The organism is Bacterioplanoides sp., assembly GCF_965219715.1.
In the GTDB taxonomy this organism is placed as follows: domain Bacteria; phylum Pseudomonadota; class Gammaproteobacteria; order Pseudomonadales; family Oceanobacteraceae; genus Bacterioplanoides.
In genome coordinates this window covers 3,083,352-3,141,022 of record NZ_OZ244785.1, presented here as the reverse complement: position 1 = coordinate 3,141,022, position 57,671 = coordinate 3,083,352, and the positions used below count along the sequence as shown (strand labels likewise).

The 57,671-nt window shown below is 49.5% G+C and carries 52 protein-coding genes (2 of these 52 cut by a window edge); 26 read left to right on the top strand and 26 right to left on the bottom strand.

Going from position 1 to position 57,671, the window contains the following annotated elements; genetic code table 11:
* The 4 genes from ACOQOZ_RS14755 to ACOQOZ_RS14740 all read right to left on the bottom strand — a co-directional run.
* Positions 1-448: the 5' portion of an HDOD domain-containing protein gene (locus tag ACOQOZ_RS14755; protein ID WP_420588917.1), read on the bottom strand. Its footprint begins 401 nt before the window's first position; only the first 448 of its 849 coding nucleotides appear in the window; its start codon is at positions 446-448; its stop codon lies off the left edge, out of view.
* A 122-nt stretch (positions 449-570) separates the two neighbouring features.
* Positions 571-1,548, bottom strand: coding sequence for an L-histidine N(alpha)-methyltransferase (gene egtD / locus ACOQOZ_RS14750; protein WP_420588916.1), 978 nt, complete (start codon positions 1,546-1,548; stop codon positions 571-573).
* Positions 1,549-1,602: 54 nt separating this feature from the next.
* Entirely contained in the window at positions 1,603-2,886 is a 1,284-nt protein-coding gene (egtB, locus tag ACOQOZ_RS14745) for an ergothioneine biosynthesis protein EgtB (RefSeq protein ID WP_420588915.1), read from the bottom strand.
* Between the two features lie 126 nt (positions 2,887-3,012).
* A complete protein-coding gene (locus ACOQOZ_RS14740) occupies positions 3,013-3,870 on the bottom strand; it encodes a zinc ABC transporter substrate-binding protein (RefSeq protein WP_420588914.1) in 858 nt (285 codons plus the stop codon).
* A gap of 23 nt (positions 3,871-3,893) precedes the next feature.
* On the opposite strand from ACOQOZ_RS14740, the gene ACOQOZ_RS14735 reads away from it, so the two are divergent.
* Genes ACOQOZ_RS14735 through ACOQOZ_RS14725 form a run of 3 tightly spaced genes read left to right on the top strand, consistent with a single transcriptional unit; the run spans position 3,894 to position 5,979 of the window.
* Positions 3,894-4,400 (top strand): Fur family transcriptional regulator, encoded by a 507-nt coding sequence (locus ACOQOZ_RS14735; RefSeq protein ID WP_420588913.1) that lies wholly within the window; start codon positions 3,894-3,896, stop codon positions 4,398-4,400.
* A 6-nt stretch (positions 4,401-4,406) separates the two neighbouring features.
* On the top strand, positions 4,407-5,180 hold the full coding sequence (znuC, locus tag ACOQOZ_RS14730) for a zinc ABC transporter ATP-binding protein ZnuC (protein ID WP_420588912.1): 774 nt from the start codon (positions 4,407-4,409) through the stop codon (positions 5,178-5,180).
* Complete coding sequence (locus tag ACOQOZ_RS14725) at positions 5,173-5,979, top strand: iron chelate uptake ABC transporter family permease subunit (protein ID WP_420588911.1); 807 nt, start codon at positions 5,173-5,175, stop codon at positions 5,977-5,979. Before znuC ends, ACOQOZ_RS14725 begins: the two co-directional genes overlap by 8 nt.
* 4 nt (positions 5,980-5,983) lie before the next feature.
* Here the strand turns inward: ACOQOZ_RS14725 and ACOQOZ_RS14720 are convergent, their stop codons facing one another.
* The 3 genes from ACOQOZ_RS14720 to ACOQOZ_RS14710 all read right to left on the bottom strand — a co-directional run bounded on the left by ACOQOZ_RS14720 (position 5,984) and on the right by ACOQOZ_RS14710 (position 8,764).
* Positions 5,984-7,147 (bottom strand): helix-turn-helix transcriptional regulator, encoded by a 1,164-nt coding sequence (locus tag ACOQOZ_RS14720; RefSeq protein ID WP_420588910.1) that lies wholly within the window; start codon positions 7,145-7,147, stop codon positions 5,984-5,986.
* Between the two features lie 107 nt (positions 7,148-7,254).
* Entirely contained in the window at positions 7,255-8,001 is a 747-nt protein-coding gene (locus tag ACOQOZ_RS14715; RefSeq protein ID WP_420588909.1) for a hypothetical protein, read from the bottom strand.
* 145 nt (positions 8,002-8,146) lie between these two features.
* A complete protein-coding gene (locus tag ACOQOZ_RS14710) occupies positions 8,147-8,764 on the bottom strand; it encodes an SCO family protein (RefSeq protein ID WP_420588908.1) in 618 nt (205 codons plus the stop codon).
* A gap of 55 nt (positions 8,765-8,819) precedes the next feature.
* Between ACOQOZ_RS14710 and ACOQOZ_RS14705 the strand changes: the two genes are divergently transcribed.
* The gene (locus ACOQOZ_RS14705; protein ID WP_420588907.1) at positions 8,820-10,211 is read left to right on the top strand and encodes an MATE family efflux transporter; all 1,392 of its coding nucleotides are present in this window, start codon (positions 8,820-8,822) and stop codon (positions 10,209-10,211) included.
* A 255-nt stretch (positions 10,212-10,466) separates the two neighbouring features.
* Positions 10,467-11,096, top strand: a complete 630-nt coding sequence (locus ACOQOZ_RS14700) for a hypothetical protein (RefSeq protein WP_420588906.1) — start codon at positions 10,467-10,469, stop codon at positions 11,094-11,096.
* A 337-nt stretch (positions 11,097-11,433) separates the two neighbouring features.
* On the opposite strand, the gene ACOQOZ_RS14695 is transcribed toward ACOQOZ_RS14700, so the two are convergent.
* The gene (locus ACOQOZ_RS14695; protein ID WP_420588905.1) at positions 11,434-12,342 is read right to left on the bottom strand and encodes a LysR family transcriptional regulator; all 909 of its coding nucleotides are present in this window, start codon (positions 12,340-12,342) and stop codon (positions 11,434-11,436) included.
* A gap of 130 nt (positions 12,343-12,472) precedes the next feature.
* Here ACOQOZ_RS14695 and ACOQOZ_RS14690 point away from each other — a divergent pair, with 130 nt between their 5' ends.
* From ACOQOZ_RS14690 to ACOQOZ_RS14680, 3 genes are all read left to right on the top strand, one after another.
* A complete protein-coding gene (locus tag ACOQOZ_RS14690; protein WP_420588904.1) occupies positions 12,473-13,018 on the top strand; it encodes a cytochrome b in 546 nt (181 codons plus the stop codon).
* Between the two features lie 22 nt (positions 13,019-13,040).
* Positions 13,041-13,616, top strand: a complete 576-nt coding sequence (locus ACOQOZ_RS14685; RefSeq protein WP_420588903.1) for a YceI family protein — start codon at positions 13,041-13,043, stop codon at positions 13,614-13,616.
* Between the two features lie 123 nt (positions 13,617-13,739).
* Positions 13,740-14,915 (top strand): dipeptidase, encoded by a 1,176-nt coding sequence (locus ACOQOZ_RS14680; RefSeq protein WP_420588902.1) that lies wholly within the window; start codon positions 13,740-13,742, stop codon positions 14,913-14,915.
* A gap of 67 nt (positions 14,916-14,982) precedes the next feature.
* Here the strand turns inward: ACOQOZ_RS14680 and ACOQOZ_RS14675 are convergent, their stop codons facing one another.
* From ACOQOZ_RS14675 to ACOQOZ_RS14665, 3 genes are all read right to left on the bottom strand, one after another.
* Positions 14,983-15,399, bottom strand: a complete 417-nt coding sequence (locus ACOQOZ_RS14675; protein ID WP_420588901.1) for a hypothetical protein — start codon at positions 15,397-15,399, stop codon at positions 14,983-14,985.
* A 103-nt stretch (positions 15,400-15,502) separates the two neighbouring features.
* Complete coding sequence (locus tag ACOQOZ_RS14670) at positions 15,503-17,089, bottom strand: hypothetical protein (protein WP_420588900.1); 1,587 nt, start codon at positions 17,087-17,089, stop codon at positions 15,503-15,505.
* Between the two features lie 168 nt (positions 17,090-17,257).
* A complete protein-coding gene (locus ACOQOZ_RS14665) occupies positions 17,258-19,087 on the bottom strand; it encodes a hypothetical protein (RefSeq protein WP_420588899.1) in 1,830 nt (609 codons plus the stop codon).
* 290 nt (positions 19,088-19,377) lie between these two features.
* Between ACOQOZ_RS14665 and ACOQOZ_RS14660 the strand changes: the two genes are divergently transcribed.
* Positions 19,378-20,388, top strand: a complete 1,011-nt coding sequence (locus ACOQOZ_RS14660) for a GlxA family transcriptional regulator (protein WP_420588898.1) — start codon at positions 19,378-19,380, stop codon at positions 20,386-20,388.
* Between the two features lie 16 nt (positions 20,389-20,404).
* On the opposite strand, the gene ACOQOZ_RS14655 is transcribed toward ACOQOZ_RS14660, so the two are convergent.
* The 4 genes from ACOQOZ_RS14655 to typA form a co-directional block, all read right to left on the bottom strand.
* Entirely contained in the window at positions 20,405-21,484 is a 1,080-nt protein-coding gene (locus ACOQOZ_RS14655; RefSeq protein WP_420588897.1) for a hypothetical protein, read from the bottom strand.
* Between the two features lie 29 nt (positions 21,485-21,513).
* Complete coding sequence (locus ACOQOZ_RS14650; RefSeq protein ID WP_420588896.1) at positions 21,514-22,137, bottom strand: penicillin-binding protein activator LpoB; 624 nt, start codon at positions 22,135-22,137, stop codon at positions 21,514-21,516.
* Positions 22,138-22,186: 49 nt separating this feature from the next.
* Complete coding sequence (locus ACOQOZ_RS14645; RefSeq protein WP_420588895.1) at positions 22,187-23,905, bottom strand: hypothetical protein; 1,719 nt, start codon at positions 23,903-23,905, stop codon at positions 22,187-22,189.
* 259 nt (positions 23,906-24,164) lie between these two features.
* Entirely contained in the window at positions 24,165-25,973 is a 1,809-nt protein-coding gene (gene typA, locus ACOQOZ_RS14640) for a translational GTPase TypA (protein ID WP_420588894.1), read from the bottom strand.
* 431 nt (positions 25,974-26,404) lie between these two features.
* Here typA and glnA point away from each other — a divergent pair, with 431 nt between their 5' ends.
* Positions 26,405-27,811: a glutamate--ammonia ligase gene (gene glnA, locus ACOQOZ_RS14635; protein ID WP_420588893.1), complete on the top strand. Its 1,407-nt coding sequence runs from the start codon at positions 26,405-26,407 to the stop codon at positions 27,809-27,811.
* Positions 27,812-28,216: 405 nt separating this feature from the next.
* Here glnA and aroE read toward each other — a convergent pair whose 3' ends face one another.
* The 5 genes from aroE to ACOQOZ_RS14610 all read right to left on the bottom strand — a co-directional run bounded on the left by aroE (position 28,217) and on the right by ACOQOZ_RS14610 (position 33,014).
* Positions 28,217-29,041 carry a shikimate dehydrogenase gene (aroE, locus tag ACOQOZ_RS14630; RefSeq protein WP_420588892.1) on the bottom strand — a complete coding sequence of 275 codons (825 nt, stop codon included), beginning with the start codon at positions 29,039-29,041 and terminating at the stop codon, positions 28,217-28,219.
* A gap of 49 nt (positions 29,042-29,090) precedes the next feature.
* Positions 29,091-30,041 (bottom strand): oxygen-dependent coproporphyrinogen oxidase, encoded by a 951-nt coding sequence (gene hemF, locus ACOQOZ_RS14625; protein ID WP_420588891.1) that lies wholly within the window; start codon positions 30,039-30,041, stop codon positions 29,091-29,093.
* A 9-nt stretch (positions 30,042-30,050) separates the two neighbouring features.
* The gene (locus tag ACOQOZ_RS14620; protein ID WP_420588890.1) at positions 30,051-30,638 is read right to left on the bottom strand and encodes an L-threonylcarbamoyladenylate synthase; all 588 of its coding nucleotides are present in this window, start codon (positions 30,636-30,638) and stop codon (positions 30,051-30,053) included.
* Between the two features lie 123 nt (positions 30,639-30,761).
* A complete protein-coding gene (dprA, locus tag ACOQOZ_RS14615; RefSeq protein WP_420588889.1) occupies positions 30,762-31,949 on the bottom strand; it encodes a DNA-processing protein DprA in 1,188 nt (395 codons plus the stop codon).
* Between the two features lie 12 nt (positions 31,950-31,961).
* On the bottom strand, positions 31,962-33,014 hold the full coding sequence (locus ACOQOZ_RS14610; RefSeq protein ID WP_420588888.1) for a LysM peptidoglycan-binding domain-containing protein: 1,053 nt from the start codon (positions 33,012-33,014) through the stop codon (positions 31,962-31,964).
* A gap of 140 nt (positions 33,015-33,154) precedes the next feature.
* Here ACOQOZ_RS14610 and def point away from each other — a divergent pair, with 140 nt between their 5' ends.
* Genes def through ACOQOZ_RS14585 form a run of 5 tightly spaced genes read left to right on the top strand, consistent with a single transcriptional unit; the run spans position 33,155 to position 38,828 of the window.
* Positions 33,155-33,670: a peptide deformylase gene (gene def, locus ACOQOZ_RS14605; RefSeq protein WP_420588887.1), complete on the top strand. Its 516-nt coding sequence runs from the start codon at positions 33,155-33,157 to the stop codon at positions 33,668-33,670.
* Positions 33,671-33,697: 27 nt separating this feature from the next.
* Positions 33,698-34,648 (top strand): methionyl-tRNA formyltransferase, encoded by a 951-nt coding sequence (gene fmt, locus ACOQOZ_RS14600; RefSeq protein WP_420588886.1) that lies wholly within the window; start codon positions 33,698-33,700, stop codon positions 34,646-34,648.
* Complete coding sequence (rsmB, locus tag ACOQOZ_RS14595; protein WP_420588885.1) at positions 34,645-36,003, top strand: 16S rRNA (cytosine(967)-C(5))-methyltransferase RsmB; 1,359 nt, start codon at positions 34,645-34,647, stop codon at positions 36,001-36,003. Before fmt ends, rsmB begins: the two co-directional genes overlap by 4 nt.
* Before the next feature lie 3 nt (positions 36,004-36,006).
* Positions 36,007-37,380: a Trk system potassium transporter TrkA gene (gene trkA / locus ACOQOZ_RS14590; protein ID WP_420588884.1), complete on the top strand. Its 1,374-nt coding sequence runs from the start codon at positions 36,007-36,009 to the stop codon at positions 37,378-37,380.
* On the top strand, positions 37,380-38,828 hold the full coding sequence (locus tag ACOQOZ_RS14585; protein WP_420588883.1) for a TrkH family potassium uptake protein: 1,449 nt from the start codon (positions 37,380-37,382) through the stop codon (positions 38,826-38,828). The genes trkA and ACOQOZ_RS14585 overlap by 1 nt, the downstream gene beginning before the upstream one ends.
* A 74-nt stretch (positions 38,829-38,902) precedes the next feature.
* Here ACOQOZ_RS14585 and ACOQOZ_RS14580 read toward each other — a convergent pair whose 3' ends face one another.
* On the bottom strand, positions 38,903-39,811 hold the full coding sequence (locus tag ACOQOZ_RS14580; RefSeq protein ID WP_420588882.1) for a lysophospholipid acyltransferase family protein: 909 nt from the start codon (positions 39,809-39,811) through the stop codon (positions 38,903-38,905).
* 157 nt (positions 39,812-39,968) lie between these two features.
* On the opposite strand from ACOQOZ_RS14580, the gene ACOQOZ_RS14575 reads away from it, so the two are divergent.
* From ACOQOZ_RS14575 to gmhB, 7 genes are all read left to right on the top strand, one after another.
* Positions 39,969-41,606 (top strand): response regulator, encoded by a 1,638-nt coding sequence (locus tag ACOQOZ_RS14575; RefSeq protein ID WP_420588881.1) that lies wholly within the window; start codon positions 39,969-39,971, stop codon positions 41,604-41,606.
* Complete coding sequence (locus ACOQOZ_RS14570; RefSeq protein WP_420588880.1) at positions 41,603-42,253, top strand: sensor histidine kinase; 651 nt, start codon at positions 41,603-41,605, stop codon at positions 42,251-42,253. Before ACOQOZ_RS14575 ends, ACOQOZ_RS14570 begins: the two co-directional genes overlap by 4 nt.
* Before the next feature lie 175 nt (positions 42,254-42,428).
* The gene (gene glyQ, locus ACOQOZ_RS14565; RefSeq protein ID WP_420588879.1) at positions 42,429-43,442 is read left to right on the top strand and encodes a glycine--tRNA ligase subunit alpha; all 1,014 of its coding nucleotides are present in this window, start codon (positions 42,429-42,431) and stop codon (positions 43,440-43,442) included.
* A gap of 12 nt (positions 43,443-43,454) precedes the next feature.
* Complete coding sequence (gene glyS, locus ACOQOZ_RS14560; protein ID WP_420588878.1) at positions 43,455-45,560, top strand: glycine--tRNA ligase subunit beta; 2,106 nt, start codon at positions 43,455-43,457, stop codon at positions 45,558-45,560.
* A gap of 81 nt (positions 45,561-45,641) precedes the next feature.
* Positions 45,642-46,892 (top strand): hypothetical protein, encoded by a 1,251-nt coding sequence (locus ACOQOZ_RS14555; protein ID WP_420588877.1) that lies wholly within the window; start codon positions 45,642-45,644, stop codon positions 46,890-46,892.
* A 252-nt stretch (positions 46,893-47,144) separates the two neighbouring features.
* Entirely contained in the window at positions 47,145-47,828 is a 684-nt protein-coding gene (locus ACOQOZ_RS14550) for a CvpA family protein (protein ID WP_420588876.1), read from the top strand.
* Between the two features lie 63 nt (positions 47,829-47,891).
* A complete protein-coding gene (gmhB, locus tag ACOQOZ_RS14545) occupies positions 47,892-48,443 on the top strand; it encodes a D-glycero-beta-D-manno-heptose 1,7-bisphosphate 7-phosphatase (RefSeq protein ID WP_420588875.1) in 552 nt (183 codons plus the stop codon).
* 57 nt (positions 48,444-48,500) lie between these two features.
* Here the strand turns inward: gmhB and ACOQOZ_RS14540 are convergent, their stop codons facing one another.
* A complete protein-coding gene (locus ACOQOZ_RS14540; protein WP_420588874.1) occupies positions 48,501-49,604 on the bottom strand; it encodes a hypothetical protein in 1,104 nt (367 codons plus the stop codon).
* A 227-nt stretch (positions 49,605-49,831) separates the two neighbouring features.
* On the opposite strand from ACOQOZ_RS14540, the gene ACOQOZ_RS14535 reads away from it, so the two are divergent.
* Entirely contained in the window at positions 49,832-50,650 is an 819-nt protein-coding gene (locus tag ACOQOZ_RS14535) for a lysophospholipid acyltransferase family protein (protein ID WP_420588873.1), read from the top strand.
* Positions 50,651-50,759: 109 nt separating this feature from the next.
* Positions 50,760-51,500, top strand: a complete 741-nt coding sequence (locus ACOQOZ_RS14530) for a PPC domain-containing protein (protein ID WP_420588872.1) — start codon at positions 50,760-50,762, stop codon at positions 51,498-51,500.
* A gap of 42 nt (positions 51,501-51,542) precedes the next feature.
* Here the strand turns inward: ACOQOZ_RS14530 and ACOQOZ_RS14525 are convergent, their stop codons facing one another.
* A complete protein-coding gene (locus ACOQOZ_RS14525; RefSeq protein WP_420588871.1) occupies positions 51,543-52,526 on the bottom strand; it encodes a lipase secretion chaperone in 984 nt (327 codons plus the stop codon).
* A 6-nt stretch (positions 52,527-52,532) separates the two neighbouring features.
* A complete protein-coding gene (locus tag ACOQOZ_RS14520) occupies positions 52,533-53,504 on the bottom strand; it encodes an esterase/lipase family protein (RefSeq protein WP_420588870.1) in 972 nt (323 codons plus the stop codon).
* A 252-nt stretch (positions 53,505-53,756) separates the two neighbouring features.
* Between ACOQOZ_RS14520 and ACOQOZ_RS14515 the strand changes: the two genes are divergently transcribed.
* Complete coding sequence (locus ACOQOZ_RS14515; RefSeq protein WP_420588869.1) at positions 53,757-54,941, top strand: hypothetical protein; 1,185 nt, start codon at positions 53,757-53,759, stop codon at positions 54,939-54,941.
* 82 nt (positions 54,942-55,023) lie between these two features.
* Here the strand turns inward: ACOQOZ_RS14515 and ACOQOZ_RS14510 are convergent, their stop codons facing one another.
* Complete coding sequence (locus ACOQOZ_RS14510) at positions 55,024-56,343, bottom strand: Na+/H+ antiporter family protein (RefSeq protein WP_420588868.1); 1,320 nt, start codon at positions 56,341-56,343, stop codon at positions 55,024-55,026.
* Positions 56,344-56,487: 144 nt separating this feature from the next.
* Positions 56,488-57,180: a TetR/AcrR family transcriptional regulator gene (locus ACOQOZ_RS14505; protein ID WP_420588867.1), complete on the bottom strand. Its 693-nt coding sequence runs from the start codon at positions 57,178-57,180 to the stop codon at positions 56,488-56,490.
* A gap of 188 nt (positions 57,181-57,368) precedes the next feature.
* Between ACOQOZ_RS14505 and ACOQOZ_RS14500 the strand changes: the two genes are divergently transcribed.
* Positions 57,369-57,671, top strand: the 5' portion of a protein-coding gene (locus tag ACOQOZ_RS14500; protein WP_420588866.1) for a flavin-containing monooxygenase. Its footprint extends 1,083 nt past the window's final position; the window shows 303 of its 1,386 coding nt (coding positions 1-303); its start codon is at positions 57,369-57,371; its stop codon lies off the right edge, out of view.

Sequence of the window (57,671 nt, the reverse complement as noted above, 5' to 3'; positions counted from 1 at the left end):
CTGCGATACCACAATCATGAAAAAGGCCGGTGGTGTAGAGGTTTTCCGGCGGGATTTTATGTTCAATATTTTTGCCGATATACACCATGGTGTCGGCCACCAGCGAGGCATTGTCCCACAGGCGCTCAAAGCTGATGGCCGCTTCACCGTTAAAGCTTTGCTTAATCAGGATGCCAGCCACCAGCGTGGATACCGCATTAAAACCCAGCAACATAACCGCCTGTTGAATATCACTGACAGCGCGGTTCATACCAAAAGAAGGAGAATTGATGGTTTTTAAGATGGCCGATGACAAACCAATATCGTGCGCGATAATGCCTGACAACTCGCTCATATCAGGTTCTTCTTGTGCGCAGATGCGTTGTACATCAGCCAGCAGCTGAGGCTTGGAAGGGACATTAAAACCGTGGGAAACTGAATCGATCACTTCCTGAGAAATCTGAATCATGGTTACTCATACTTCATAAACGAACAAACAATTCATTTAAGACTAGACCCAGATCCAGATATTTCAGAGACGACTAAAGTAACAACTTGCTATTTATTGATAAGAAACAATAAAAGGCTGATTTAACTGGCTTTTAGCATCACCAGAGCAAAATAACCGTTGTCGTCGACCCAGCTCTTTTCCAGTTCAAAACCCGCCTGACGCGCCATCCATTGCAATGACTCAATACGGTATTTGTACGAGTTCTCGGTGTGCAGACTTTCGCCTTTTCGCAACACAATGGTCGTGCCGGCGACATGCACCATCTGATCAATCTTACTGACCAGATGCATTTCAACCCGGGACTGGCTGTGGTTAACCCGCGCCTGGTGCTCAAACAACTCTTCACTGAAGCTGGCGCGCAGAGTGCGATTCAGATGACGTAGGATATTTTTATTAAAGCTGGCGGTGACTCCCTGGCTGTCGTTATAAGCAGCGTGCAAAACTGCTTCATCTTTCGCCAGATCAATCCCCAACAAAAAGCGCCCACCACTGCCTAATGTTGTCCGTGCGCGTCGCAGAAACGCCTGCGATTCTGCCGGAGTAAAGTTCCCCATACTGGAGCCCGGGAAGAATCCCAGTTTATGCGGCGCTTCGGCCAGCGCTTTGGGCAACTCCAGCGGTTGTGAATAATCGACACAGCCAGCGTAAATGCTCAACCAGGGATAGTCGTCCAGTAACTTGTTCGCCGAAGCGATCAGAAACTCTTTGCTGATGTCCATAGGGACATAACAATCAGGCTGCAATGCTTCCAGCAACAACCGGATTTTTATACTGGCACCGCTGCCATATTCCATTAACACCGAACCTTGCCCCACCAACTCAGCGATCTCACCGCCATGCTGTCGCAACAAACCAATTTCGGTGCGGGTCAGATAATATTCCGGCAACTGCGTGATGGCCTCAAACAAACGTGAGCCCCGCTGGTCGTAGAAGAATTTTGCCGGTAAGGTTTTTTGCGGCTGCGCCAGACCCGCCAGTACTTCAGATTTCACATCAGCAACCGCCGGATGCGCATCAAACACCTGCAGGTTCTGATGTTGATTAATTCCCTGTTTCATACCACCTCCGGCCTGTTTATCGTGTTGTTGTTATTCGGTTCTTATGTCGGGCGATTAACGCGCTAAACGAATGCCGGTGAATTGCCAGCGTTCATGGGGATAGAAAAAGTTACGATAGGTTGGGCGAATATGACCGGCGGGCGTGACACAAGAACCGCCACGTAACACCATCTGATTGCACATAAACTTGCCGTTATATTCACCCACGGCGCCCGCTGCGGGCTGATAGCCCGGATAAGGCTGATACGGACTGGCGGTCCATTCCCAACAGTCCCCAAATTGCTGTTGCAGACCGTTGCCATGGGTTGGTGTGAGTTCACAAACCGCTTGTGGACGGAAATGGCGACTATCGACGAAGTTGCCGATACCACAATCGCTTTGCCGGGCACTCACTTCCCATTCAAATTCACTCGCCAACCTGGCGCCAGCCCAGCGGGCATAAGCATCCGCTTCGTAGAACGAAACATGGGTAACCGGCGCATCCAACGGCAGAGGCGCAAAACCGTTCAGACTGAAGCTGGCGTAACCACCCGCGTCATCAGAGTCGGCCAGTGGCTGCCAGTACAGCGGCGTAGAGATTTGCTGTTGCTGAACCCAGGCCCAGCCATCCGACAGCCAGAATTCCGGATTCTGATAACCACCGTCCGACATAAATTCGAGGTATTCACGATTGGTTGTTAAGCGCTTGGCTAAAGCAAAGTCCTGAACCAAAGCTTCATGCAGCGGGCCTTCGTTATCAAAAGCAAAACCATGATTCTGCTTATGGCCAAACTTGTAGATGCCACCATCAAAATCGATCCATTGGTTGGCCTGACAATCACCGCCAGAGCCAGCCGCTGCCGGGCTGTAAACCGGATACAGAGGATTAAACGACCAGCAATATTGCAGATCGGTAAGTAGTAATTCCTGGTGTTGCTGCTCATGATTTAAACCCAGCTCAATCAGCGGACGCAGCTCTTCACGCCCGAGCAGCTGTTGCATGTGCTGGTCGATGTGATGACGATATTCCAGCACCTCTTCCAGAGTTGGCCGGGATAACAACCCTCGCTGATTGCGACGGTAGGGCTGGCCAATACCGTTGTAATAACTGTTAAACAGGTGTCCAAACTGAGGATGGAATTCGCGATAATCGGCCAGATTGGGTTTCAGCAGAAAGGTTTCGAAGAACCAGCTGGTGTGGGCCAGATGCCACTTTGCCGGACTGGTGAATTCAGCGGCCTGAAGCTCGTAATCGGCATGTTGCAGCGGCCGACATAACATCAGGCTCTGATCACGGACAGCGGTGTAATAACCGCACAACGGGTCTGCCTGACTGACGGCTTGCTGAGCCTGCTCCATATGGACTCCATCACGGTAGCTGAGAACTGTCTCTCACCCACTCTGCCGATGCCCATAGAGAATAACAAGACGGCGGATATTCTTAGTCACAATCCGCCAAAGAACAGATTTTATAAGATTATCCGGTTATTTCCCGGTCGATAAGCAGCTGACAAAACGCTGGGTCAGATCACGAACAAACTCAGCGTAGCCATCTTTTGTCACAGAAATATGAATGCCCAGCGGATCGAGTTCACCGGCCGGGATATCGAGTCCGCGGGTCACCGAGCTGACCAGCTTAGGTTCAAACTGCGGCTCGGTAAAAATACAACGTACGTCTCCACTTGCGAGTTGCTGACGCATGGCATTAAGACGTTTCAGCCCGGGCTTCTGCTCGGGGGACAATGTGAAGGACCCCAGCTGGTTAAGACCGAAGTAATTCACCCAATGATCATAAGCACGATGGAATACAAAAAAGCCCTGCTGTTTTAGCGGCCCCAGCTGCTGCTGGCTAAGTTCCAGTTGTGCGCGCAATTGCTGTTCAAATTCCGATTCTTTATTCAGCGCTGCCGCCAATGCCTGTTGTGCAGTGATCGCCAGCTCAGGGTTCAGCCACCAATGAGCATCATGATTGTGGTCGTCAGAGGTTGCTTGCTGATGCACCGGAGCCGAAATATCAATCCAGACCTTGTCCGGCCAGCGTTTTTCGAAACGCGCCAGGTACGGCTCACTTTCAGCACCGGCCCAGAAAATAATATCGGCATTCTGCACTTTGCGGATGTCCGAAGGACGAAAGGCAAAGTCATGTGGTGTCGTACTTTGCGGCACCAGTGTCTCGAGGTTGTCGGCAACTGAAGCCGCAATCAAAGCCAGAGGATGAACGCTGGCAAGAACCCTGGTTTCATCCGCAGAACTCATTGCTGGCAACATAAACAGAGAAAAAAACAGCAGCCGGAGGGTGTAGGTCATTTGTTCAGGGCGGTTAGTGTCGTAGAATTGCAACATTATAACCTATTATGCCGTGAATCATGACTCAAAAAGACCATTCCTGCAGTCAGCAACCAACCAATGTCTATGATCAGCATGATCACCATGCCTGTGTCGACAGCGCCCTTAAGCGTGCGCAGGATCTTTGCGCGACCGAAGGTGCACGCCTGACCCCCATTCGTCAGCGGGTTCTGGAACTGGTTTGGCAAAGTCACAAACCGGTTGGCGCCTATGATTTACTGCCAACACTGGCAGCAGAAGGCTTTAATTCAGCCCCTCCGACGGTCTACCGGGCGCTGGATTTTTTACTCGAGCTTGGGCTGGTTCACCGCATCAATTCTCTTAATGCCTTTGTGGGTTGTTCGCACCCGGGTGATCAGCACCCTAGCTGTTTCTTTGTCTGTAACGAATGTGGCGAAGCACAGGAATTACAGGCAAATCAGATTCAGGTGGTTGCCAGCCAGGTAGAGGAAATGCTCGGCGTTGTGGTGCAGCAACAAACGACCGAATTGATGGGCTTGTGCCCTCGCTGCCAGGCGACCAAATAAGCAATTATGAGCACACCTCTGCTACGCGCCAGTCAGCTACGCCTTGAGCGCACCCACAAAGTGGTGCTGGATAACATCAGCCTGGATGTTGAGGCCGGCCGCATTATCACGCTGATTGGCCCCAACGGCTGTGGTAAATCGACGCTGATTAAAGTGCTGCTGGGGTTAGAGCAGGCAGACAGCGGTGACATCGTGCGACAACCCAAACTGCGCGTTGGTTATATGCCGCAAAAGCTGAATCTGGACGAACGCTTGCCGTTAACCGTGGATGGTTTTCTGAAGCTGGCACGTGGCGCCGATAAACAGCAAATCAATTATTGGCTCGAACGACTCAACATCAGCGGCTTACGTGCGCTGTCGGTGCAGGGTTTATCCGGTGGTGAATGGCAACGGGTACTGCTGGCTCGTGCTCTGCTGAGCAAACCACAATTGCTGGTGCTGGACGAACCGGTACAAGGCGTTGATGTGCAGGGTCAGATGGAACTCTATAACCTGATTCCACAACTGCGCGATGAACTGGGTTGTGCCGTGGTGATGGTATCCCACGATTTACACCTGGTGATGGCTGCCACCGATGAAGTCATTTGCCTGAATGGCCATGTTTGCTGCTCCGGCCATCCGGATCAGGTCAGCGTCGACCCGGCGTATCTCAACTTATTTGGCCAACGCCCGGCCATTGCTCACTACACCCACCATCACGACCATCATCATTGCCTCGATGGTCATGTTGAACATCAGACCGGCTCAGATAACGGTCACAAGGAACACAGCCATGACTGAGTTATTAACCGATGTCTGGTGGTTGGTGCCGTTATTAACTGGTGTTTTGTTGGCATCGATTACGGGTCCGTTAGGCAGCTTTGTGGTCTGGCGCCGCATGGCCTTTTTTGGTGACACCCTGGCCCATGGCGCTTTGCTGGGTATCACGCTGGGTGTGCTGACCGATATCAATCTGACCCTGGCGCTGGCACTCAGCTGTGTGATTCTGGCACTGCTGCTGATGCCGCTGCAAAACCGTTCAAAACTGTCTTCCGATACGTTGCTCGGCATTGTTTCCCACAGCACCCTGGCGATTGGCCTGGTTGCCCTGAGCCTGGCGGATGGTGTGCGGGTCGATTTGATGGGATATCTGTTTGGCGATCTGTTAGCAATCGAAATTCAGGATCTGTTATGGGTAGCCGCCAGTGTTATTGCCGTTGGCGGCCTGATGGCTCTCAACTGGCGCGGTTTATTAGCCAGCACCGTCAGCCCGGAGCTGGCAGAAATCGACGGTTACCCGGTGAAACGACTGAACCTGCTGCTGGTATTAATGCTGGCTTTAGTAGTCGCGCTGGCGATGAAGATTGTCGGTATTTTGCTGGTCAGCGCCCTGTTAGTAGTGCCAGCAGCCACTGCGCGTAGCTTCTCCCGCACCCCACAACAAATGGTGCTGATTGCCGCTGCCAGTGGTATCAGCTCGGTGTTACTGGGTATCTGGGCTTCTTTCCAATGGGATACACCAGCAGGCCCCAGCGTGGTGGTTGCTGCAGCCGGATTATTTGTACTGAGTTTGATCAGTCCAAAAAAGGCGATTGCCTGAGCGGCTATTTATCCACTGGCGAATGATCATACAATGGCGGAGCAATCGCCGTTGCTAACCGCACCAACTCCACCCGGCTGTTGCAGCGGGTTTTCTGAAACAAGGACTTCAGCTGCATCTTCACGGTATTCAGGGAAACATTGCGCAGCTCAGCAATTTCATGATTCGATAATCCCCGGGCCACCAGCTCAGCCACATCCGCCTCAGCTTTGGGCAGGTTATAAGCTCTGTTCAGATGTTTAACCGATTCCAGGTAGTTGTTTTCTACGTCCACCAGATACACCAGTACACCGGGAATCTCCCCCTGCATTTCCGCCAGGTTATCCACAAATGGGGAGCACTCCAGTATCAGATGCTGGTATTGATCGCGCGCCTTAAAAGCCAGCACTCCGCCATCACCATGGTGTTCCTGGCGAGCCGTCGCCTGGGTTTGTGACAATAACTGCTGCAGTTGTAGTTCTTCTTCGCCATCACTGGCACGCAGCTGTTGCCGGGCATCGAGGCGTAACGCCGGATGACTTTCCAAAATGCGTTGTGCTTCAAGGTTATTCAGTAGTACCCGGTTCTGACTATTCAGCACCATCACACCTACCCGCAACTTATCCAGTGCTGCCAGTACCGCGTTAAATTTGTGTTTTAACATCAGAAACGGGCGCTGAATCTGAATCGCTTTCGCCAGGTGAGGTGCCAGGTTAAACATGCTCTGCTGACCATGTACATCCAGACCCTGATCCAGAGAGTTGTGATTAACAATCAGGTTATCGAACCAGGATTCCTGAGCATTGAGGCGCATACAGCAACGGTGATAGATACCCATCACATCCCGCAGCCAGTTCACTGAATGTAATTGCTGATATTCCTCAGCGGGCCAACATTCGTGGGGATATATCAGAGTGCGTGGCTCTGATCCAAGAATCGCGGGAATGGCCACCGCCTGTTCGTAAGGCCAGACATGAATACTGTTCTGCTGATATTTTTCAGGGTCGAGGCCGGAAGAAAGTGCCTGGGTGTTAAACACAGGATCGGTCTGATCCATCACCACCAGCATGGCGCTGTCTGCACCTACCGCCCAGGCGATTTTGTCCAATGCAGTTTGCCAGTTGCCGGGGTCGGTTAACTGATCATAGATCGCACTGATGGCTTCGATTTCGCGATGATTAAGCTGCATGGTATTCCTTTACCGGTTTATCAGGCCGTTTTTCACATGGCGCCAGAGTAAACCAGTAACGGTAAAAAAACAGGGCCATCAACGACGACCCTGATAGTGCTATGGCTTTACAGCACAGTGCAGGTTTTATTCGGCGTGTCGGCTCCGTCCCCCGCAGCAGAAGCCGCAACCACGCGTACCTGTCCCTGAGTTATCTGTGCTTCAAAGGTAAAGACATCATCCGAATCGATGCCTTTATAAATCAGACCTAACCTGCCGGATGCAGAATCAAAGATATAGGTACCGACCCGGGTACGGTAGGTTGTATCTGCGCCGCCGGGCAGTTCAAACACGTTGACCCAGTCCGACGACCCGTCCGCGTATAAATTAAAGGTGTCGGTTGATTCACCACCAATATTCAATCGGCCACAGCGGAACGCTTCGCTCTGATTAAAACGCTGCCCGCGACTGTGAGTGCGGGTTACGCAGGGGTTTTGATTACCGAGGTTATCAGCCAGGTTCATACCGGCGAGTATTCCGCCATACATCAGGTGGCTGCTGGATTGGGCATTCACACCACTGCTGAGCTGAATTCTCAGCTGATTACCGTTAGTGCTGTAGTTGCCAGAGGTAATCACACCATCGGATAACACCCGGGCACTGCCATCGGCGAGCAACGCCAGGCCGAAGCTACTTTGCGAGGTACCACAGGTCATCGTCACTTCCGCTGCGGCTGGCAACTCACCATTTTGTGCTGCCGGGAAGTTTTGTGTGCCCTGAGTCTGACCCGATTGTTTTTTGCCGCCGGAATCCGCACCCCCACAGGCACTGACGGCGATAGATAAGATGGCGATTGCCATAAATTGAAGTTTCATTGTGTCTCTCCTTAACAGAAAGCAGAACTGTAGGAGAGTTGCCAAACGTCACGCATTACCCAATCGGGTAATGGCACGACCAAAGCCTGAAGCGAGTGTCAGAATTGTGAAAGCGGTAACACGGGTGGTGAAGGCTGAGTCACACTCAGCGCTTCACCAGATTTTCCAGTAATGGCTTCATACGTTTCGGCCAGTGTGGCGGAGCGATGTAGCCCTGATATTTCCAGTCTGGGCTGACCAGAGCGATATTGGCGGTGTGATCCATCAGATAGGCCATGCCCTCTTCCCGCTCTACTTTGGCGTAAAACGCGTGCAGTTCTGGCGTAATAGTTTTTAGTGAGTCTTCATTGCCAGTGAATGCAAGGAACGTCGGATTAAAATAGTCCATATAAGGCTTCATCGACTCAACGGTATCCCGCGCCGGATCGACCGAGACCAGAATCACCTGCAGCTTGTCCCGCACCTCTGGCGCCAGTTTTTTCCAGCTACGACTCAGATCTGCCAGTGTGGTTGGGCAGATATCCGGGCAAAAGGTGTAACCAAAAAAGATCAGCTTCCAGCGATCAGTCAGATCCTGGTTAGTAATGATGTCGCCATTCTGGGTGGTAAATTCAAACTGACTGATGGGCAAGGCTTTGGGGAATAACATCACACCTTCCTGCTGCCAAATGGCATCCGCCGCCCGTTGCTGTTGTACCGAGGTGCCAACGCCGGCAAAAAAAGCTGCAAGGGAAACCAGGAACAGTAAAATCACGCCTTTCATAACATCATCCCAATAATCAAAACCCTGTTAATCATGGTTGCGGAGTATAACAGCGATGGCATCTGCCGCCCCGGCTAATCAAACATCTGTTGCTGCGACACAAGGTCGCATCTGGTCTCTGGCCTGGCCCATTATGCTCAGCAATATCACGGTGCCGCTGTTAGGGCTGGTCGATACCGCCATTCTTGGTCATCTGGATGATGCGGTACACCTGGGTGCGGTAGCCGTGGGCAGTCAGCTGTTTATTCTGTTGTTCTGGAGTTTCAGTTTCCTGCGCATGGGCACAACCGCACTCACCGCCAGAGCCGCAGGCGCCTTTAAAATAAAGAGCAACAACGACAGACAATTAAACGCCAACAATGACCAGCGGCTACGCCAGCTGCAACTGGGTTTATGGATGTTATTGCCGCTGATTCCGGCGGTGATGTTGCTTGGCTTTATGTTGTGGCCATTGGCCTTGCCTTTAATGGCGGATAATCCGGAGATTCAACAAGGTGCTCTCGACTACTTATTTATCCGTTTGTGGGCAACACCAGCAGTGTTGGGTCAATACGTGTTACTCGGCTGGTTTATTGGTTTAGGCAAAACCCGAATTCCACTGATACTGCTCACCGTCAGTAACATCATTAATGCGGCGCTGAACTATGTGTTTGTTTTCCACCTGGATATGACTGCCGACGGCGTGGCGCTGGGGACCGTGATCGCCGAATACAGTGCGCTGATATTAGGCCTGGTGTTTGCCGCGCAAATGGGTTTTAGCGGACTCGGTCAACGTCCGGATTGGCTACAACTGAAGCCGATGCTCAGCATTAATCACCATCTGTTTGTTCGCACCCTGGTGCTGTTATCCACCTTTGCTTTTTTCACCGCCCAGGGTGCACAACAGGGCGAGCTGATTCTGGCGGCTAACGCGGTGTTGATCAGCCTGTTGTTGTTAATTGCCAATGCGCTGGATGGCTTTGCCCACGCGGCAGAAGTTTTGGTGGGCCAGTCATTGGGAGCAAAACAAACACAGCCGGTGAGGCAGGCAATTCGCCTGACAGGATTCAACTCATTATTAATGGCATTGGTTTTATGCCTGCTGTTCTGGCTTGGTGGCCAACAGTTATTTCGCTTATTAACCGACAATCCGCAGTTGCTGCCAGTGCTTGATCAGTATCGCTGGTTCTTATTTTTATTGCCGTTAGTGGGCATGCCGAGTTATTGGCTGGACGGCGTGTTTGTTGGTTCTGGCCAGAGCCAGACCATGCGTAATGCCATGATTGCGGCAGTCTTACTGGTGTTTTATCCGTTGTGGTGGCTGTTCAGCGAAACTCTGACGCAAGCCGATGCCAACCTCGGCCTGTGGTGGGCTTTCTATGCATTCACTCTGGCTCGTGCTGCCTTCATGGGAAACAGATTTTTGACACTTTACAAAAAACCTGAAAATTTCATGCACTTTTCCTAGCGAGAGCGTCAATGTTTACTATACTTTCTTTTGTCAGCACTGAATGACGCTTTAACTTACTGATTTTATTAGGTTTTTTAAAAATCAGTTTTTTAGATCAAATCCGTCTGATTGATGTCGGTTTTATCCATTGCGGATTAAAACAAAGCTTGTAAGCTGTTCCGCATGTAAGAACTCAGGATAAAGCAGGTCAGAATTTTTACTGAAAAATTCGCCAGACCTTTGACTCAGCAACGGACAAAAGAAGGCAGGAACATGGAAGCAATTCAACACCTTATTAACTCCGCAATTGCAGAAGAAGCCAGCAGCCAACAGTTACATCAGGCATTAAACAGCCGCCTTGAGCAGGTCTCACGTGTGGTTCAGTTACCTGAAGACCAGCCATTAGAAAAACTCTACGATTTTGTTGTGCGTTATATCGAAGACGTACCAACCATGCTGGATGCATTGCAGTCAGCCGCTTTAGAAGTCGGCCTGTTAGATTACGTTCAGCCAGTGATTCGTGTGGCCAGCGAGTTCTTTACTACGCCACCGCAGGAAATGAATAAAGAAGGTGGTCTGGCTGCCATTATGGGCGAAGCCTACCTGGCGATGCGCTTGTTTGAAGAAGTGAATGAAACCTACATCTTTAAAGTAGGCCAGCCGCTGATTCCAATGGATATGACTATGTCGAACATCATTATCCACACGTTAATTGGCGAGCCGTTTGCGAATGATCTGGATGAGTTAGTAGAGCAGGCGGTTGAGCACCTGTTTACTCCGGCTTACCAGAGCGAAGACTTCAAAGCCTTTATGAGCCGTAAAGAAGCCGACAACCTGGTGCATATCTGCCGCCAGGTACCATGCATGTCTTCTGAGATGGGCCTGGCCAGTCAGTTTGCTTAATGAAACCGGAAAGATGTCCGTTCATATAACGGATATCTTTTCAGCCGCCGCCCCGAAGGGCCATCCCTGGCCCTGCCGGGCTAGCGCAACATGATCATTCAGCACATCCATGTGCTTCCCCCTTCGGGCAACTTCATTGTGCAAAAAGCTATCCTGCCTTTTTGTGTTGCTGCTTTGAAAAAATATCCATCATATTCACTATCTTTACTAATTCAGTGCAAGCGTCATCGAAGCAGCTGAAACAAGGCAAAAATATCTGAAAAAGCGGAGTTTATAGTTATAAATGAGCATTTTGAGGATATTTTTAACGCAGTTGCAGCAATGCAGATAGCTTGAACTACTGCCCCGCTAACTCCGGTAACGCTCTCACTAGATACTCCTGCAACGCCCGAATCCTTACGCTGTCTTTCATATCTTTGTGATACACCAGCCAAATAGGTTCAGCCTCGAAGTTCAAACCAAAATCCACCCGGCGAACCTTATTTCCCACCTGAGAATCATTCATCAACCCCGGCCGATGCAAAGACTCAAACGAGCCAATACCCATACCTTGCAGAACCGCATAATAAATATCGTTAAAGCTGTTGCTCTGAAAAATAATCTGCTCATCATCGAGTTTTTCGTAAACGGCTTTAATCGCGGCAATTTCACGCTTCTCACCGGTCGGTAACAGCCACAAATGGCGACCAACATCAGCCAGGCTCTGGGGTAAACCAAAACGCTCGATATAACATTCGGTAGCGTAATAACTGAGCCCCACTTTAATCAGAGGACGGGCAATCAGATCCGGCTCAGTTGGCTGAGAACCAATTCGCAGCGCCGCATGCACATCACCTCGAGTCAGAGATACCCGTTCATCGGTGGCAATGGTTTCCACCCGAATCTGAGGATATTGCTGACGAAAGCCTGCCAACAACGGCGCCAACGATTGAGAAAAATCGGACACGGTAGAAATACGTAAGGTTCCGGATGGTGAACTGCCCAGCATCATCAGGCTGTTTTGCAGCATCTGAATATCTGCTACCAGTGGCTTACCTTTGTCCAATAACAAGTGGCCCGCTTCTGTCAGACGATAGCCTCGTTGATGACGAATAAAGAGCCGCTGACCCAGCTGCTGTTCCAGCTGATTCACACGACGCAAAACGGTTGAGTGGGTCATACCCAACAACTGGCCTGCGGCACTGAGGCTGCCACTTTCGGCCACGGTATAAGCGACACGGATATCGTCCCAGTTAAGACTGCTCATTGATGATTCCATACAGAACTTTACTTGTTCATATTCGCACAATAGTTGTCAATATAAAGCTATTTTTTACACAACTGGATGGCGTTAAGGTAAGGCCATCAAGTTCAGCAAAGCAGCTCAGGTGACAGCAATGGCGCAATTAAAAAACAGTGAAGAAGGTTATGGCTGGGTCAGTATTACTTTCCACTGGTTAATGGCGCTGGCAATTTTTGGCCTGTTTGGTTTGGGCCTGTATATGGTGGAGCTCACCTATTACGACACCTGGTACCGTGGCTCTCTCGATTTACACAAAAGCGCCGGTATCTTGCTGGCATTTGCCTGGGGCGGACGTCTGGCGTGGCGCATGCTAAATACCAGCCCGCAGGAACTGGGCGGTAAAGCCTGGGAGCATAAGGTAGCTCACTTAGTCCATATTCTGCTTTACCTGTTAATGCTGGCGCTTTTTGTCAGCGGATATTTAATTTCCACCGCCGATGGCCGCGCGATTGAGGTTTTTGGCTGGTTCGAAATTCCGGCGAGTTTAATGATGGATAATCAGGAAGACATCGCGGGCGTTATTCATTGGGGTCTGGCCTGGAGCCTGATGGGTTTGGTGGCACTGCATGCAGCCGCAGCAGTAAAACACCATGTGATTGATAAAGATCGCACTCTGGTGCGTATGCTGAAAGCTAACTGAATTCTTTAATAAGGAAGCACAAATGAAAAAACTATTATTGGCTCTGGGTGTAACTGCCGCGGCAACTCTGGCTCCGCTGACTCAGGCAGCCACTTACAATATCGACACCAAAGGCGCACACGCGTTTATCCAGTTCAAAATCCAACACCTGGGTTACAGCTGGCTGCTGGGTCGTTTTAACACCTTCGGTGGTCAGTTCGAATACGACGCTGACGCTCCGGAGAAGTCTTCAATTCTGGTTGAAATCGATACCGCCAGCATCGACTCCAACCACGCTGAGCGTGATAAGCACCTGAAAAACTCTGACTTCCTGGACGTATCCAAATACCCTAAGTCCACGTTCCAGAGCACCAGCTTCAAAGCCATCAGCGATACTGAAGCGGAAGTAACCGGTGATTTCACGCTGCACGGCGTAACCAAATCGATCACTTTCCCGGTAACTAAAATTGGTGAAGGTAAAGATCCATGGGGCGGCTACCGTGTTGGTTTTGAAGGTAAAACCACTCTGAAGCTGTCTGACTACGGCATCACTTACAACTTAGGCCCGGCGTCTACTCACGTAGAAATTGGTCTGTTTATCGAAGGTATCCGTCAGTAAGATTTGTTGTACAAATCACTGAACGAAAGCTTCACAAGAAAAAGCCCGCAGCTTAATCACTGCGGGCTTTTTCTTTGCCGATAACTTTATTAACCTCAGATCAAGCCCGCACGAGTCTGAGTTATGCACACACTGATTAAACCCCTGTTATTGTTATCCACCAGCTGGATGTTAAACGGCTGCGAATTTATCAGCTCTCAGGTTGAGCAAAAACAGAACGGTGTGGTTGCCCATACTCCCTATAAGATTTCTGCAGAAGCCCAGAAGCTTCATTCGGACTTAATCATTGGCGATTGGCATGCCGACACCACTCTGTGGCAGCGTGATTTAAACGACCGACACAATCGTGGCCATGGCGATTTACCGCGCTACCTGGAAGGCAATGTGGCGTTGCAGATGTTCACCACGGTGACTAAATCCCCTTCCGGACAGAACTACGAAAGTAACAGCGAAGACGCTTTCGATAATATTACCGCACTCGCTATCGCCCAGGGCTGGCCAATCAACAGCTGGCAGAACCTTACCCAGCGCGCCTTATATCAGGCATCAAAATTACATGAACTGGCGGAAGACAATCCTGAACAATTTATGCTGGTGCGTAATCAGCAGGAACTTAAAACCTTACTGCAGAAAAAAGAAAACGGCGCAAAAATTCTCGGTGGCTTAATCGGCAGCGAAGGTTCACATGCACTTGAAGGTGATCTGGATAATATTCAGAAACTCTACGATGCCGGCTTCCGGATGATGAGCCTGCAGCACTTTTTCGATAATAAACTCGGCGGTTCGCTACATGGCAATTCCAATGCTGGTCTGACCGAATTTGGCAAGCGCGCTATTCAAGAAATGGACCGCCTCGGCATTATGATCGATGTTTCCCATTCATCTCCCCAGGTGGTCGAAGATGTTCTGGCTTTAACCGATTCACCATTAATCGTCAGCCATACCGGCCTCTATGGCCATTGCCCAACCCATCGTAATATCAGCGACAAACTGATGACCCGGATCGCAGAAGGCGGGGGCATTATTGGCATCGGTTATTGGGACGCTGCTGTGTGCAAAGTCACTCCTAAGAGTATCGTCAAAGCCATCAGTTATGGCATCGATTTATTGGGTGTAGAACATATTGCTCTGGGTTCGGATTTTGATGGTGCGGTGACCACACCGTTTGATGCATCCGAACTGGCAGTGCTGACGGATGAAATGCTAAAAGCCGGTTATCCAGTGGAAGATATCCGTGCCGTGATGGGTGGCAATATGGTGCGCTTTTTACAGCAGAATTTGCCGAGAACTAATAAGTAGTTCAAAGCTATACCTCTCTATCGAGACAAGCTAGTAATTATTTGATTATTTCGAAACTATCTAATAGCTAACTCTGATCATGCTCAATAAAATTATTTTCCTTTTTATCTGTTAAACTAGAGGCTCCATCAATTGAAATTTCACTCTTATGTGATTTAACTCGACCATGTACTTCTACGTTTCTAACCTTCATTCGAGATAAAAATATATGAGTTTTATCCCCTACATAGTATCGAGCAGCCCAACTAACATGGACGCTAAGGAAAGCTACTAAAGTACCGATCGTTTTATTCGGTTCACCTTGATTGGGACCATACCCAAATACTGTATGTAATAGCTGAGTAAAGAGGCTTCGGCTAGGATCAGCACGAAAATCAACGAATGATGCCTGGCTATTCCAAAAGAAATATAGAGAAAAGCCATAGCAGACGATTAAACCTATGAAACTTGATATTGTCTGAGGAGAGATAATAAGTGCTTTCATACATTTTCCTTATAAAAATTAACAGATAGGAAGACTGCTACTTTTCTATAGCAGCCATATATTGATAAGTGTTGAAGCTTTTAAAGATGACCAAGCATGCTATTTAAGAAAAAACTTTTCTCTCAAATGGAACTAATAGCCCACCATGCTCTTCTGGAAATTTTTTCTCTGCCAGTTCTTGAATAGCATCAATATCAATATTCTTTCCGACGATCTCACCTGTTTTCAGAATGTTAACCTCCAGACAGTCAATCTCTTTACCATTTGCTTCAATATGTAAAGAAAAGTCACCAATAGCTCCTAAGCCACGTCCGCTAACTGACGGATCATCACCAAGAGGAATGGTCAGTCGAATACGTTCTTGTGTCCAGGCGGCCCGGTTACGAATATGTACTTCATATTCCATAGCACCTTTATCGAATTCGTTCCATTCGTACCCTTGCCATACTTCACCATCTCTTTTAATCAAAGTTGTAATTTCAACTTTTTCATCGCTGCCAAACTGCTCAAGCAGACGAATAAGTGGGTAATGAAGAAACAGTTCCCAAACATCCGTGTCCATCACCAAATTTGCGCAGTCATCTTTTGGTGTGCATAAGCTATAGTAGTGCTCATGACTGCTTTCAATATCAGTAGATTCTGTTTTGATCACTTCAAACGGATAGCAGAAGAATTCTTCTTCGTATATGGCAACGCGTAACTCATATTTTCCCGGTGTTAATTTGTCGATATAGCCTCCATCATAGGGCTCCATGTCATTACGACGTGATTTAATCACTTCGTGACTTCTGCCCATGCTTGAAGAGGTAAGACGTTTGATCAGTTTATCTCCTTGGGTAACCCGCACACGAAACGCATCCCAGTTATATTGAATCTGGCGTCCTTGTTGAGTCAGTCTGGGAAGAAACCATGCAATAACCCGTTCAATACTGACATCACCGGTATTGGCATCAATACTGAAATCCGGCTCACTGAAGCGTGTAAGCTCGTTACTACGGGTGCTGGAGCGATCAACACTGAACCATTGCTGCTTAACTTTTTCCAGATTCGTGGCTTTAGCCGCTGCTTCGGCCACTACTTTATTGCGGCTTAGATAATGCACACGCATTTGATGAAGTTTCGAATCTTCACGACGCCAGTCGGAGCTACCAGCCCCTTCTAGCACCTCATTGCGATGATGTTTCTGTGCGTATTCATAGGGCGGATAGGTGAAACTCACTTCACGCAGTAAGCCTGGCTCCACCTCTTCTAATACGCCGTAAGATGTATCCGTACGAAATTGAAAGCGATCCGTATTAGTATGCTTGTCTTCCAGTTTATATATGGGGTGATAATCCACATAGGCAGAATCATCAAAAGCAAAAGCCTGTTCAGGGTCAAGCAGATCTTTAAGCTTGGATTGTTGCTTTTGTTTCTGCCTTTCTTCTTCGCTCTTAATGACTTCGTCAAAGAGTTTCTTGACCAGCCCAAAGGCTGACTTTAATCCACCTTTTTTGAATTCAGAGATACCATCTTTTACTGCAGCTTTCACCGCATCAATTTCAGCTTCTGGACCATTGCTTGGTTTTCCAAATGAAATACGCTGGCCTGTTAACCAGGCTCCATCATCTTTCACTTCCATTTCAAGTTCAAAGTCCACATCAGATTCGACGACTGATGCTGCATAGTATTTTCCATTTTCAACTTTCATGAAAACCTACCATTAGGGATTGCGATTCTATACTTAAATCATTCAGTAGAGTGCCGATCTAATTCTTCTTTTAAGAAGTACAGTCTTTATGGAGTGATAATCAGATCGGGTGGAAGCCTTAAAACGCATCATTATTGATGCGTTTTAAGATCGGATTGGGACATTCTATTATTTGACGCCACACCGAATGCTGTTGTTCGGATTAAGAATCTTGCGATCAAATTCCTGATATTCTGTCACAAGATAACGAACCCCTTTTACTGCACCCGTTTCTGAATAGTGCAGCGTTTTATTATCACGATGACCTTCGGTGGTCATTTGTCCCTGATCGCCATAAACATGTGTATATTTAAAACTTTCAGATTCAAATTCGCCATTACCATCGTTATCTAGCTTGCCAATAAACTGTGTAAAGCCATAATCACCCAACACCCAGACTCTCTTACTTGATGAGTCGGTAGTGCCATCTGCATCAGTATCTGATCTGGCAATACACTCTCGAATACCTTTACCTTCTTCATACTGGTATTCCATTGAGGTACGACTCGTCTTTCCTGTAGCGGTGACAAGACTTTCTGCTGATCTAGCAGTGATTTTACCGTTATCGGCGATACTTTCGCGAATAGTTAATCTTTCCTGAACTTCTCCAGAAGAACGAGCGACAACTACCTCTTTAATCTCATCACCTGAATATTCATAATTACTTTTTATTGAACGATTTGGTGATGAGCTACCCGATACATATCGACTATCTTCAGCAGATACCCTCAAACCTTTGTCGTTATAAGTAAAGGTTTGTATTCTGAAAAGCCTTTTACGCTCGTTGGTTATTGGGTCTTGCATTTCATCAGTTTCACTGACTAAGCGAAGTGTATTAGCGTCATAGACCAGTGTTGCTACTGCGTCGTCCGCGCCAGAGGTAGGGTCATTTTTTCGGCGGCTTACTGGTAGTACTTTGTCATCTAGATAATCGGTAGTAAAAGTTACACTCTCAGCTATAAGCTGGTTCTGCCCCTGTTCCCCGAACACTACCTTTTTATAACTCTCTGTTTGTTTTCCAAAATCATTAAACTTATAGTTTATTGTGGTTGTCACATCTGCTTTTCCATTAACATCGATATCCGACAACTGTTCTTCTTTGATTTTTAGACCCTGGTCGTTATAACTATAATTTTCCGTATATATCTGAATAGTTTCATCAGAGTTATTTTTGTTCGACTTAGAGCGCTGTTTTAAACGATATTGGTCATCATAAGTGTAGGTTTCAATCCACTTATTGCTTGTATTACTCCGGGCTTCTACTAAAGGCTTCACTGAAATTGTGATGTTGGCTATTTCATACAAGTAATCAACTGCATCAGAAACTGTCGCCAGTGTAAACTCATGTAGCTGCTGCACACGAGCTAGCGAGTGTGATTCCACTTGATCAAGCATGTGGTAATGCAAGGTCAAAGCACGGTTGTTGATGTGGACTAGCTTTTCGTTCCAGCGCCCTGTAAGCAAATCTAGGCCATTACTAGCTTCTTTATCACTGTCCATCCCCATTAAAACAGACAGCAAGTTAGTCGCTTTATGCAAATCACTCTCTACAGAAATGGCATAGTTCTTTTCACCTTCCAATGTTTGGTAGCGCTCTTTACCCTGATCGACAATGCGCATTTGAGTGCGAAACTCAGCGGCAGTTGTCGGTAACGTGCCTAAAAAATCAGAGAGTGACAGATTAGCATTAGCCTGCGCACTACCAATCGTAATGCCCCCCAAAGTCAGATTTATGGTTTCACCAGGCAGATAGTTGAAGTTTCCGTTTTTATCCAACACACCTGACTGGCTATCCGTTGTATAAGCAGCTCCACTCAAGCCATTTACGCTGCCTGTCTGGACACCTCCAGAACTGCCGCCATTTGGATCAGGAGTGCCACCGCCGCCGCTGGATCCCCCACCACAACCAACCAGCGCAAACATCAAACATGACAGACTAACTAACCATTTACCTTTCATCTTATTTACTCCCACGAATACTAAAGAGACAGCAGCTCAAGCCTCAAAAAGGTTCAATTTTCGATATGTGGGTAGCGTACCAAGCGGGAAACCAGAACATGCCAGGACCTGTTTCCCTCAAGTGCCATAAAGGCATCCAATCCTGCCACCTGAGAAATTTGAGTCGCAGCAAGGGATAAAACCTTAAATCGGAGTTCGGCTGGATCGAGACAGACTCTTTTTTTGGTATTTTCTGGAAAATAGCTGTGACGAGGACATACAGCTCCAGGTTCGAGCTAGAGAGGTTTATTTTGAAGAAAGATAGTATTGGTCAGTATCATGTAAAGACTCCATTGAAAGTTGCCATTCTTCTATTCCACGACATTCAATTACTTGATGTATCTGGTCCTGCCGAGGTTCTATCTGTTGCCAATGCTATAGCCGGAAACCAGCTATTTGAGCTGCATTACCTGACCACTGACGGTAACACTAAAGTGAGGACATCAGCAGGGGTAAGCCTACAGGGAGTTCCTTTCAGTAGTCTTCCAAACGATATGAAGTTCGACTTACTGATTGTGCCGGGGTCTCATCCTATACACATTGGGCGCCAATCCAATGACCACGACTTTATTCACTTGCTTGAAACTTTGGTAGCCAGGTCTTCCGTCAAAGCCTCTGTTTGTACCGGCTGTTTCTTCTTGGCAAAAATTGGTTTTCTTTCTGGCCGTAAGGTTACAACTCATTGGGATGCTCTTGAAACACTCAAAGTTTCTTGCCCTGAAGCCTTGATTCAAAATAATGTGTTGTATGTAGAAGACGATGATTTATGGAGCTCCGCCGGAATATTATCTGGAGTAGATATGATGCTCTCCTATTTAGTAAAACATGTTGGCAAAAACTTAGCTTTGGCAGTGGCTCGCACCTTAGTGGTGTACTTAGTGAGGGAAGGCGGTCAAACACAGTTTTCGTCGCCAATGAGCTTTCAAACTAAAGCCAGTGAAGGCAGTATGGTTACACTAATTGCTTGGCTGGAGAGCAACCTTCACTTGCAACTAACCATGGAGCAGATGGCAAAAGCAACAAATACGTCTCTCAGAAACCTAAATCGTAAATGCAAGCAGTCCTTCAACCTGACGCCCGGTCAATTGTTATTGGAGCTACGCCTAGAGCGATCAAGAAAAGTGCTGGAACTGCGGAAACAACAGATAAAAACTATTGCTATCGAATGTGGGTTCAAACAAACAGGGGGATTCTCAAAAGCTTTCAGAAAGCGATATGGAATATCCCCCAGCGAATATCGAGAACGGTTTCTGTTAGAGTAAAAACTTGGTAGAAGCGTTAGTTAATTTTATCAACCAAGGCCACAGCCAGTTCCTGACCTAACATCTTAGCGACATTACGAGCAGCCTTCTGACGAGCAACGTCTTCAAGTCCGGAAACACCTTTCGCTTGCTTACTGAACGAGCTTAATGCCCGACCTGCACCGTCACGAATGGTCACCCGGCTATCGGCAAACACGTAGAAGCTGCCACGTTGTTCTTTGCCGGTCAGAACGGCATTCACTTCGAACACCAGATCCGCACCTGAATCTGCAACACGCAGGCCCTGGTCGGTTAAGGCTTCGATAATGCCGCCACCAATTTCCTGCGCACCAGAGTCCTGCAGGCTGATGGTCACTTCCAGCTGGTCGATCAGAGTGTTTATACGATCCTGTAACGCTACCAGGTCTGAATCCAGACGAGGCTTGCGACGATCCATACTCACCAGCGCCAGGCGCTCACCGATACGATCACGCTTGGCAAACAAGGTCAGTGCCGGTAACAGCGGCTGCAGTTGTTGCAGGCGATTGCCCTGGGGCTGTTTGGCCGCAATCTGTTGCAGCTGATCGTCCACTTCCAGCAGGTCACGACGCAAACGCGCAGCTGCCTTGGGACGATCCAGCTCAGCTAATGCATAAGCGTACTTACCATCGATGTGAGTTTTAACAATCTGAGCTTCATCCAGCTCAACCGGAGGAACCTGACTGCGCACGTGATTACGAATCACTTTTTGTACTTCGCTTTCACGGTTGGTGCCGCTGCGTTCCGTGATATCAGAACTGAAGTCACCCGACACGGTGACCTTCAGCTGACTCACCAGATCAACACGGGCCAATTCACCCGCGCGCTTCAATGCCTCGGTTTTGTTGCCATACACTTCTATCGAGCCAACACCATAAGCCATACCCGGCATTTCCGGGGTATTGGTCAACCAGGAAGGTGAACCGCTCTGGCTTGTGCGGTTCGCGGCATCGGCCGATTGAGGTTTGCTGTTTTGTGGCATACAGGCAACGGTGGCACTGGTAGCAATCGCCAGTACCAATGTTTTCTGCAACGCATTTTTCAGCAACGCCCCGTTACGCAACAGAGGTTTAGTCATCGTCTGTTATTCCTTATGCTGGAGCGAACTTAGAAACCGAAAGAAGATTTTTCCTGCAGTTTCTGGATCTTCTTCTGACCATTCCATACTTCGCGGTTCGATTCCATATCGATCAGTTTCATATCGACCTGGTAGAAGGTCACACGATCATCACCAACCTGATCAACAATGGAGTTCACAGAACCAGACAGAGCGAAATCCGCTGCGTTTTCCTGGCCCTGCGCTTTGGCGTTTTTAGAGTTCAGTTCCTGATCGCGACGCTCTTCACGAATCGCTTCACGCTCTTCACCACCGGCAACGAAGTCGGCACGACCAGAACGGATAATGGCGCGCTTGATATCGTTGGTGAAGGTATCAATGGCGATGTGCTCGTGAGATTTGTTACGGATACGGGAGATAATGACGGTTGGACGACGGCTGTTGTCCATTTCGAAATCACGTGCCCACGGGAAAGACAGCATGTCTTCGATCATTTCGTTGGCAACCAGCTCAGAGTCTTTGGCGTTCCAGCGATCAGACAGCGCAACTTCTTCGCTGGCAGAAATACGTGACACCTTAGTGGCACAGCCTGCGGACAGCAGAACGGAAGCGCCTAACAAGGTAGCCGCGGTTACTTTAGCAATGGCAGACAGAGTAGTGGCTTGTTTCAGCATAATTTCGTTCCTTTTTATGCGTTAGCTTTTTAGGTATTTGGATAATAGTTTAGTTGCCGGTCTGAACCAGACTTTTTACTGCGCTGGATGGCGCTCCGGCAACGGGTGCCAGAGAGCGTACCTGCCAGAGATGAATCTCACCTGACTTCAGATCAATATTTTTCTGTTCACGATGGTGCAAGCCATATTCCAGCGTTGAATCCAGGGTCAGCTGGTGCTGGCCAGGTTCCAGTGCCACACGACGAATGCGCACATCGCTTGGTAACAGTAACCAGTTACGGGTTTCAGCGGCATCGGTCAGTTGGGCGGTTAATTTACCCACAGTGGCTAATAAGCCGCCGTATTGGCCACCAACGTCGCCAACTTTCGCAGCCGTGAGTGCCTTTAATGCCGAACGGGCCAGCGCCATCTGGATATCAAAACCGGAGTTGACGATTTGCTCCTGCAGACCCATTTGTGCCGGGTTGGAAGACTTAATCAGGTCGTAGCTTTTATCGCCAACCATCAGCTCAGTGTCACCCATCTTTTTGATCGGATCGTAATAAGGAATGGTGATACGCATGGAGTTGCCAATTGCCTGGATCAGACCCAGATCTTCAGCGGTGTTCCACAGCGGACCCAAGGTTACTGTTTTGGTGAAGCTGTTAAAGACAAAGCCCACTTCGGTTGCGTCCAGATAGTTGGCAACCGCATCAAGGATGCCTTTGTCGGCGTACAACACATAGAACCAGGCCAATTGAGCGTTATCGTTCTGGAATAGGTACGGGCGAATTTCCAGCGCCTGCAGCGTTGGATTAACCGACAACTCAAGGTTCATTTCTTTGCGCTGTGGCGCCAGACCTTTGTCTTCAATCACAATCAGCTGAGCGGTGTTGTCCCATTTATCCAGCTCGGCACGCTGCTTTTTGCTCAGCTTACGTTTCGCCAGACGACGGGCATCATTTTTATCGCCCATCTTGCGCATCATGCGTACGACGTCGAACCAGGCCTGGGACGTCATATCTTTATCCAGACGGAATTGTTTAACAAAACCGTCTTCGTAGGACTTCGCCGCTTTCTGATAGCTGATTCGGGCGTCATCGTATTCGCCGTTCATTTCAAAGCTGATACCGGTGAGATAATGCGCCATAGCATCATCACGGTACTCCAGCTGATCCATATCGATCAGATTGCCCTGCAGCTTCTCGAAGATCTTCAGCAATTGAGTGAAGGTTTGCTGATCTTTATCTTTCTGCTCAGCGTAGGTGCCTTTACGGCTGTTGAGGTCGTTCAGGCGGATAATCAGGCGACGCGACTCAATACGGGCACCATCTAATGCATCCAGTCGCTCATTACGGGTAGCTGCGATTTGTGCCAGACCGAAGTAGTTCATCGCCTTGTAGTAGTTGATAAACATCTTCTCGAAATCAGCACCGCCATACGGGCCCTGACGTGGATTCGACATCATTACCGCCAGTGAACTGGTGATACTGGTGGTCTCTAAGTTTTCAGCAATGCGCTCTGCTTTATCCAGCAATTGATTACTGGCGGCATAATCGCCCTGCAGATGTTTAACCACACCCAGCTCCAGGTGGTACAACAAAGCATCGTTACCAACGGGTTTTAACGCCTGTTTAAATGAGGCTTCAGAACCAACCAGATCACCTTGCTGAACCTGGGTGATGGCCTGATTGACGCCTGCGCCATAAGTGGCACAACCAGAAATAACTGCCGCACATGCACCAGAAATGGCAGCGCGTACCAGAGCAGAACGCTGTGGTCGTTTCATGCTGAATAAGCTCCTTGCTTTGCTGGCTGCTCCAATGCCTCCAGCTGATATTCGAATGACGAGCTAGTGTAGCCAGCGATTTTACATTTGACTATTAACAAAACGCACACACATTGATGCAGCGTTCACAAAAACACAGTACGGCGCCAGATACAGCGAGTAAATCCGCGTTTATTGCAGCTTTTGACTATTTCCGGAGCAATAAAAAACCCGCTCTGGCGAACCAGAGCGGGTTTTACATTTAGCAGAAAACTAACGCTTACTTGTTTTTCGCACGCTTACGTTCGTTCTCTTTTAACAGCTTCTTACGCAGACGGATGCTTTCTGGTGTTACTTCTACCAGCTCATCATCTTCGATGAATTCCAGAGCCTGTTCCAGCGTATGGCGTACTGGCGGAGTCAGGTTGATCGCTTCATCGGTACCCGACGCACGAACGTTGGTCAGCTGCTTGGCCTTAGTAGGGTTAACCACCAGGTCGTTATCACGGCTGTGCAGACCAACAATCATGCCTTCGTATACTTCAACCGCTGGCTCAACGAACAGACGACCACGATCCTGCAGAGTGAACAAGGCGTAACCCAGTACCTTACCGGCAATCATGGAAACCAGTACGCCGTTGTGACGGGTAGAACCCAGAGACGCCTGAACCGGGCCATAGTGATCGAATACGTTGGTCAGAATACCGGAGCCGGAAGTCATGGTCATAAACTGGTTACGGAAACCAATCAGGCCACGGGCTGGCATAATGAATTCAAGACGAGTACGGCCTTTGCCATCCGGAACCATGTTGGTCATTTCCGCACGACGGTTACCCATCTCTTCCATTACCGAACCCTGGTGCTCATCTTCGATGTCGATAACCACTTGTTCGTATGGCTCTTGCAGCTCGCCGTCCACTTCTTTCTGAACAACTTCCGGCTTACCAATCGCCATCTCGAAACCTTCACGACGCATGGTTTCGATCAGTACCGACAGGTGTAATTCACCACGACCAGATACTTTGAATTTTTCAGGAGAGTCACCTGGCTCAACACGTAAAGCAACGTTGTGGATCAGTTCCTGATCCAGACGGTCTTTGATGTTACGCGAAGTCACGTATTTACCTTCTTTACCAGCGAACGGCGAATCGTTCACCTGGAAGGTCATGGATACGGTTGGCTCATCAACGCTCAGCGGAGGCAAAGCTTCAACATTGTTTGGCTCACACAAGGTGTCGGAGATGTTCAGACCGTCGATACCGGAAATACATACGATGTCACCGGCTGCTGCTTCTTCAACATCCACACGGTTCAGACCGTGGAAACCTTTCACTTGCTGGATACGGCCTTTACGGGTGTTACCTTCAGCAGTGATCAGCTGGATATCGGTACCTGGCTTCAGCTTACCGCGGGTGATACGGCCAACACCGATTACACCAACGAAGCTATCGTAATCCAGTGCCGAAACCTGCATCTGGAACGGGCCGTCCAGCTCAACTTTTGGTGCTTCAACGTGATCAACAATCATCTGGAACAGCGGCGACATGTCGTCAGCCATATTCTCTGGATCGTCACCGGCAATACCGTTCAGAGCGGACGCGTAGATAACCGGGAAGTCCAGCTGCTCTTCGGTAGCACCTAAACGGTCGAACAGGTCGAAGATTTCATCCATTACCCAATCAGGACGTGCGCCCGGACGGTCGATTTTGTTGATTACAACGATTGGACGCAGACCACGCTCGAATGCTTTCTGAGTTACGAAACGAGTCTGAGGCATTGGGCCGTCAACCGCGTCTACTAACAGACACACGGAATCAACCATCGACATAACACGCTCTACTTCACCACCGAAGTCGGCGTGTCCAGGGGTGTCTACGATGTTAATGCGGTAGTCGTTCCATTTAATGGCGGTGTTTTTCGCCAGAATGGTAATACCACGCTCTTTTTCCTGGTCGTTGGAGTCCATCACACGTTCGCCGCCCTGGTTACGATCCAGAGTTCCGGATTGCTCCAGCAGCTTATCAACCAGGGTCGTTTTACCATGGTCAACGTGGGCGATGATGGCGATATTTCTTAAGTTATCGATCACAGCAGTAGCCTTTCTTAAAGTGAGGGCGTTGCTGCAAACCTGGGTCCTGAATAACAGGACGCATCAACACCATAAAAAAATGAGGCGCGATTATACCTGAGTTCAGGCTGCTGCGGCATATCAATTTTATGTCTGCCAATTAGTGTTTTTTCGTATACGTAATCCCCTATGTGAACCTATAATGTGCAGGCTTTTATGGAATACCGCAGGCCTCACCGCGTTTTTGCATTGTTTTGGTGCATTATATTTTGGCTATGTGTTTTTTTGGTGCATCCCTGACCACTTATCAGACTGAAGGCCCGGATTTTGTGCGGCTTCCAGCGTGTTAATGAGTGGCACACTAATTGCTAAAGGGTATTCATCTAAGTTTTAGCACAACAGCCGAGGTGAGAGCCTCGTATCAAATTGAACCAGCATCTGGAGATAATAAGATGTCAGAGAACACTCTGAATTTGATCAAAGAAAACGATGTACGCTGGGTTGACCTGCGTTTCACCGATACCAAAGGTAAAGAGCAGCACGTTTCTATCCCAGCTCGTTACGTAGACGAAGATTTCTTCGAAACTGGCCAGATGTTTGATGGTTCTTCCATCGCTGGTTGGAAAGGTATTAACGAATCCGACATGATCCTGCTGCCAGACGACAGCACTCCTTTCCTGGATCCGTTCACTGAAGACGCTACTCTGGTTCTGCGTTGTGACATCATCGAGCCAGCGACTATGCAAGGCTACGAGCGTGATCCACGTTCTGTTGCTAAGCGCGCTGAAGCTTACCTGCAGTCTACCGGTCTGGGCGACACTGCTTTCTTCGGTCCTGAGCCAGAATTCTTCATCTTTGATGATGTTCGTTGGGGCGCGGACATGTCTGGTTGTTTCTACAAGATCAACTCTGACGAAGCTGCATGGAACACTGAAGCAGTAATGGAAGGCGGCAACCTGGGTCACCGTCCAGGCGTTAAAGGCGGTTACTTCCCGGTTCCTCCTGTAGATAGCTCTCACGACATCCGTGCGGCTATGTGTAATACCATGGAAGCAATTGGTCTGGACGTTGAAGTTCACCACCACGAAGTTGCTACCGCTAACCAGAACGAAATCGGCGTTAAGTTCAACACTCTGGTTAAGAAAGCTGACGAAGTTCAGATGCTGAAATACGTTGTTCACAACGTTGCTGCTGCTTACGGCAAGTCTGCTACCTTCATGCCTAAGCCAGTTGTTGGTGATAACGGTTCTGGTATGCACGTTCACACTTCTTTCTGGAAAGACGGCGAAAACCAATTCGCTGGTGACGGCTATGCTGGCCTGAGCGAAACTGCTCTGTACTACATCGGTGGTATCATCAAGCACGCTAAAGCGCTGAATGCTTTCACCAACCCGTCTACTAACTCTTACAAGCGTCTGATCCCTGGCTTCGAAGCTCCGGTAATGCTGGCATACTCTGCTCGTAACCGTTCTGCTTCTATCCGTATCCCATACGTTGCAAGCCCTAAAGGCAAGCGTATTGAAGCTCGCTTCCCTGATCCAACTGCAAACCCATACCTGGCATTCGCAGCTATCCTGATGGCTGGCCTGGACGGCGTTCAGAACAAGATCCACCCTGGTGATGCTGCTGACAAAGACCTGTACGACCTGCCAGCTGAAGAAGCTGCTGCAATTCCACAGGTTGCTGGTAGCCTGCGTGAAGCTCTGGAATGCCTGGCGGCAGACTCTGACTTCCTGACTCAGGGCGACGTGTTCACTAAAGACATGATCGAAGCTTACATCGACCTGAAAATGGAAGATGTATACCGCGTTGAGCACACGACTCACCCGGAAGAGTTCGACATGTACTACAGCGTTTAATCTTCGGATTAAATCTGTATCGAAAGAGGGTCGCTTTGGCGGCCCTTTTTTTGTGGCTGATTGATAGAGATCCGGCTTCGTATGTGCACGGTGAGCACACCCATCAAGTCAGCCCGGAAGAATTCGACATGTACTACAGCGATTAATCTTCGGATTATCGAGTACAAAAAAAGGCCGCTTTATGCGGCCTTTTTTGTGGCTCGAACACAACCGCACCACTATGGTGCATATAAATGAGATGTTTTTTCAGTCACCGCATCAGTGATACATCCCTGTATCTTGATGCTACCGCGACGTCCGATCGCTGCTTTGAAAAAACATCTCACTTATATCCACCTTAAAACAAAAACCGCCTTCTGTTTCCAGTAAGGCGGTTTCTGATTTTGCGGCTTTAAACGAAGGGCGTTAGCGTCGTCGATCTTCCCGGATAGCACTCATTACACCTTCCGTTGCCGGGCGCACGTCGCGCCACAGTAAAAAGGCTTCAGCTGCCTGTTCGACCAACATACCCAGACCATCAATGGCTTTAGCCGCACCAAGATCCAGCGCCCACTGGTTAAATACCGTGGTCTCAGCGCCATACATCATGTCGTAGCTGACGGTATCAGGGGTGATACAAGTCGCGGGAACCGGGGGCAGTTCTCCCGCCAGGCTGGCAGAGGTGCCGTTAATAATCAGATCGAACTGACCCGCAACCTCAGCAAAACCAGACACTGTGATATCGCCCAGATCGGCAAAGTCATTTGCCAGTGCTTCGGCTTTACTGACGGTACGATTAGCCAGAGTGACACTGGCGGGCTTTTGCTCCAATAATGGTTGCAGAATGCCACGTACTGCACCACCAGCACCGAGAATCAACACACGCTTACCTTCGATAGTAACGCCCTGATTCACCATAATGTCGCGCACCATACCAACACCATCGGTGTTGTCGGCCAGCACGGTACCGTCTTCCAGCTTTTGTAGGGTGTTTACCGCTTCAGCACGCTGAGCACGAGCCGTAAACTTATCGGCATAACGCCAGGCATCTTCTTTGAATGGCACTGTGATGTTCAGGCCTTTGCCACCACGACGAAAGAAGTCATCAACGGCAGTGTCGAAACCATCCAAAGGCACCAGAATAGCTGAATACAGCATATTTTGGTCGGTGATTTTGGCGAACGCTGTATGTATCTGAGGCGATTTACTATGGCCAATCGGATTGCCCATTACCGCGTACAAATCGGTCATTGTTGTCCTCTACGTTGTTACGGCTGATGCTTGTTGCAACTATTATTTATCACACCCAATCTTTGTGGGGCAGAAACTCGTCGTACAGACGAGCTTCCGGGCTGCCCGGCTCTGGCTGCCAGTCATAATCCCAGTGCACAACCGGAGGCAGCGACATCAGAATCGATTCCGTACGACCACCGGTTTGCAGACCAAAGATGGTGCCGCGATCAAACACCAGGTTAAATTCTACATAGCGACCGCGACGATAAAGCTGGAACTTACGCTCACGCTCGCCGAATGATTCGTCTTTGCGCTTAGCGACAATCGGGACATAGGCATCGATGTAGCCGTCACCCACGGCTTTCATAAAGGCGAAGCTCTTTTCAAAGTTAAGCTCGCCATCCCATTCATTCATATCATCGAAGAACAGGCCACCCACCCCACGGGTTTCGTTACGGTGCTTGAGGAAAAAGTATTCGTCACACCATTTCTTGTACTTTGGAAACGCCTCAGCGCCGAAAGGTTCACATAAATCTTTCGCAGTCTGGTGCCAGTGGACCACGTCTTCTTCGTAGGGATAGAACGGCGTCAAATCAAAGCCGCCTCCCATCCACCAGACCGGCTCTTCACCTTCTTTCTCTGCGATAAACAGCCGTACGTTGGCGTGTGATGTTGGTACATAGGGATTTTTCGGGTGAATCACCAGTGAAACACCCAATGCCTGAAAGCTGCGGCCCGCTAATTCCGGACGACTGGCAGTCGCGGATGCCGGCAATTGTGGTCCTTTCACATGGGAGAAGTTCACTCCGCCTTTTTCGATCACCGCACCATCAGCAATCACACGTGTGCGACCACCACCCGTCAGTGCCAGAGAGCTGTCGTTCGGATCGCGATCCCAGGCATCTTCAACAAACTGTGCCTGACCATCCTGCGCTTCTAACGCGGCACAAATCCGATCCTGCAGATCCAGTAAATACGCTTTTACCGCTGCTACATCCACGGTGCTGGTATGACTCATAAAAATTCCTTATCGCAGTCGCTGGCCATCCAGCGTACGGATTTCTGAAGGTTGTTTCTGACCGCCAAGGTTGCCCGGCAAGATAAAGTCGACCACTTGTTTACCACCAAAGGTTTTGATGGTCGCTGGCTTAAAGTATTGGCGCAGCTGCACCATAGAGCGGGCAGGCTCACGCCCGGCCGGGTTGGCCGAGGTAGACACCAGAGGTCCGGCTTTTTCACACAAAGCTCGTACCATAGGGTGAGCACTGATACGTACCGCCAGCGTCGGCTGATCATTGCGGGTCTCTCCCCGCAACAAAGGAGATACCGACTCGTCGCATGGCAGAACCCAGGTTACTGGCCCCGGCCAGGTGGCATCCACCAATTTGAAATCATCGCCGGATAACGGCAACAGATAGTCGTCGAGCTGATCCAAAGATGCCGCAACCACCAGCATACCTTTCTGCCATGGCCGCTTCTTAATATCGAGAATGCGCTGAATCGCTTCATCATTGGTCGGATCGCAGCCTAAGCCCCAAACCGCCTCGGTCGGGTAGGCAATAACACCGCCCTGCTCGACGCAGCGACGCGCTTGTTCTAAGTGCCAGGGATTCATATCGTATCTGCTATCAGGTTAAAAACTGCACGGGGTTCAGTACAAAGGCGGAACACTACCGTAAGGCTTTGGCAGCGACAAGCGCAGGAGTGAAAGGAAGCGTGATTGGCAGCGACAAAAGCGCTATTTCAGTCGTTGATAACCGCCCGGTGCCTGGGCAATCCAGCCGGCCAGTTCGAGCTCCATCAACGCCGGTAATAACTCCGCCATTGGCAGGTCGCTGCGAATCGCAATGACATCAGCACTGGTCGCTTCAAAATCAATATGGGTAACCAGATCCGGGGCAGGTTCCGCAGGCTCAACCGGAACCTCAGCAATCGGTTGGGGTTGCTCAACGGCCGCAGTTGCCTGGGCGATAATACGCGGTTGTTTTTCCGGGATGGGCAGCTCATCAAACTGAAGCTGGGCCTGCTCACTGACACTTGTTGCCGTCAGTCCCAGTTCCTGCAGGATATCCTGAGTATTCTGAACCAGATAGGCCCCTTCACGGATCAGCTGATGGCAGCCGTGACTTGTCGGATTCGTTACCAGCCCGGGTAGGGCAAAGACCTCACGCCCCTGCTCTGCCGCCTGACGTGCGGTAATCAGCGAGCCACTCTTAATCGCAGCTTCTACCACCACAGTCCCGAGACTCAGGCCACTGATGATGCGATTACGCGATGGAAAGTGTCGCGATTGAGGTTCGGTGCCCGGCATAAATTCAGACAACAGCAAACCGTCCTGCATAATCATTTGCGCCAGTCCAAGGTGACGCTGTGGATAAATCACATCCGGGCCACTGCCCATCACGGCAATGGTGCTGCCACCTCCGTGAATCGCGCCCTGATGCACATGACCATCCACACCAATCGCCAGACCACTGACCACAGTCACGCCGGCTGCGGACAGTTCAGAAGCCGTTTTTTCCGCCCACTGGGCGCCATACTGACTTGGTTTACGACTGCCAACCATGGCTACCATCGGCTTTTTCAGACAGTCGATATTGCCGTGATAATAGAGAATCGTGGGGGCATCACGCAGAACAGCCAATGCCTGTGGATAAGGCTCAACACCGGCGAGCAATACGCCATAACCGTTAAACCGGCACCAGGCCTGGAGTTTGTCAAAACCGTTTAATAAGGAACTGTCGGAATGCCAGCGCTCGGCGGCTTCGGGTTTTAACCCCATAGAAACCAGCTGCTGCGGACTGCAGCTCAGCAGGTCGTTCGGATGAGACAGTTGCTGACGGATATCACCTATGGTGACGCTGCCAACACCTGGCAGCTTGGTGAGCTTCCACCAGGCTTTTACCAGCTCTTCCCTGAGCATCATAAGCGTCTCCTGTTACGGAGTGACGAAGTGGTCACCCACCCGTAATGGACTGGTTGCACGCATAACTAACGCGTACGACAACTTATCAAACGTCCGGAACACCATCAATGTACCGGCACGTGTATTCGGTAAACGTACGTCTTCGCCTGCAATACGGTCGTAAACGATAGCCCCGGCTTTCTCGATCACCAGCACAGAGCCCGGCTCCAACTTGTCACGATCACCACGGTTCAGCACCACCACGTCGTATTGACCAACCTGGGTCACACCACCCGATACCGCCAGTACCTGGCCTTCAACATCGATGGATGGTGGCTTAGGGTAATAACGGGCAATCAATTCGCGATCTTCAGTGGCTAACAGGCGATCACCCACCGATACCTGCTGGTTGGTACGATCCAGTGTCATGGTTGCGATATCACCATCAACCGCATCAACCCGACCTAAACCAATGTCCAGCGCTTCTGCACCAAGCACTTCGCCATTTTTAGGATCGACATAAACCTGACCCTGACGGAATACACCATAAGCGGCTTCGGCTTCAGAGAAATCACCACGGGCATAGACGGTTTCACCGGCGCCCATCAGGATATGGCCATTTGATCCGGAAATCACACGCGGCGCTTTGGATAACTCATCCGGTTGAACAACACGGTGGTCACGCAGGAAGCCACGAATTGCATCCAGAGGAATTGCCGGAATTGCCGATTCAATCGATTCTATCCGTGCGGTTGGCTGCATTTTTACCAGACCAGGGGATAATTTAACGGTACGGCTGGCCATGCCACGCTTAATAACCGTTGCCTTGGTTTCACCATTAATGGTGACCAGGCCGATTTCGTCGCCCGGAAAAATCAGGTGTGGGTTCTTAATCTGGTTATTCTGGAACCAGATTTCAGGCCACTGCCAAGCATCGTCAGCATAACGCTCTGCGATGCTCCATAAGGTATCACCTTCTTCTACAACATAACGCTTGGGAGCATCAGGCTTTACATCAATTGCCGCGGCGGTTGCAGAAACCGTCACTAAACCGGCAAGGAGAAAGCGTTTGAAGGTTTTGCTCATCCTCTATTCCCTTTATTATTAGTCTTTGGCGACTTGTGCAGTTCACTGTCCGCAGTGTAGCAAGTGAACGCCGTTGTTATCTATAAGCAGTTTCTATAACCCGTTAATAACCGCAGTGGCTTTTTAAGTACAGATTCTTTATGGCATTACTTCCAATTCTTGAATTCCCGGATCAACGTTTACGCACAGTGGCAAAGCCAGTGGCGCAAGTGGATGACTGTATTCGCACCATCGTCGACGATATGTTCGAAACCATGTATGACGCGCCGGGGATCGGACTGGCGGCAACTCAGGTCGATATCCACGAACGCATCATCACCATTGATGTGTCCGAAGATAAAAGCGAGCCGCTGGTATTTATCAACCCGGAAATCACCGTTTTAGAAGGTGATCCGGAAACCATGCAGGAAGGTTGTCTGTCGGTACCGGGCTTCTATGAAGAAGTAACCCGCATCGAACACTGCCTGGTGAAAGCACTGGACCGCGACGGTAATCAGTTCGAACTGGAATGTACTGGCCTGCTGGCAGTATGTATTCAGCACGAAGTGGATCACCTTGAAGGCAAGTTAATGGTTGATTACGTTTCGCCACTTAAGCGCAAGCGCATCAAAGACAAGCTCGATAAAAAACATAAGCTTGAAGCGCGCCGCAAATAAATCATCCAGCGATAGCCAGAGAAACTCATGCCTTTAAAAATTGTATTTGCCGGTACGCCGGATTTTGCTGCGCTTCACCTGAGCTCGCTGATTGATAGCGAACACGAGGTGATCGCCGTTTACAGCCAGCCTGACCGTCCAGCTGGCCGTGGCAAGAAACTGCAACCCAGTCCGGTAAAACAGGTCGCTCTGGAGCACAACATCGATGTGTACCAGCCGGTCAATTTCAAAGACCCTGCCGATGTGGCACAGCTGGAAGCACTGAACGCCGACGTTATGATTGTGGTCGCCTACGGTTTGTTATTGCCTCAGTCGGTACTGGATGCACCCAAGCACGGTTGTCTGAATGTGCATGCCTCGCTGTTACCACGCTGGCGTGGCGCCGCTCCGATTCAGCGTTGTATCGAAGCTGGCGACAAAATGACCGGCATCACCATCATGCAGATGGATGCAGGCCTGGATACCGGCGACATGCTGCATAAGATCACCACTGGCATCACACTCGACGATACCGGTGGCAGCCTGCATGACCGCCTTGCAGCCATTGGCCCACAATCGTTACTGGCAACACTGGCACAACTTGAAGCCGGTGAGTTACAGCCAGAAAAACAAAACGACGCTCAGGCCAATTACGCTCACAAATTAAAGAAAGAAGAAGCCCTGCTCGACTGGTCGCAGAATGCCGACGACCTGGCTTTGCGGGTACGCGCCTTTAATCCGTTCCCTGTGGCCTTCACCCTGCTTGGCAACGACCGAATCCGGGTACTCAAAGCAACGGCACTTGAGAAAGTCACTCAGCTACAGCCAGGCACCATTGCCCAGGTTTCAGCCGACGGCATCGAAGTCGCTTGTGCTGAAGGGGTTTTACGTCTGGAACAGATCCAACTGGCGGGCAAAAAAGCCATGATGGTCGCCGATGTGATAAACGGTCAACCAAACTTATTTCAGGCCAACTACGTGCTGGCGTCTGAACTGTGAGCAGTTTGTACGGCAAGGCCTCAAACAGTCAGATTTCCGCACGTTATGCCGCCACCCAGGCGGTATACCAGGTGATGCAGGGGCAGTCGCTAAACCAAGCGTTGCCACCGCTGGAAGAGCGGGTCAACGACGAAGACCGTGGTTTCCTGCGCGATATGGCGCTGGGCAGCTGCCGCTATTTCCAGCGCCTGAATGCCATCACCAAAATGCTGTTAAAAACCCCTTTTGGTGACGAAGATCAGGACCTTCAGGCGTTGATGATTGTTGGTTTGTACCAGCTGGAAGTGCAGAAAAAAGCGCCCCATGCTGCGGTTCATGCCACGGTGGATGTCTGTGAAGAGATGGGCAAAGGCTACGCCAAATCGGTGGTGAATGCCTGCCTGCGACGCTACGGACGTGAGTACGAAGAACTGACCGCTCCTCTGGAAAATAACCCGGTAACGGCCAGCAGCCATCCTAAATGGCTGATGAAAATGATGCAGAAAGCCTGGCCAGATGACTGGCAGCAGGTATTCGAACAAAACAATCAACGCCCACCGCTATGCCTGCGAGTGAACCAGCGCCACGGCAGCCGCGAAGCGTATCTGGAGAGACTGCAGCAAGCAGGTATTGAAGCCCGCGCCGCTGAATTTGCGCCATTCGCAATTTATTTAGCGCAACCCTGCGATGTTACGCAGTTGCCAGGATTCGATGACGGTGACATCAGCGTTCAGGATGAAGCCGCGCAGCTGGCATCGCTGATTCTGGCGCCTCAAGCGAATGAGGTGATTCTTGATGCCTGTGCTGCCCCCGGCGGTAAGACATGCGCCTTATTGGAAGCCGCAGACTGCGATGTCACCGCCTTAGACCTGGAAGCATCACGACTGGAACGGGTCGAAGAAAATCTGGAACGTCTCGGGTTGTCGGCCGGTGTTGTTTGCGCCGATATGGCTGCGACCGATGACTGGTGGGAAGGCGAGCAGTTCGACGCCATTCTGCTGGATGCGCCCTGCTCAGCAACCGGCGTAATCCGCCGCCACCCGGATATCAAATTATTACGTCGCCGTGATGATATTGAGCAACTGGCCGAGGTACAGCAAACCCTGCTGAACACTGCCTGGGATTTGCTAAAACCCGGTGGCCGCCTTTTATATGCCACCTGCTCGGTACTACCGCGGGAAAACAACGATCAGGTTGAGCGCTTTATCGCAGCTAAGCTTGAGGCAGGACAGGATATTTCCCACCAGCCACTGGAGAATGTCTTGTCAGCTATGGACAATCTTCCGGGAGTCGCCTGTAATGCCGGGCGTCAGCTGTTCCCACAAGAGAATGGCCATGATGGTTTCTTTTATGCCTTATTGGTGAAGGGTAACTAAACCTTGAAGATTATTATCTTAGGCGCAGGCCAGGTTGGTGGCACATTGGCTGAAAACCTGGCCAACGAACAAAACGATATTACGGTAATCGATACCGATGCGGCGCGACTGCGTGAGCTGCAGGACCGCATCGATATTAAAACCGTTTATGGCCGCGGCTCTTATCCTCAGATTCTGGCCGATGCCGGCGCTGACGATGCCGATATGCTGGTCGCGGTGACCAACTCTGACGAAACCAATATGGTTGCCTGTCAGATTGCTTATACCCTGTTTCGCACGCCTACCAAGATCTCGCGGATTCGTTCCGCAGCCTATCTGAAGCAACGCGACCTGTTTAATAACGACGCCTTCCCAATTGATGTTCTGATCTCTCCGGAGCAAGTGGTTACCAACTACATCAGCCGCTTACTGCAGTATCCCGGTGCCCTACAGGTGCTCGACTTCGCTAATCGCAAAGTTCAGCTGGTTGCGGTACGCGCCTATTACGGCGGCCCATTGGTTGGCCAGGATGTAAAAACTCTGAAGACTCACCTGCCCGAAACCAATGCCCGGGTGGCGGCAATTTTCCGCCGAGGTCAGGCGATTGAGCCAACCGGCTCAACCGTGGTGGAAGCCGATGACGAGGTGTTCTTCGTTGCCGCCAAACACCACATTAAAAAGGTGATGAGTGAACTGCGCCGGGCGGAAGATTCATACAAACGTATCGTGATCGCCGGTGGCGGTAATATCGGCTATCGATTGGCAAAACAGCTGGAAAAAGATTATCAGGTTAAGCTGATCGAATTTCACAAAGAGCGCGCCCACTTCCTCAGCGAAAATCTGAATCGCACCGTGGTACTGCTGGGCTCCGCCACCGACAAAAGCCTGCTGGAAGAGGAAAACATCGAGAACACCGATGTATTCTGCGCTCTGACCAACGACGACGAAACCAACATCATGTCATCGCTGCTGGCGAAGCGTTCCGGCGCCCGTAAAGTGATGACGCTGATTAATAAATCGGCCTACGTTGACCTGGTTCAGGGCGGCATGATTGATGTGGCCATTTCGCCACAACAAGCCACCATTGGTTCACTGCTGACCCACGTTCGCCGTGGTGATGTGGTTAACGTTCACTCCCTGCGTCGTGGTGCGGCCGAAGCCATTGAGGCCATCGCCCACGGTGACCAGAGTTCGTCAAAAGTGGTTGGTCGTCCGATTCACGATATTCCGCTACCGCCGGGAACCACCATTGGTGCCATTGTGCGCGGCGACGAAGTTATTATGGCAACCTCCAAACTGGTGGTGGAATCCGACGATCACGTCATCCTGTTCGTGATGGATAAACGCCATATCCCGGATGTTGAGCGCTTGTTCCAGGTTGGTTTAGGGTTCTTCTGATGCACTTTAACGTTATCGCCCGGGTGTTAGGCATCTTCCTGATGCTGTTCAGCCTGACGACCTTGCCACCGCTGCTGATTTCTATGTGGTACAGCGACGGCGCGACCCAGGCCTTTGCCATGGCGCTGCTACTGACCTTTGGTATTGGCTTTATGAGCTGGTTGCCGGTGCGTCATATTCGTCACGAGCTACGAACCCGTGACGGCTTCCTGATTACCGTGTTGTTCTGGCTGGTTCTGGCGATATCCGGAACCTTCCCGCTGATGCTGGCCGATAATCCCGGACTCAGCTTCACCGATGCTTTCTTTGAATCGCTGTCAGGCTGGACCACCACCGGTGCCACCATTATGACCGGCATTGATGATCTGCCGAAATCGATCCTGTGGTATCGCCAGCAACTGCAGTGGCTTGGCGGTATGGGAATTATCGTATTAGCGGTGGCGGTACTGCCGATGCTTGGCATTGGTGGCATGCAGCTGTTCCGGGCAGAAACTCCGGGGCCGTTAAAAGACTCCAAACTGACCCCACGAATTACCGAAACCGCCAAAGCGCTATGGTACATCTACCTGATGTTAACCATCGCCTGCGCTCTGGGTTACTGGCTGGCGGGCATGAGCTTGTTTGATGCCATTTGTCACAGCTTTGCTACCGTCGCCATCGGTGGTTTCTCCACCCACGATGCTTCGCTGGGTTATTTCGACAGCCCGGCTATTGAGATGATTGCGGTATTTTTTATGCTGGTGTCATCTCTCAATTTTGCGCTGCACTTCTACGCCTGGCGTAACCGCTCACTCGGCCATTTCTTTGCTGATTCCGAGCTGAAATTTTTCTTTATTATGATTGGTGGCGGCATACTGCTAACCGTGCCGGCGCTGTATCTGACCAATACTTATGGCTGGGAAGACTCGGTTCGTTACGGTGTGTTCGAGCTGGTGTCGGTCGCGACGACAACCGGCTTTGGCACCGCGGACTTCTCAGTGTGGCCGGTTTTCCTGCCGGTGCTGCTTTTTATGATGGCCTTTATTGGTGGCTGTGCCGGTTCGACCGGCGGCGGCATGAAGGTGATTCGGGTGCTGTTAATCTACAAGCAGGGCATTCGTGAAATTCTGCGACTGATTCACCCCAATGCCATTATTCCGGTAAAACTCGGCAATCAGCCGGTTGCCGAACGGGTACTGGAGGCGGTTTGGGGCTTCTTTGCGCTGTATGTCGGCACCTATATGGTGATGATGCTGGCATTGCTGGCAACCGGGCTGGATCACGTCACCGCCTTCTCTGCAGTGGGTGCCTGTCTGAACAACCTGGGACCGGGACTGGGTGATGTTTCCGCTCATTACGGCGATATCAGCGATGCAGCCAAATGGATCCTGTCTCTGACCATGCTGCTCGGGCGTCTGGAGATTTTCACTCTGCTTGTACTGATCAGTCCGGCATTCTGGCGCAGCTGATGTTCTGACAAGTGCAGATGCTTTGGCATCCAATAATCAAACATAAAAAAACCGGGCCATGCCCGGTTTTTTTATTAAGGCACATTGGCCTCAATGTATGGGTTTGGCATGCCTTCCGGCTGACGCTTAAAGCGTTTGTAGCTCCACTGGTATTGCTCCGGGCAAATCGCGATACATTCTGCGATCCCGCGGTTCATAGAGTTGGCCGACACCTCAACATCTTCGGAATACAGATCTTCGTCCGGTTTCACGAAGTAAATATCAAAGCCCCTGGCATCCGGCAGACGTTTAGCAAAAGCATACAGTGCCTTGGCGCCGGTTTTCTTCAGCATTTCATGGGGCAGTTTGGGCGTTAACGTTGGGTGACCCATAAAGTCAGCAAACACACCACTCTGAACGCGCGGCTCCTGATCCGGCAGAAATCCCACCATCTCACCGTTTTTCAGCGTCGTGAACAGGCCCATCACCCCAGCACGAGTGGTTGGTACCAGCTTACAGCCAATGGTCTCACGGCGGCTGACCATCCAATTGTTAAAGCTCGGTAATTTCGCCGGACGATACATAATAGTGATGTCGTGGCGGCGCTTAGCGCAGTAATTGTTAATGATTTCCCAATTACCCAGATGAGGCGCCAGCAACAACTTGCCACCGTCATACTGCATCAGCTCGTCGTACAATTCTTCGCCGTGAACGTCATTGATTAAGCCGGTGGTGATCTCCGGGTCGTAACCCCACATCGGCCCGGTCTCAGCCAGGGTTTTGCCACTTTCGACCAGACTGTCACGCAACAACGCCTCACGCTCAGCTTCACTTTTTTGTGGATAAACCAGCGACAGGTTTACCCGCGCCACTTCGCGGCTGCGGCTGCGGCGAGACATCAGATAACCACCAATACGCTGGCCCAATTTCTGCGCGGATACTAACGAGATTTTGCCCAGCAGTTTAATCAAACCAATCGCCAGGTAACCAAACAACGACTTCACAATTCACCTCGGTTTTATTGTTTGCACGCAGTTTACGGTCTGAAGTCCGTGGCGCAAGTTTATTCCGGCAACGACCACCCCGACTCACAACAGCTGTTCTTTAACCAGCGAAATATCAGTGCTTTGCTAAACTCAATGGACACAGCTCAGGTGGCCTATGATCAATCTGGAACAAACACTTAAATCCAAACGAATTCTCATCGTTGATGACCTGGTAGAAGCTCGTAGTGCACTGAAGAAGATGGCAACTCTTCTGGGTTGCGAGCATATCGATACAGCAACGGATGGCAGAGAAGCCTCCGAGTTATTGATGGAGCACGATTACGACATCGTGTTCTCAGACTATAACCTCGGCAAAGGCCGTGACGGGCAGCAGGTACTGGAGGAAGCGCGTTATTCCAACCGCCTGCGTGCGACCTCGCTATTTATTCTGGTTACCGGTGAGAATGCCGTGGATATGGTGATGGGCGCTCTGGAATACGAGCCGGATGCTTACATCACCAAGCCGTTTACCCTGAACATGTTGCGCGAACGCCTGACCCGGATCTTTCGCATCAAACAACAACTCAACCCAATCAATCTGGCCATCGACGCTAACGACATTGACCGCGCCATTGTTCTGGCAGAAAACCTGTTGCAGGAAAACAGCAAGCTGCTGATGCCGGTTACCCGCATTCTCGGCAAGCTTTACATGCGCCAACAACGCTACAACGATGCCATTAAAGTCTATTCAACGCTGCTGAATACCCGCTCGGTATCCTGGGCCCGCCTGGGCCAGGCAATCTGCCTGCATCACCTGGGTGATCCACAAAGCGCACTGGCGCTGCTGAAACAAAACCTGCAAAAACATCCGATGTACGTTCAGTGTTACGACTGGGCCGCACGCATTCTAATGGGAACCGGTAAGCTCAAAGCCGCACAGCAACAGCTGGAAAAGGCCGTGAGTATTTCTCCCAAGGCGGTGTTACGTCAGATCGAACTGGGCAAGCTGGCTTACCAGAACGAGAACTACAAAGTGGCAGAAGACGCATTTGAGCAGGCGATTCGCCTTGGTCGTTACTCCTGTTACAAGACATCGAAGAATTACCTCAACTTTGTTCACGCCGCACAACACAGCATGGGCTCCGATGCCAGCCGAGAAAGCAAAAACAAAGTCACCAAAGCGCTGAAGGCAATCGAAGAACTGCGTCAGGATTATGCTGGCCAGATTGAAGTGATGTTTGAAACCAGCATTGTTGAAGGCAAAACCTACCTGCGCACCGATAATCAGGATGGTATGCGCTCCTCAGCCAAACGCGCGGAAGAATTGCTGTCACAAATCAAAGAGCCCGACATCGATCAGCGCCTGCTGATGACCGAAGCCTACATCGACACAGGTCAGCACGTAAAAGCCAAAGACCTGATGAATAAGCTCAAAGCCGAAGGTCTCGATGATCAGGAAACTAACCGCCTGGAAAAACTGGAAGGCGAATTGAACGAAGTTGCCATTCGCGAGTACACCACAGAGCTCAATGCCCGCGGCGTTCAGGCTTATGAGAAAGGTCTTTATGAAGAAGCAATTGAAGCCTTCGACAACGCCACCAGCTATGAAGAAGCTGGTGTCAGTGTGTTGCTCAATACCATCCAGGCCAAAGTCAGCTTTATGGAAGAAAATCAGGTCGATGTCGGCCAATTGAAAGACTGCTATCAGTTGTTCAAACGCATCGGTGAAATCGGCAAAGCCGATGAACGTTTTTCCCGCTACAACAAACTAAAACAAACCTACACCCGGATGAAGAGAGCCGCAGCAATATGAAGTTTGAACAATTGCTGGCGGCGGTTGTGCACGACCTGAAAAACCAGCTGCAATCTCTGCTCGATTTTGAGCAGGATGCGATGAGCCGGATACCGCAGCAGTATCAAAAAGAGCTCGAGCCTATTTTGCAGCGAACCAATCGCCTGAAAAACGACTCACTGCAACTTATTACCCTGTACCGCTTTCACGAAAATGGCCAGTTTCCAATGGACGATGCGTGGCCACGCGATACGGTAAACGATGCTATTGAAGCCACCAGTCTGCAGTTTCCCGGGATTACATTTCACAATAAAGTCGATGACGATTGTCAGGGCTTTTACAGCGAAACTCTGATTCAGCTGGCGCTGGTGACCCTGATTACCAACAGTGCTCAGGCGGGTGCAACAGAAATCAATATCACCGCTGACGATTCAGACAATGGCCTGATGATTGAAGTAAGCGACAACGGCCCGGGCTTTCCGGAGGATGTTCTGGATGGCCAGACCGACAGCACCAAAAAAGGCCCCAGCGGCCTGGGTATCTACTTTGTTCAGCTGATCGCTCAGCACCATCAACAAGGCGAACATCACGGTACCGTCACCACCGCCAACCGCCAGTTGCAGAATAAAAGAGTCGCCGGCGCTCAGGTGCGGTTATTTTTACCCTGACCCATCGACTAGCGATGATCAGGAACCCAGAGCACGCCTGAGCCCAGCCCTATCAGCAAGCGCCAGATAAGGCTATAATCCCCGCCTTTCGTTTTTCTGCCACACAAGTCTGGTACAACCAACTGAATGATCGCAGATCAACCCACCAAATTCCGAAACATAAGAAGGTCGAGCAGTGTCTGAACAAAGCCGCCACGATATTAAAACCTTTCAGGGCCTGATTGCTGCCCTGCAAGAGTTCTGGTCCGAACAGGGCTGTGTTATCAACCAACCGATTGATATGGAAGTGGGCGCCGGCACCTTCCACACCGCGACCTTCTTGCGTGCGATTGGCCCTGAGTCCTGGAACTCAGCTTATGTTCAGCCATGTCGTCGTCCGACTGACGGCCGCTATGGTGAGAACCCAAACCGTCTGCAGCACTACTACCAATTCCAGGTAGTGATGAAGCCATCGCCACTGGATATTCAGGACAAGTATCTGGAATCCCTGCGTGTAATGGGCATCGATACTAATGTTCACGATGTCCGTTTCGTAGAAGACAACTGGGAATCGCCAACGCTGGGCGCCTGGGGTCTTGGCTGGGAAGTCTGGTTAAACGGCATGGAAGTGACTCAGTTCACTTATTTCCAGCAAGTGGGTGGTCTGGAATGTTACCCGGTAACCGGTGAGATCACTTATGGTCTGGAACGTATCGCTATGTACCTGCAGGAAGTAGATTCCATCTACGATCTGGTTTGGTGTTATGGCCCGGATGGCAAGCCTGTAACTTACGGCGATGTATTCCACCAGAACGAAGTGGAAATGTCGGCCTACAACTTCGAACACGCTGATGTTGATTTCTTATTCCAGGCATTCGAGCAACACGAAAAAGACTGTGCTCGCCTGATCGAGGCTGGTCTGGCTCTGCCGGCTTATGAAAAAGTGTTAAAAGCATCCCACGCATTCAACATGCTGGATGCCCGTCACGCGATTTCCGTGACCGAGCGTCAGGGGTATATCCTGCGCGTACGTACGTTGGCTCGCTCCGTAGCCGAAGCGTATTTCCAATCCCGCCGTGCTCTTGAGTTCCCTCTGGCCCCTGAAGATCTGCGCAAAGAAGTGCTGGCATTAGCCGCCGCTGCAGAAAAAGAAGCCGCAGAGAAGGCTGCTAAAAAAGCAGCGAAAGAAGCCAAGAAGAATAAGGCATAAGGGGAATTGGATATGACTACTCGTAACTTTATCGTTGAGCTGGGTACTGAAGAATTACCACCAACGCAGTTAAAGAAACTCTGGCAAGGCTTTGCAGATGGAATCATTAACGGCTTGATGGATGCTGGACTTTTGGTTGGAGGCGCAGACGTTGCTCGCCAGTCAGAAAGCGTAAACGGCATCCACTGTGCGTCGCCTAGACGCTTAGCTGTAATAGTTGACAACTTGCCAGAGAAACAACCTGACCGTGATGATGTTTTGTGGGGCCCACCAGCCAACATCGCATTCGATGCTGATGGTAAACCAACCAAGGCCGCTGAAGGTTTCGCGAAAAAAGCCGGTATTGATCTGGCCGACGCTACCGAAGAAAACGGCAAGTTAAAAGTTTCTCGCGTTATTGAAGGCAAGGCGACGATAGATCTTCTGCCAGGCATTGTTCAGGCCTCTCTGGATAAATTACCCATCGCCAAGCGTATGCGTTGGGGCTCAAGCCGTAACGAATTCGTTCGCCCGGTGCAGTGGTTAGTGATGTTGTTCGGTGAGCAAGTGGTCGAAGCAGAAATTCTGGGGGCTAAAGCGGGCAACCAATCTCGCGGTCATCGTTTCCACGCCAACAAAGAAATCACGATTAATTCCAGCGCTGATTATCAGCAAGCGATGCGTGATGCTTTCGTAATTGTTGATTACAACGAGCGTAAAGAATTAATTCGCCAGCAAGTTACCGCTAAAGGTGAAGAGGTTGGTGGCGTCGCCATTATCGACGAAGACCTGTTAGACGAAGTAACTGGTCTGAACGAATGGCCAACTGCATTGGCAGGTAACTTCGATGAAGACTTCCTGCGTGTTCCAAGTGAAGCGCTGGTTTCTTCTATGAAAGAACACCAGAAGTATTTCCACGTTGTCTCTTCAGAAAGTCATGACAACGGCAAGCTACTACCTATCTTTATCACCCTGACTAATATCGAATCGAAAGATCCAAAACAGGTGATCGAAGGTAACGAAAAAGTCATTCGCCCACGTCTGGCGGATGCTGCTTTCTTCTGGGACACCGACCGCAAGAAAACTCTGGAAAGCCGTTACGAAAAACTGGATACCATTGTTTGGGTTAACAAGCTGGGCACCTTAAAAGCTAAAACCGATCGCATCGGTGCATTAGCCGATAAAGTTGCCACTGCTATTGGTGCCGACAATGCTTTAGCACAACGAGCAGCCAAGCTGTGTAAAACCGATTTATTAACCGATATGGTTTATGAATTCACCGACCTGCAAGGTATCGCTGGTACTTATTACGCGCAGGGCGATGGCGAGCACGCAGACGTTGCTGCGGCCATGCAGGAACAGTATATGCCTGCCTTCGCGGGTGATGAACTGCCTTCTACCCAAGCGGGCTTATGTGTAGCACTGGCCGATCGTATCGATAGCCTGGTGGGCCTGTTTGGTTTAGGCCAAATCCCAACGGGTTCTAAAGACCCATTCGCATTGCGTCGTGCTTCTCTGGGTGTGCTACGTATTCTGGTGGAAAAAGAAATCGATATCGATTTAGGCCAGTTGATTGATTGGGCACTGGAAGCGAATTGGGAAACTGCTCCTAAAGCAGAAACCAAAGCTACCCTGATCGAATATATGCTGGAGCGTTTCTCTGCCTGGTATAAAGACGAAGGTATCTCTGCGGAAGTATTCCAGTCTGTTCGTGCTTTAGGTTTAAGCAACGCATTGGATATCAACAACCGCGTACAAGCGGTTAACAGCTTCTCTGCCATGGAAGAAGCACAAGCACTGGCAGCAGCCAATAAGCGTGTATCCAATATTCTGGCTAAGAATGGCGGAGAAGCAGTTGTTGCAGACGTTAACGAAGTGCTATTAAGCGAAGAGGCTGAAAAAGTTCTGGCGACCCAGGTTGCTGAAAAACAAACTGAAGTTCAGCCATTATTAGCCGACGCTAAATACAAAGAAGCCTTAGCTTCTCTGGCAGGTCTTCGTGATGCGGTAGATGCATTCTTCGATAACGTGATGGTAATGGCGGATGATGAAGCGGTTAAAAACAACCGCCTAGCACTGCTTAAACAGCTCCAGGGCCTGTTTATTGCTATTGCGGATATTTCCGTACTGCAACAGTAAATCTATTTTCCACAGGCAGGGAAGCCTATTTAAACAGACACGCTTTCCCTGCCTGCTTATTGATAAAACGGAGTTTTTCTTATGAAAAAAATTTTTATTCCTTTAATCGCTACGGCCTTAGTTACTGCATGCGGTGGTGGTAGTTCCTCAAGCTCGACAAAAGATAAACCAGCAGTTGGTGGAGGAGCTGGTACTGGCGACGTTGTTACAACTTTTAAAGTTGAAACATCAACTTATGATTACTTTGCAGTAAAAACATCTGCTGGTTGGCAGAACCTAACTAACGGCAAAGACAATTCTATTGCAATCAAAGATAAACAGATCGAAATTGCACACCTTTGTATTGACAGTCAGAATGATGAGCACCTCTATACACATCAATCAATCAATTTTGATACTTTTAAAGTTGGGTCCGAGTATAGATACGAACTCCATTGTGAGTTCCCTAAAAACAGCAAAAAAGTAACAATTTCTAATGGTACCGCTGGATTTAACTTAATTGATGCGGAACCAGCACTCGCGAATTCTTCTGAAACCGCGAGTAACGACGAAGATATTGAGGTGATAATGCCTAAAACGCGTTCAACACTGGATATTTTTGCCATTGGCAAAAACACCGCAAGCGGGAAGTTTTATGGTCACAGAAATAAATCTGTAACGTTGAAAGATGGCGAAACTTACGCTGTTGACTTTAATGATTCGAAATCATCTATACTGGCAACATATACTCCTAAAAAATCTGATGCCAATAGTTATTATGCGAACTACTTCTCCAATAACTTTGATAATGGTATTAGTCTAAATATCAACGAAAGTGATACTTGGGTAACTATACCCCAGGTCTTATCCGATAATGACGGTAGCTATCAAGAGCAATGGATCTATACAGGCACCCCTAAATTCGTTTTGTCTTATATCAAATCATCGACAGAGCCTGGTCAGCAAAGCCGTATCACTGGAAAAACATCTCCATTAAAAATCAGCGATATTAAATTATCTGAAGCTGACCTTTCTGTAACAACACCTGTGATACCCCCTAAGTTTTCAGATCTGAAGTTAACTAATATCGTATTATCTGTATCTAACCTTGGGAATAACAGTGTTTATGACTATACAATAGGCCAAATTGGTGGAAAGGCGGGTGAAGCTATAAATATCGATAAGATCTTAGATTTTAGTTCACTACCTGGATTTCCTAATACTACCAAGCGTTATGTGCCTGGAAATAACGATATCAAGCTCAACGTATTTCAGTACAACCACCTAGACATACAGAAGCAATCGATTATGGAAGGGATACTTTATGGTTTTGATTTAACTCCGCCTAAATAATACTCCCTATATCCAAGCCCTCTTTCACAGAGGGCTTTTGTATTACTTATCAATTAATACAGCTCTGAGTCTAAATATTAACTTTGATTTTTTATGACTATTACAATAATTTTACGGCAAAAAAAGATGCAAGATAAAATCAGATATCAGCTGCTTTTTTACCTTTATTATTTCTGTTTTGGACGCTTTAAAATATAAGAAGAAACCGGAAGCTAAATAAAAAACTTCAAGGGGATAAAAAGGAGAACAAGGATGATCTTTGATATTATTATTTTTCTACTGTTCGGCGCACTGGTAGTCGTCGGTTACAAATATGGCACATCGAAAGAGCTGTTTAATCTGGCCAAGATATTTGTACCAATTTCCATTGCCAGTGCATATAGCGGCCACTTTGGCGTATACCTGACGGAAATAGGGTTTCTCCGCGCTAATGACTGGGCAGTGCTTAAATTTACCGGCTTTCTGATACTGTTTCTGTTGTTGTGGACGTTGATCCGTACCGGAGAGCATTATTTTAAATATTATGAACTGCACAGTCGCTGGTTTGATAACAATCGCTTTACCAGTATGGCAGATCGAATATTCTGTGCATTCATCAACGGCTTTCAGGCTGTTTTCTTATTAACCTTCTTCAGTTTTCTCAGCACTCAAGTCAGCCTTTCACCACAAAGTTATAAACCCTACCTGATGAGACATTCATTGCTCTACCCGTCAATGGATCGGGTGTGCCGCAAAGTGGTTACCGGACAGTTTGTGAACAAGATCATGAACGAACATACCGGTACAACAACATTTAAGGTGCTGATGAAAACTATGACCGATAAAGAAACACTGACGGATATCTCAGACGAAGTACATCGTTCGACGGTTGTCCCTGCGCGCGATCGATTAAATGACCTTCTCGGGGAGTCTGAGGTTACGTCAACAGAAGAGTAACGCGGACAAGCAGCTAAACTGATAATATACACAGACCTTTTGCCTGACTATTTTCGATAAACAATGAATAAGTTAATCATCCTCGACCGTGACGGTGTTATTAATCAGGACTCGGACGCATACGTAAAATCCGTTGATGAATGGATTCCGATTCCTGGCAGCGCAAAAGCTATTGCTGATTTATGCAAAGCTGGTTTTCAGGTCGCTGTGGCAACCAATCAGAGTGGTCTGGCCCGTCAGTATTTCACTCAGTCAGATCTCGATGCGATGCATAAAAAAATGGCAGTGCTCGTCAAAGCTGAAGGCGGAAAATTCGCTCATATCGCCTGGTGCCCACATGGCCCGGATGATGACTGTAACTGCCGTAAACCATTGCCAGGCTTAATTCACCAGATTGAAAAAGCGCTGAATGTTTCAGCTGAAGGCGCCTGGATGGTTGGAGACTCGCTGCGTGATTTGCAGGCAGGTGCTGCTGCCAACTGTAAAGTGGCTTTGGTTAAAACCGGTAAGGGTGAAAAGACGTTGCCTAAATTACTGGCCAATGAGGAATTAAAAAACAGTAAAGTATTTTGTGATTTAGCTGAGTTCGTCGATTTTATTCTGGCCTCAGAATAATCCTTGGTCGAAATAAAAAGGAGCTGAAATCAGCTCCTTTTGATTCTTACTGCTGAATTACTCAGCCGTCAGACTAATTTCTTCAGATTCGGCAACATAAGCTCCCTGATAAACAAGATCCATTATATTGCCTATCAATAGTCCAGTCAGACCCGTTGTCGCGGTCATACGTGGAACACCCACATACATCTTCACTGTTTCAAAATTCTCTACGGCAATATCACTGACATTGGTTGTCTCTGCGGATATAGCATCGCCGTTGTCATCTTTAAACACCAGCATCAGAGCCAAACCATCAGTTTCTATCTGGCCGATAATATTATTCAGAAGCCTGGCGATAATTGGCTGATCATGATTATTTGTGATTTTATACATCACACGTAATTCATCACTGGTTAAATCATAGAAAACTTCCGTATTACAACCAGAAACGTCGGCAATAACCTGACCATCAGCTTTCAGAAGCATGCTCGCCCCGTGATCCAGAACAGGGTTAAACTCTGCATCAGTGTCAGGTTCAATGCCGTCCATAAAATCAGTACCACTACCAAAGGTAATATCGACCGACAAAGAAGTTTTTCCGGTCAACTGGGTTTCGAGCATTGTTATATCTTCGGTTTTACCGTCAGCCGTTAGAATTCCTTCATTAAGACCAGAGTTCATAGTCAGTGCACCAGAATAACTGCCGCTTTGATACTCGATAGAGCTATCCGGCATACACAGATTTACCTGCAAATTGCCGGTAACTGCATTCAATACCAGATCGATTTCAGACTGAATATCGGCATTCACATTGGCTGTGCCAGAACCTTGAGCAACAACGGTTGTGCCGTCCATTACCTGAATAGCTACCTGATACTCACCGATTGGTAATGAGTTGAAGCTGACACTGGCGCTATCGCCATCCAGATTCACATTTTGCGTACGCTGCAAATCACCTTTAGTGATCGTCACTTTAGCGTTGCTGGCACTGATACCAGCTGCCAACGCACTGCGAACGTTCAGGTCAAAAGACAGCGTTTGAGTCCCGGTTTCAGGACCGGCAGATGGGCTTTTGTTGATATTAACTTGCTGGCTCTGGGTTTCCTGGTCCTGGCCACCACAGGCAATCAGTGACGCAGCCAGTACAGCGGTAGTGAGAAGTTTCGGAGAAGTTCGCATAAGTATTCCTTATTGTTGTTATTTATCCATTCAGGTCTGTGCCCGATATATTGACAACTTTATAAAACAACGCCCGGAAGTAATTAGTACTTTTGTTCAAAATCAGAAGAGAGTGTGAGCACACTCTGATCAGGAAACACTGCTAAGAATCTATGGAAACGGATTCCCCCAGCTAAAGTGGTATAAACCCTCATCTGAACAAAGACTATTCAATCCGTGGAATCACTATGAAAGCAGCCAGCCCAGTGTCTGCATCAGGCAATCCGGTGCACCTCAGTCATATGCTAAGAACGCTGGTGTTTTACCTCTGGCTGGCTACATTCACCGTCGCCTGGTGCCTGATTTGTTTTGTCATCGGAATCTTCCTGCCACTGAAGGCGCGTAATTATTTTGTTCTGGTTTTTTATTGCCGCGTCGCAGTCTGGTCGGCGCGCATCATTTGTGGCATCCGCTGGCAGGTAAAGGGTCTGGAAAATGTTCCTGAAGATGGCCGGGGCTATGTCTTACTGAGCAAACACCAGAGCACCTGGGAAACCTTCTTTCTGCCAACAACCGTTGCGCCACACGTTCAGGTGGTTAAAAAAGAGCTGCTGTATCTGCCTTTTTTTGGCTGGGCACTCAATCTGATTCATCCGATTTTTATTGACCGAAACCAGAAAGCCAACGCCCTGAAACAAGTGATTCAACAAGGCACAGAGCGCCTGAACGACGGTATTCACGTGTTGGTATTTCCTGAAGGCACACGAATTCCTCCAGGTAAACGCAAAGACTTTTCCAAAGGTGGCGCCATGCTTGCCGGTAAAGCAAAAGCACCGGTTTTAGCCATTGCTCACAACTCCGGCGAATATTGGCCGAATGATCACTGGGTTAAAAAGCCGGGAACGATTCAGGTGGTTATCAGCCCGGTAATTGAAACCTCTGAACTCACCACAGCAGAAATTAATGCCTGGTCAGAAGAATGGATCAACAATGAAGTGGATCATATTTCCAGCAACAAATTTGACGGCGACAAGGTTGATGCAGCAAACAGTGGAAAACGCTTCTAGCGCCTCAGGCATTCAATCAAAACTCAGAGCAAAAACCCTAAAGTAGCTGGGTACCTGATCTCATGTGTTCCTGTCAGGATTGGCGAAAAACAATCTTAAGGAAGTGCACATGGATAAACTGATTTTAATTTCTGCGATCACTCTCGCCATCAGTGGCTGTGGATCAAGTGATAGCAAAGACTCGGATGGCGGAGAAAAACGATCTCCTGTCACTGAAATTCAACAGAAAATCTCCGAGCCAGACAGCGCCAACGATCATGTTAATGATGCCAGTCCACTTTCTATTGGCACCGAGCTGACCGGCTCACTCACGGAAGGTGTTGATGCCGCAGACTATTATTCTTTTTCGGCACCGATAAATGCCAACCTGAAAATCACTCTGCAAGGCCCGGAAAATACCGACTTCGATATATCACTGGCGGACAGCGGTTTAAATGAACTGGCAATATCAGAGTCTGACAACAGTGATGAAACCATTCGTATTAAAACCAGCAAAGCAGAAAAGCTGAACCTGCTGGTCAGTACGCACAGTGGCAGCGGAAACTACACTCTGACCATCCTCGAAGATTTGAGCGTCCCGGCTGACAATCAGGGAAAATTTGTTGTTCACCATGTGTATAACGATAGCTATTGCATTGAGCTTGTCGCTAACGAAGAACAGGACGCACGAAGCGCTTTGGCGGGTGATTTCAGTCTTGGCCAATGCCCGGCTAAATATTCTGGTAGCCGCTGCTATGCGGAAAGGACGAATCTGTCGCGCGAGCTTGTGTTTGTCCCGAGCTTTCCGGACGCAGAGAAGTCCGATATCTGCCGTCGCAACGATGAGACTCTGCCTGGTTCACGCCCTTAAATCTGCTTAGCATTGCTCCGGGTTAACCGGAGCATGTGGTTTTTAACGAACCAGCGCCTGTGCCCGGGCCCGCTCATGAGGTTCGAACCTCTGCTCCAGCAACTGCTGATATTGCTGGCGATAATCTTCTTCCGCTAACGATGGTTTCAGTTGCTGCAGTTCCATACGGAATTCATCAAGGCGCTGCTGCCATTGTGCTCGTTGCTGATCGAGTTGCGCCAGTCGCTGAGCGGCATCTTCACCAACCGTTTCTGCCCGCTGGCGATACTTTTCTTCTGGGGTTAATTCAGCCTGATCGATTTCAAGTAAACGTTGCTGCTGTTGGGTTCGTTGTTGCTGCAATTGCTGCTGGATGGGCTGTTCTGCCTGGAGGTTAACCAGCGCCTGCTGTTTACCCTCTGCGGTTAAATCAGAATTAAGAATGGCTGCACGAGCCAGAGTGTTGTCGTCCATCTGACGATCAAAAGCAAAAAATACCGCAGCGACATCATTCCCCAATTCGCGGTTTTGCAACGCAATTAAGGCCTGCTGACGCTCCTGCATAAAAGTCAGTTGCTGCTGTCGGTTATGGTTCGGGTCTGCCTGATAATCTTGCTCAAACGAATGTAATGCTTGTTTGTAGCTGAGGTAGTTCGCCAGAATTTCCACAGCATCTGTCAGCGCTTGTCCCTGCAACTGTTGTTGCAGTTCCGTTTCGATCAGTTGCTGAATCCGAGCAACGGAAGCTTCCCCCAATGTGCTGAGATAATAATCAAACAGATCTCTCAGAGAAGCGGTAACCACCAGCTGCTCATCTCGACTGAGTAGCTGCACACCATGAGATGTTCCTGCTAATGAGGCTGGCAGCGCCTGGGCTTGATCTACACGTTCCACTTCCATGGCGAGTGCTGGCTCAATGGTAAAAGCCTCAGCATCATCAGGTTGCTGAACTTCCTGACGCTCGACTTCCGGGTTTTGCAAAACCACTCCGGCGGCAACAAGTAATAACGCCGCGGCCGGAACAGCCAGTACCTGCTGCCACCTCATACCGAATTACAAGCCAGCCTGCTTCAGTCGGTTAGCATGAGTACGATACAAAGACAGCGGGTCAGTGCTGAATAACGAATGCAGGCCCAGTACCTGATTAATCAGATCGCCGTGGTTCATCTTATAATCGTCACGAATCACAGTACCAAAGTGGCTGGCGCAGCTACCTGTAATACCGTCGCTGTTTTCACCAGCAAACAACAGACCGGTGGTACCAAACAGATAGTCCAGAGGATCCGCTACATTGGTAAAGGTATCGGCACCGCCCCAGGAATACAGGCGAATGTCATGACCATTAACGGTGACTGACGCAGGGCCTTCACCGCAGCTTTCCGTTGGCAAACCCAGCGGATACTGAGCATTAAATTCAGCAGCTCCGGCGGTAGTGAATTCAGCCGTCAGCGAACGGGTGTCGCCCTTGCCAACACCATCTCCGGACAACTTATCAATTAAGGTACCAGCGGCATCAGCAACCACTTCATACGCGGTGCCCAGCAAAGTATCTTCCGGGAAGACCTTATTCAGCACATCGGCAATCGGTGCACCCGTGTGAGGCGAGCCCATGGTTGTTACAGAAGCCACCAGGTCAGGGCGAACACTCATCACATAGCGCGACGTCAGGCCACCCTGGCTGTGTGCTACCAGATTAAACTTCTCAATCTCCGGCTTAGTCGCACGAATATTTTCCAGCTCTTTAATCAGCTGCTCGCCACGCTCAACCGAGTTGTTAAATGCATTGATGTGTGCGGTGTAAACCGTTGCGCCTTCGTCTTCTAATTTTTCAGTGATCTTGTACCAGTATTCAACACCGGCAATGGAGTCAAACGCGAGAATACCTTGTACCAGCATAATCGGGTGTTTGGTTTGGGTATAACCCGACGGTTCCGGCTGATCAGACATTGCCTGAGCGTTCAGAGCCATTACAGAAGAAGCCGTCAACAGACCGGCCGCCAACACATTGGAGAAAGATTTTTTCATTTTGATTTCCGGTTTTTATTTTTATTTAACGCCGGGGAGTATAGGGAGCCAAAAAAGCTGACAACATGGCCAAACAGGCCAGTCGATGATACTGGTACGGGTGTACTCCTAATAAATGATCGTTCAGTTTTTGATCACCGCTTCACGCCTCAGACATACGCATAATTACCTAGTCTCTACCAATAAACACGAATAACGAGACTTCAGGATAACCACTACAATCGCCCGGTCTTTTTTCGAGGTAACAGAATTATGTCTCTGTTCGCACACCAACCGCTCAGCGCCATCGTTGTGCTGTCTGGTTTATTGTTAAGTGCCTGTGGTGGCGGTTCATCTTCCGGCTCATCATCTTCCGAAGTCAGCCAGCAAACTCTGACACTTAACCTCAACAATACCCGCTATGCTGCCATTCAGCTGGATAACGGCGACTGGCAGGCGTTAAAAGCACCGGGAGTTAAGTATCCGGCCACGGCGCTAAACGCCACCGTTATCAGCGTATGTAATAACAATGTATTACTGCAAAAGCGCACCCTGGCCGAATGGCGCGCCAACCCCAGTGTAAATCGCAGCTGCCAGCCTGAAGCCAGCAGCAATATCCGCAACGTGGCTCTGCAAGCTCCGGCCAATACTGAAATCTGCAGCATCGCCGTTGCAGGTGGAAGCGGTAAATTAAACGGCGCAGCAACTGAGTTCAGCGCTCGCCTGACCGCAGAGAACCCGTTCCTGTCAGCCGCTTACGCCAAAGACTGTTTCGCCATTAATGACCCGGTGTTTTTCCTGCACACCTCGCTGGCTGGACTCGGCAATGGCTACAGTTTTGATCTGAGCAGCCGTGCGACAGAGATCCGCTGGCTGAACGATGCAGATGAGCGCCACGGTGCCCTCTACTACTTTAATAAGAACGGTGTACGTTTTGAGATGGCGCCATTCACCGATAGTCAGCGTTACGGCCTGACCGACGAGCTAAGTAAGAATGGTCGCTTTGAGCACAGCTGGCAAAACGGCAACAACACCCAGTCACGGCGCATGTTCAGCCCAACGTTTAACAAGACACTCCCGGAATTTGTTGACCACAATGATCTGACCTCGGCGGCATCCGTTGCACAGGACGGCAAAACGTTGACCGTCACGATCCCTCAGATAAAGCAGCCTGACTGGAACTTCAGTGGCATCTTCGCTAGCGCCAGTTTCAGTGATAAATCCAGCTCAACCCGCTTATCCATTGAGATCAGCCCGGACGCCTGTAGTGACACAAACTGCAGCGTCAGCTTTGAATCTCCAAACGCATTGCCGGAATTTAATGCTCAGACAAATCCGACTGCGGCATTGGTGACCCACCTCAGCGGTAACTCCAGCCTGCGCTGGAAAGCACGCTTTCAACAACAACGTGGCGATATAAACGATACCGTCGAACTGTCCGACAAATCGCTGTTCTGATACCACGAAGGCAATAAAAAACGCCCGCGCAGATTGCTCTGTCGCGGGCGTTTTTGTTTATTACCTGCTGATTAGGGTCAGCTTACAACACCATGGCTGCAACCCAACCGGCCGCTAACAGCGGTAAGTTAAAGTGCAGGAAGGTTGGAATCACGGTATCACGCATATGGTTGTGCTGGCCGTCGGCATTCAGGCCAGCGGTTGGGCCCAGGGTGGAATCAGAGGCCGGAGAGCCCGCATCACCCAATGCACCCGCAGTGCCAACCAAAGCAACAATTGCCAGCGGGCTGAAACCCATCTGCAAACACAGCGGTACATAAATCGCGGCAATAATTGGAATGGTCGAGAACGACGAACCGATACCCATGGTCAGTAGCAAACCAACCACAAGCAACATCATCGCAGCCAGAGCCTTGTTACCCGCCAGCCAGTCAGACGCACCGTTCACCAGCTGGTCAATGTGGCCGGTGGTTTTTAATACTTCGGAGAAGCCCGACGCAGCGATCATAATAAAGCCAATTGACGCCATCATTTTCATACCGTCGACCAGTACGCCATCAGACTCATTCCAGCGAATCACACCAGTGGCGGAGAACAATAAGAAACCGGCCATGGCGCCCAGCACCATCGAGCCCGTATAGAGTTGAGTAACAAACGCCAGCACAATCGCTGCGCCAGCAACCCACAGGGATTTAGCGTTATAGCCCTGCTCGGCGTGTTCTGTTTTTTCTACCTTGCTCATGTCATAAACACGCTTGCCGCGGTAGCTGAACAGTGCGGCAATCAACAAACCTGCCACCATACCCAGCGCCGGAATCGCCATCGCTTTTACAACTGAGATGCCTTCCACATCCAGACCAGCCGCAGCCACTTTGCCCAGCAGAATGTCGTTCAGGTAGATGCTACCGAAGCCCACTGGCAGGAACATATACGGCGTTACCAAACCAAAAGTCAGCACACAGGCCACCAGACGGCGGTCCAGCTGTAAGCGAGTCATTACCAACAACAGCGGTGGAATCAGAATCGGGATAAAAGCGATATGAATTGGGATCAGGTTCTGGGACGAAATCGCCACCAGCATCAGCATAAATAACAGGCCATGACCCAGCCACTCACTCGCGGCTTCATCACTCTTGCCGATTTTGGTCAGGATTTTATCGGCCAGCAGATGTGGCAAACCAGACAACGAAATCGCTACCGCAAAGCCACCCAGTAATGCGTAGCTCAGGGCAATACCGGCACCACCACCGATACCTTTGTTAAACGCTTCCAGTGTGGCTGAAGTATCCAGACCACCAATCCAGCCGCCAACAAATGCGGCAACAATCATCGACAGCATCACGTGCATACGTGCCAGGCTTAACGCCAGCATCAGTACCACAGCAATAATTACTGCATTCATATTTTCACTCCGGGAATCAGGGAGTCTGAAACCAGCCAGCTGCGATATGCTGACCATTCAGACAAGACGGCGCGCAAGTTACCACAAACCGCACGGAAAAGGATGATTCAGATTAGGTCAGCTGCGCTGAAATGGGAGGAAAGATTACGAAAGGCAGGCATCGCTTGAACCGTCTTCAAACAAGGTTTTTTCCAGCGAACTCATCAGTGACGAGCTGATTATATGTTTGGCAATGGCAATCAGTTCATGGCCTTCTTCCTGATCCACCGACAGCGCCAGCCGGATCGTAGAACCAGACAAGTGCATCGCCAGAAACAGCATACGCTCCAGTCGTTGCCAATGTGCTTCTGGAAAAACATCGCGGAAGTGTTCGAATAACAAGGCTGCATTACGGCGGCTGTCTTCAATATCCATGTTCTGCATGTTCTTATCTGCGGCGGTGCTGACCCAGATATCGCGGATCACCGGATCGTGGCAATACAGCTGATGGAACTGCTCAAATAAAAACTCCAGCGTCTGCGCACACTGCTCCAGAGTCTGGGGTTTTTCCTGCAGTGCCATCTGCAGCATCTCATTAACCTTATCCAGATAATGCTGCGCTAAAGCGTGAATAATCGCCGCTTTGTTAGGAAAGTACTGATACATGGAGCTGGCGGTCACACCCGCACGAGCCGCGATATCCTGAATTTTCAGCCCGGCGCTGCCCTTCTCTTCGATCAGCTGTTTAGCCGCATTCAGAATGGCTTCAACCCGCTCACGGCTGCGCTGCTGGCGCGGCGTACGTTGCTGCGAGGTCGACTCTGCCTGGCTTTCGGACTGCTTATCTAACTGGCTCACACTAACAACCTGGGTAACTGACTGGGCGAAACGAACCGCGCCAGTGTACCGCAAAGTTCACCTCACAGGCCAAACCTGAATTTATTTCAGGTTTTGATTGACGCCGCCAGCAATACCCCTTTAGAGTAAAACCTGAAACTTATTCAGATTTAGTTCCTAATCACTTTGGCAGATCAGCGGAGGCGAAAATGAGCATTCAGCAGAACACTCAAAATAACGATCAGGTAGCCATTATCGGTGGCGGCCCGGCGGGCTTGGCCACAGCACGAGCACTCAGCCAGCTCAGCATTCCTTTCACTCTGTTTGAAAAACATTCCGATGTGGGTGGGATCTGGGACCGGAGAAATCCGGGCTCCCCGATGTATCGTTCAGCGCACTTTATTTCGTCCAAAACCATGTCTGGCCACGAAGGCTTCCCGATGCCAGAGGCGTATCCGGATTATCCGTCGAACCGACAGATCCTTGATTACATTCGTGACTTTGCCGATCAA

Coding starts and splice junctions, on each gene's coding strand:
- ACOQOZ_RS14665 (WP_420588899.1), bottom strand. CDS start 19,087: ATGAAAGGTAAATGGTTAGTTAGTCTGTCATGTTTGATGTTTGCGCTG.
- ACOQOZ_RS14715 (WP_420588909.1), bottom strand. CDS start 8,001: ATGAAACTTCAATTTATGGCAATCGCCATCTTATCTATCGCCGTCAGT.
- ACOQOZ_RS14535 (WP_420588873.1), top strand. CDS start 49,832: ATGAAAGCAGCCAGCCCAGTGTCTGCATCAGGCAATCCGGTGCACCTC.
- ACOQOZ_RS14530 (WP_420588872.1), top strand. CDS start 50,760: ATGGATAAACTGATTTTAATTTCTGCGATCACTCTCGCCATCAGTGGC.
- ACOQOZ_RS14690 (WP_420588904.1), top strand. CDS start 12,473: ATGGCGCAATTAAAAAACAGTGAAGAAGGTTATGGCTGGGTCAGTATT.
- ACOQOZ_RS14515 (WP_420588869.1), top strand. CDS start 53,757: ATGTCTCTGTTCGCACACCAACCGCTCAGCGCCATCGTTGTGCTGTCT.
- ACOQOZ_RS14705 (WP_420588907.1), top strand. CDS start 8,820: ATGGCATCTGCCGCCCCGGCTAATCAAACATCTGTTGCTGCGACACAA.
- ACOQOZ_RS14675 (WP_420588901.1), bottom strand. CDS start 15,399: ATGAAAGCACTTATTATCTCTCCTCAGACAATATCAAGTTTCATAGGT.
- def (WP_420588887.1), top strand. CDS start 33,155: ATGGCATTACTTCCAATTCTTGAATTCCCGGATCAACGTTTACGCACA.
- ACOQOZ_RS14685 (WP_420588903.1), top strand. CDS start 13,041: ATGAAAAAACTATTATTGGCTCTGGGTGTAACTGCCGCGGCAACTCTG.
- egtD (WP_420588916.1), bottom strand. CDS start 1,548: ATGAAACAGGGAATTAATCAACATCAGAACCTGCAGGTGTTTGATGCG.
- ACOQOZ_RS14555 (WP_420588877.1), top strand. CDS start 45,642: ATGAAAAAAATTTTTATTCCTTTAATCGCTACGGCCTTAGTTACTGCA.
- ACOQOZ_RS14725 (WP_420588911.1), top strand. CDS start 5,173: ATGACTGAGTTATTAACCGATGTCTGGTGGTTGGTGCCGTTATTAACT.
- ACOQOZ_RS14570 (WP_420588880.1), top strand. CDS start 41,603: ATGAAGTTTGAACAATTGCTGGCGGCGGTTGTGCACGACCTGAAAAAC.
- ACOQOZ_RS14740 (WP_420588914.1), bottom strand. CDS start 3,870: ATGTTGCAATTCTACGACACTAACCGCCCTGAACAAATGACCTACACC.
- glnA (WP_420588893.1), top strand. CDS start 26,405: ATGTCAGAGAACACTCTGAATTTGATCAAAGAAAACGATGTACGCTGG.
- ACOQOZ_RS14720 (WP_420588910.1), bottom strand. CDS start 7,147: ATGCAGCTTAATCATCGCGAAATCGAAGCCATCAGTGCGATCTATGAT.
- ACOQOZ_RS14680 (WP_420588902.1), top strand. CDS start 13,740: ATGCACACACTGATTAAACCCCTGTTATTGTTATCCACCAGCTGGATG.
- ACOQOZ_RS14645 (WP_420588895.1), bottom strand. CDS start 23,905: ATGAAACGACCACAGCGTTCTGCTCTGGTACGCGCTGCCATTTCTGGT.
- ACOQOZ_RS14540 (WP_420588874.1), bottom strand. CDS start 49,604: ATGCGAACTTCTCCGAAACTTCTCACTACCGCTGTACTGGCTGCGTCA.
- ACOQOZ_RS14610 (WP_420588888.1), bottom strand. CDS start 33,014: ATGAGCAAAACCTTCAAACGCTTTCTCCTTGCCGGTTTAGTGACGGTT.
- egtB (WP_420588915.1), bottom strand. CDS start 2,886: ATGGAGCAGGCTCAGCAAGCCGTCAGTCAGGCAGACCCGTTGTGCGGT.
- glyS (WP_420588878.1), top strand. CDS start 43,455: ATGACTACTCGTAACTTTATCGTTGAGCTGGGTACTGAAGAATTACCA.
- ACOQOZ_RS14520 (WP_420588870.1), bottom strand. CDS start 53,504: ATGAAAAAATCTTTCTCCAATGTGTTGGCGGCCGGTCTGTTGACGGCT.
- ACOQOZ_RS14510 (WP_420588868.1), bottom strand. CDS start 56,343: ATGAATGCAGTAATTATTGCTGTGGTACTGATGCTGGCGTTAAGCCTG.
- dprA (WP_420588889.1), bottom strand. CDS start 31,949: ATGATGCTCAGGGAAGAGCTGGTAAAAGCCTGGTGGAAGCTCACCAAG.
- ACOQOZ_RS14735 (WP_420588913.1), top strand. CDS start 3,894: ATGACTCAAAAAGACCATTCCTGCAGTCAGCAACCAACCAATGTCTAT.
- znuC (WP_420588912.1), top strand. CDS start 4,407: ATGAGCACACCTCTGCTACGCGCCAGTCAGCTACGCCTTGAGCGCACC.
- ACOQOZ_RS14550 (WP_420588876.1), top strand. CDS start 47,145: ATGATCTTTGATATTATTATTTTTCTACTGTTCGGCGCACTGGTAGTC.
- aroE (WP_420588892.1), bottom strand. CDS start 29,041: ATGACCGATTTGTACGCGGTAATGGGCAATCCGATTGGCCATAGTAAA.
- ACOQOZ_RS14695 (WP_420588905.1), bottom strand. CDS start 12,342: ATGAGCAGTCTTAACTGGGACGATATCCGTGTCGCTTATACCGTGGCC.
- ACOQOZ_RS14650 (WP_420588896.1), bottom strand. CDS start 22,137: ATGCTGAAACAAGCCACTACTCTGTCTGCCATTGCTAAAGTAACCGCG.
- ACOQOZ_RS14655 (WP_420588897.1), bottom strand. CDS start 21,484: ATGACTAAACCTCTGTTGCGTAACGGGGCGTTGCTGAAAAATGCGTTG.
- hemF (WP_420588891.1), bottom strand. CDS start 30,041: ATGAGTCATACCAGCACCGTGGATGTAGCAGCGGTAAAAGCGTATTTA.
- ACOQOZ_RS14710 (WP_420588908.1), bottom strand. CDS start 8,764: ATGAAAGGCGTGATTTTACTGTTCCTGGTTTCCCTTGCAGCTTTTTTT.
- ACOQOZ_RS14620 (WP_420588890.1), bottom strand. CDS start 30,638: ATGAATCCCTGGCACTTAGAACAAGCGCGTCGCTGCGTCGAGCAGGGC.
- ACOQOZ_RS14585 (WP_420588883.1), top strand. CDS start 37,380: ATGCACTTTAACGTTATCGCCCGGGTGTTAGGCATCTTCCTGATGCTG.
- ACOQOZ_RS14700 (WP_420588906.1), top strand. CDS start 10,467: ATGGAAGCAATTCAACACCTTATTAACTCCGCAATTGCAGAAGAAGCC.
- fmt (WP_420588886.1), top strand. CDS start 33,698: ATGCCTTTAAAAATTGTATTTGCCGGTACGCCGGATTTTGCTGCGCTT.
- ACOQOZ_RS14670 (WP_420588900.1), bottom strand. CDS start 17,089: ATGAAAGTTGAAAATGGAAAATACTATGCAGCATCAGTCGTCGAATCT.
- ACOQOZ_RS14525 (WP_420588871.1), bottom strand. CDS start 52,526: ATGAGGTGGCAGCAGGTACTGGCTGTTCCGGCCGCGGCGTTATTACTT.
- ACOQOZ_RS14575 (WP_420588881.1), top strand. CDS start 39,969: ATGATCAATCTGGAACAAACACTTAAATCCAAACGAATTCTCATCGTT.
- gmhB (WP_420588875.1), top strand. CDS start 47,892: ATGAATAAGTTAATCATCCTCGACCGTGACGGTGTTATTAATCAGGAC.